Source organism: Phocaeicola intestinalis (assembly GCF_014837065.1).
GTDB classification, from domain to species: domain Bacteria; phylum Bacteroidota; class Bacteroidia; order Bacteroidales; family Bacteroidaceae; genus Phocaeicola; species Phocaeicola intestinalis.
Genome location: NZ_JACSPP010000032.1, coordinates 1 through 40660 on the forward strand (window position 1 = coordinate 1; position 40660 = coordinate 40660).

Annotated in this window: 37 protein-coding genes; 14 read left to right on the top strand and 23 right to left on the bottom strand. The window is 42.5% G+C overall.

Annotated features, from left to right (window positions below):
- Positions 1–17 precede the first annotated feature (17 nt).
- Both H9625_RS10520 and H9625_RS10525 read left to right on the top strand, forming a co-directional pair.
- Positions 18–380, top strand: a complete 363-nt coding sequence (locus H9625_RS10520; protein ID WP_191764282.1) for a hypothetical protein — start codon at positions 18–20, stop codon at positions 378–380.
- On the top strand, positions 374–520 hold the full coding sequence (locus H9625_RS10525) for a transposase (protein ID WP_140400238.1): 147 nt from the start codon (positions 374–376) through the stop codon (positions 518–520). Before H9625_RS10520 ends, H9625_RS10525 begins: the two co-directional genes overlap by 7 nt.
- A gap of 416 nt (positions 521–936) precedes the next feature.
- Here H9625_RS10525 and H9625_RS10530 read toward each other — a convergent pair whose 3' ends face one another.
- Positions 937–1434 (bottom strand): thioredoxin family protein, encoded by a 498-nt coding sequence (locus H9625_RS10530; protein WP_022040027.1) that lies wholly within the window; start codon positions 1432–1434, stop codon positions 937–939.
- 288 nt (positions 1435–1722) lie between these two features.
- Here H9625_RS10530 and H9625_RS10535 point away from each other — a divergent pair, with 288 nt between their 5' ends.
- From H9625_RS10535 to H9625_RS10590, 12 genes are all read left to right on the top strand, one after another.
- Positions 1723–2853: an energy transducer TonB gene (locus tag H9625_RS10535; RefSeq protein WP_191764284.1), complete on the top strand. Its 1131-nt coding sequence runs from the start codon at positions 1723–1725 to the stop codon at positions 2851–2853.
- A gap of 274 nt (positions 2854–3127) precedes the next feature.
- Positions 3128–5989 (top strand): SNF2-related protein, encoded by a 2862-nt coding sequence (locus H9625_RS10540; protein WP_191764287.1) that lies wholly within the window; start codon positions 3128–3130, stop codon positions 5987–5989.
- Between the two features lie 6 nt (positions 5990–5995).
- Positions 5996–7090, top strand: a complete 1095-nt coding sequence (locus H9625_RS10545) for an AAA family ATPase (RefSeq protein ID WP_191764289.1) — start codon at positions 5996–5998, stop codon at positions 7088–7090.
- On the top strand, positions 7087–7764 hold the full coding sequence (locus H9625_RS10550; protein WP_191764291.1) for a DUF4276 family protein: 678 nt from the start codon (positions 7087–7089) through the stop codon (positions 7762–7764). Before H9625_RS10545 ends, H9625_RS10550 begins: the two co-directional genes overlap by 4 nt.
- 13 nt (positions 7765–7777) lie before the next feature.
- On the top strand, positions 7778–8569 hold the full coding sequence (locus H9625_RS10555; protein WP_191764293.1) for a hypothetical protein: 792 nt from the start codon (positions 7778–7780) through the stop codon (positions 8567–8569).
- Positions 8550–10286 (top strand): site-specific DNA-methyltransferase, encoded by a 1737-nt coding sequence (locus H9625_RS10560; protein ID WP_225226405.1) that lies wholly within the window; start codon positions 8550–8552, stop codon positions 10284–10286. Before H9625_RS10555 ends, H9625_RS10560 begins: the two co-directional genes overlap by 20 nt.
- Before the next feature lie 20 nt (positions 10287–10306).
- Positions 10307–11422 (top strand): AAA family ATPase, encoded by a 1116-nt coding sequence (locus H9625_RS10565; RefSeq protein WP_191764295.1) that lies wholly within the window; start codon positions 10307–10309, stop codon positions 11420–11422.
- A complete protein-coding gene (locus H9625_RS10570; RefSeq protein WP_191764297.1) occupies positions 11419–12060 on the top strand; it encodes an HNH endonuclease in 642 nt (213 codons plus the stop codon). Before H9625_RS10565 ends, H9625_RS10570 begins: the two co-directional genes overlap by 4 nt.
- Complete coding sequence (locus H9625_RS10575) at positions 12057–14771, top strand: DEAD/DEAH box helicase family protein (RefSeq protein WP_191764299.1); 2715 nt, start codon at positions 12057–12059, stop codon at positions 14769–14771. Before H9625_RS10570 ends, H9625_RS10575 begins: the two co-directional genes overlap by 4 nt.
- 276 nt (positions 14772–15047) lie before the next feature.
- Entirely contained in the window at positions 15048–16283 is a 1236-nt protein-coding gene (serB, locus tag H9625_RS10580) for a phosphoserine phosphatase SerB (protein WP_022040024.1), read from the top strand.
- A 20-nt stretch (positions 16284–16303) separates the two neighbouring features.
- On the top strand, positions 16304–17557 hold the full coding sequence (locus tag H9625_RS10585) for a DEAD/DEAH box helicase (protein ID WP_087209984.1): 1254 nt from the start codon (positions 16304–16306) through the stop codon (positions 17555–17557).
- A gap of 184 nt (positions 17558–17741) precedes the next feature.
- Positions 17742–17966: a hypothetical protein gene (locus H9625_RS10590; protein ID WP_191764301.1), complete on the top strand. Its 225-nt coding sequence runs from the start codon at positions 17742–17744 to the stop codon at positions 17964–17966.
- A 141-nt stretch (positions 17967–18107) separates the two neighbouring features.
- On the opposite strand, the gene H9625_RS10595 is transcribed toward H9625_RS10590, so the two are convergent.
- From H9625_RS10595 to H9625_RS10700, 22 genes are all read right to left on the bottom strand, one after another.
- Positions 18108–18422: a YbjQ family protein gene (locus H9625_RS10595; protein ID WP_022040022.1), complete on the bottom strand. Its 315-nt coding sequence runs from the start codon at positions 18420–18422 to the stop codon at positions 18108–18110.
- Positions 18423–18434: 12 nt separating this feature from the next.
- Positions 18435–19562 (bottom strand): universal stress protein, encoded by a 1128-nt coding sequence (locus tag H9625_RS10600; protein ID WP_087209980.1) that lies wholly within the window; start codon positions 19560–19562, stop codon positions 18435–18437.
- A 90-nt stretch (positions 19563–19652) separates the two neighbouring features.
- Positions 19653–19910 carry a hypothetical protein gene (locus H9625_RS10605; protein WP_022040020.1) on the bottom strand — a complete coding sequence of 86 codons (258 nt, stop codon included), beginning with the start codon at positions 19908–19910 and terminating at the stop codon, positions 19653–19655.
- 506 nt (positions 19911–20416) lie between these two features.
- Entirely contained in the window at positions 20417–21124 is a 708-nt protein-coding gene (locus H9625_RS10610; RefSeq protein WP_022040018.1) for a phosphatase PAP2 family protein, read from the bottom strand.
- Positions 21125–21240: 116 nt separating this feature from the next.
- Positions 21241–21990: a tetratricopeptide repeat protein gene (locus H9625_RS10615; RefSeq protein WP_191764303.1), complete on the bottom strand. Its 750-nt coding sequence runs from the start codon at positions 21988–21990 to the stop codon at positions 21241–21243.
- A 22-nt stretch (positions 21991–22012) separates the two neighbouring features.
- The gene (locus H9625_RS10620; RefSeq protein WP_022040016.1) at positions 22013–23845 is read right to left on the bottom strand and encodes a BatD family protein; all 1833 of its coding nucleotides are present in this window, start codon (positions 23843–23845) and stop codon (positions 22013–22015) included.
- A 45-nt stretch (positions 23846–23890) separates the two neighbouring features.
- On the bottom strand, positions 23891–24595 hold the full coding sequence (locus H9625_RS10625; RefSeq protein WP_022040015.1) for a tetratricopeptide repeat protein: 705 nt from the start codon (positions 24593–24595) through the stop codon (positions 23891–23893).
- Positions 24596–24597: 2 nt separating this feature from the next.
- Complete coding sequence (locus H9625_RS10630) at positions 24598–25623, bottom strand: vWA domain-containing protein (RefSeq protein ID WP_022040014.1); 1026 nt, start codon at positions 25621–25623, stop codon at positions 24598–24600.
- A 12-nt stretch (positions 25624–25635) separates the two neighbouring features.
- The gene (locus H9625_RS10635) at positions 25636–26634 is read right to left on the bottom strand and encodes a vWA domain-containing protein (protein WP_022040013.1); all 999 of its coding nucleotides are present in this window, start codon (positions 26632–26634) and stop codon (positions 25636–25638) included.
- A 20-nt stretch (positions 26635–26654) separates the two neighbouring features.
- On the bottom strand, positions 26655–27764 hold the full coding sequence (locus tag H9625_RS10640) for a hypothetical protein (protein ID WP_394354935.1): 1110 nt from the start codon (positions 27762–27764) through the stop codon (positions 26655–26657).
- Positions 27765–27776: 12 nt separating this feature from the next.
- Positions 27777–28646 carry a DUF58 domain-containing protein gene (locus H9625_RS10645; protein ID WP_022040011.1) on the bottom strand — a complete coding sequence of 290 codons (870 nt, stop codon included), beginning with the start codon at positions 28644–28646 and terminating at the stop codon, positions 27777–27779.
- Positions 28647–28810: 164 nt separating this feature from the next.
- Positions 28811–29806 (bottom strand): AAA family ATPase, encoded by a 996-nt coding sequence (locus H9625_RS10650; protein WP_087398321.1) that lies wholly within the window; start codon positions 29804–29806, stop codon positions 28811–28813.
- A gap of 156 nt (positions 29807–29962) precedes the next feature.
- Complete coding sequence (locus H9625_RS10655) at positions 29963–30934, bottom strand: HU family DNA-binding protein (RefSeq protein WP_191764305.1); 972 nt, start codon at positions 30932–30934, stop codon at positions 29963–29965.
- Entirely contained in the window at positions 30927–31220 is a 294-nt protein-coding gene (locus tag H9625_RS10660; RefSeq protein ID WP_191764307.1) for an HU family DNA-binding protein, read from the bottom strand. Before H9625_RS10660 ends, H9625_RS10655 begins: the two co-directional genes overlap by 8 nt.
- A gap of 84 nt (positions 31221–31304) precedes the next feature.
- A complete protein-coding gene (gene rimO, locus H9625_RS10665) occupies positions 31305–32606 on the bottom strand; it encodes a 30S ribosomal protein S12 methylthiotransferase RimO (RefSeq protein WP_022040007.1) in 1302 nt (433 codons plus the stop codon).
- Between the two features lie 10 nt (positions 32607–32616).
- Positions 32617–33573: a signal recognition particle-docking protein FtsY gene (gene ftsY / locus H9625_RS10670; protein WP_022040006.1), complete on the bottom strand. Its 957-nt coding sequence runs from the start codon at positions 33571–33573 to the stop codon at positions 32617–32619.
- Between the two features lie 292 nt (positions 33574–33865).
- On the bottom strand, positions 33866–35485 hold the full coding sequence (locus H9625_RS10675) for a RagB/SusD family nutrient uptake outer membrane protein (RefSeq protein ID WP_087209959.1): 1620 nt from the start codon (positions 35483–35485) through the stop codon (positions 33866–33868).
- A gap of 20 nt (positions 35486–35505) precedes the next feature.
- Positions 35506–38496 (bottom strand): SusC/RagA family TonB-linked outer membrane protein, encoded by a 2991-nt coding sequence (locus tag H9625_RS10680; protein ID WP_087209956.1) that lies wholly within the window; start codon positions 38494–38496, stop codon positions 35506–35508.
- A 341-nt stretch (positions 38497–38837) separates the two neighbouring features.
- Positions 38838–38993 carry a DUF4295 domain-containing protein gene (locus H9625_RS10685; RefSeq protein WP_007558249.1) on the bottom strand — a complete coding sequence of 52 codons (156 nt, stop codon included), beginning with the start codon at positions 38991–38993 and terminating at the stop codon, positions 38838–38840.
- 9 nt (positions 38994–39002) lie between these two features.
- Positions 39003–39191 carry a 50S ribosomal protein L33 gene (gene rpmG / locus H9625_RS10690; protein WP_013616632.1) on the bottom strand — a complete coding sequence of 63 codons (189 nt, stop codon included), beginning with the start codon at positions 39189–39191 and terminating at the stop codon, positions 39003–39005.
- Between the two features lie 19 nt (positions 39192–39210).
- Entirely contained in the window at positions 39211–39471 is a 261-nt protein-coding gene (gene rpmB, locus H9625_RS10695) for a 50S ribosomal protein L28 (protein WP_022040002.1), read from the bottom strand.
- Positions 39472–39574: 103 nt separating this feature from the next.
- Complete coding sequence (locus tag H9625_RS10700) at positions 39575–40075, bottom strand: CinA family protein (RefSeq protein WP_022040001.1); 501 nt, start codon at positions 40073–40075, stop codon at positions 39575–39577.
- Between the last annotated feature and the right edge of the window lie 585 nt (positions 40076–40660).

The window sequence follows — 40660 nt, forward strand, 5'->3', positions numbered from 1 at the left end:
ACCAAATTTATAGAATTATGTATAGCAGTGAAGATCTTGAAAGGTTTTACTTTCAGTACCAGACCGAGGCATTGCCTCATGGGGAATCTCTCCAATCGTTTTGTGCCAAGAACAAAGTCCCTTATAACATTTTCCAGAAATGGTTTAAGGATACCCGCAAAAAAGTAGTTGAAGTTCAGGTTGACGGTGCTCCTGAGATTGCCCATGAGGAAAAGACTAAGACCGGTGAGCAGCCTAAACCTGTATCAAGAAGCAGTGATGAGAATCCCGTCCGCATATGGATTGACATCCGTATCAGTAATGGATTGCACTTGTCCCAAAAGAATTTAAGCTATCAGGATTTAGTCCGGATGATAGAGAAGCTGGAGGGTCTATGCTGAGTGTTACCGGTCTGAATCATTTTTATTATGTGCGTGACTTTACCGACATGCGTTGCAAGCACAGCCGTGTGTTGTCCATCATCCGTGAACGGCTTCACCGGGAACCCTGTGACGGGGATGTCTTTATTGTCATGTCATGAAATCGAAGAATAGTCCGTATGTTTTCATTTGCCAATCATTCATACAGCCTGTTCAAAAGTGCCCTTTCAAAGGGGAATGCCAAGAGTGTGGCAGAGTGGATAAAGTCCACATTCTTTTGGATCTGCTTCCACACAAATGGAAGTTGAAACATCCGGAAAGTATATTGACAAAACAACATGGGGTATCTGACAACTAATGCCATATGCAACATATAGGTTCAACAAAATAATAGCGACTGAAACTATTAGGTTCATAGTGACAGTCGCTATTGTTGTATATAAAGGTTTAAAACTTGTAGTTTATCGAATGCTTACACTAAATGCGGATATTCATTAAAAAAAGTCATCTCAAAAAGACTTTGAGATGACTTTTTACTGTTTGCTTTTTGTTGTATTCAAGTCAAAAAGAATCTTCTTTACTTTTTCAGGTAAGAAGCCAATTCGGCGGGAGTCACGTTTTTCGCCACAATCACTCCTTTGCTGTCCACCAGATAATTGGTGAAACCCTGCTTGAGGTCAAATGCGCGAAATGCCTCCGAATCGGAACCGTTCGTTTCCACAAAGCAGCGGACATCCTCTAGTCCATCCTGCTCTACCGTTGCATGGAATACCGATGCATAGCGGTCGAAGGAAACAGAGAGCATTTCCACTTGGCCCGTCTCGCCGGCCAAATGCGCCAATGCGGCATTGTTTTGCCTGGACACCGCATCGTAACTTGCCCAGAAGCTCAACAACGTATACCCTTCACGGGCGGAGTGCAGGTCGAGCGGCTGCACGGTGTCGCAAAGAACCAACGCAGGAATCTTGTCACCTTCCTGCAACTTCTCTGCATGAACATTCTCATTGCTGAACGCAAGAGAAATCAAAGAACTGAATACTAATACAACAAAAAACCATTTTACATTTTTAGTCATGTAATTTGATTTTAGTTAATACTATCCGGGACTGTCGTTCTACAGTGATTTCTTCCCGGAACATCGTTGGATAGAAAGCGTAACATTTGTGCCACTACTTCCCATTTTCGTTTTGAAATCGCTGCAAAGATAGGCATTTTAGGCTTTCATTGTATCTAAAAATAAGAAAAATTATGTTTTTCAGCATAAAATCCATCTCTCTTATGCTTGGTATTATCGTTTCTTTTTCGCATATTTAGGGCATCCAATCGGGTTTTACAATCATTCATAAAAATAAGGATACGGATTATGAAACGTTTTCTTTTCCTATTAGGCTTACTCTTGAATGCCGTGTGGCTGCCGGCACAAGACACTTACCGTTATTTGGAACTGGTAAACGATACGGCCAAGAGACAAGAGATAAGACAATTTCTTACACGTACGCTTTCACCCCATACACAGGTTTGCTACCTGCATTATGCTGCATGGGGAGATTATTTCCGGATGTGGGGATTGCAGGAAAATGGGCATCGGAAGCAAGCCACACTTTATGCGATAAAGGGAAATGGCTTTTCTGCTCCCGATTCCACCTTTCGTAAGCACAAGGTTACGGTCTCCCTCTCTGTATGCCAAGCCGTGCAACGTCTTTTCAAGAAGGCTATCCGGCTGGCGGAAGATACAGATTTCAACACAATGGGACTGGATGGCTACACATGTTATTTTGCGATACCCGATTCTGCGGATGCGTTTCATCTGACACAAATATGGGCACCTTTAACAGACAGTTCCTTTTGCCGGAAGCTGGTCGATTGGAGTGATTCTGTATTCCAACGTATCATGCATCACGAAACAGACTGGGAACAGACAGAGCATACAGCCAACCGGTTATGGGAAGAAATACAGGATGACCCGCTCCCCGAAGACCGTTTTCCTGCCTGGCACGGTATCTGGGCAAGAGGCTTGCTGACTCCCCGCGAAACGTTGGGCGATACGGCTCGTTTTGCCGGATATCCCACGATAGAAGCCTATTGTTACGATAACATGATTTATCCGGAAGAAATGCTGAAGCAAGGCAAGGGAGGCTATGCATTCTGCCAGCTTGACTTGGACACCTTGGGAATTGCCACAAACATCCTGACGATACAAAGCAGCCATGAGTCTTTTGCGGAGGAGGTGACACGTCTGCTCAGGCAAATGCCGCATGCTCTTCCGGCACTTGACAAACAAGGAAAGCCTGTCTCCTGCACATATGGCATTTATGTGCAGTTCCGCCCTTATCGTTACCAGCGCCGTCTGAAAGAAAAACAGGAATGGAAAGCCCGTGCCGACTCGATGTTTGTCGATTATGATTCGTCTGCCAGTTCTCCAGAAGGTACGTTCAGAATGATGCAATCTTTCGAGCAGAATCTAATTAAGACTTATGAGCAAGGTAACAGATAAGGTGCTTTCGGCTGATAAAATACTTCGTAATTTACTAGTGGTCGTTGTCGCGCGTAACGTAGCAAGGGTGCAACAAATAGAATTCCTTTGGTCTAAAGAGAATTTCAATAAGAAGACGTTTATAATTTTGCTGAACGAATTAGTCTGCAAGAATGAACTAATTCATTACTTTTATAGCAAATAGATTAGATATAGCACATCTATTCTCATCTTGTTTTTGTACCTTTGCATTCAATTGATATTGAATTTTAAAAGATTTGTAGAACAATAATAAATGACGGATTACGATATTACAGATTATCAAGCAAAGTATATCGCCCATTTCCTGACAAGGAGGTTGCCGGCTAATGACCTGAATAAGTTGACGGCTTCTTTGCAGGATGCGCAGGTCGATTTGACCCCTCATCAGGTGGAGGCAGCTTTGTTTGCGTTCAAATCTCCGCTATCGAAAGGAGCGATATTGGCAGACGAGGTCGGCTTGGGAAAGACAATTGAAGCAGGCATTATCCTTTCGCAAAATTGGTCGGAGCATAAACGGAGGTTACTGGTCATTTGTCCTGCCAACCTGCGCAAGCAATGGTCGGGAGAATTGCTTGAGAAGTTTTATCTACCGTCTGTCATTATGGAGACAAAGTCTTTCAACGAAGCTGTCGAGAAAGGTAACTTGAATCCGTTTGATACGGAAAACATCGTTATCTGTTCTTATCAATTTGCGAAGGCCAAGGCTCCATATCTTAAGCGCACAGATTGGAATCTGGTTATTATAGATGAAGCCCACCGGTTGCGGAATGTCTATAAACCGCAAAACATAATAGCCAATGTCATCAAGTCAGCCATCGAATCGCGAAAGAAGATATTGATGACAGCCACTCCTTTGCAGAATTCCATATTGGAATTGTATGGGCTGGTATCAATTATTGACGGCTATGTATTCGGCGACTTGAAAAGCTTTAAAAGCCAGTTCGGGCACAATCTTTCTCAGCAGGAATATGATGAATTAAAGAAAAGGTTGCAGCCCGTATGCAAGCGCACTTTGCGTCGTCAGGTGTTGGAATATATTAAGTACACCAAGCGTATAGCCATTGTGGAAGAGTTTTATCCCACAAAAGACGAACAACAATTGTATGATTGGGTGACAACATATCTTGGCAAACCGAAACTATATGCCCTGCCGAACAGTCAACGCCAACTGATGACCCTGATTTTGCGGAAATTGTTGGCTTCTTCCACTTATGCTATCTATGGAACATTCTGCTCATTAGTAAACAGATTACAGGCAGTCTTGGCGCAAAATATAGACATAACTTCTGCCAATGAAGTCATAGATGACTATAAAGCCGACAATGATGAATGGGCGGACGAGAGCGAGATAGAAAATGTTGAAAAAGAAGAATTACACCCGGCAGACATTGAAGGAATAAGGAATGAAATCAAGGAGTTGGAGCAGTTCCGTGACCTTGCTGCCAAGATAAAGAAAAACAGCAAGGCAGAACACTTGTTTGTGGCATTGGAAAAAGGCTTTGAACAACTGACGAAGTTGGGTGCCCCACAGAAAGCCCTTATCTTCACCGAATCCAAGCGTACCCAAGAATTTCTTTATGAATTGCTTGAAAAGCGGGGTTATAAGGGAAAGATCGTACGCTTCAACGGAACGAACACGGATGGGGAATCCACTGCCATTTATAAAAGCTGGTTAGCCCAGCATAAAGGTTCGTCTAAAGTGACGGGGTCGCCCACGGCAGACAAACGTGCCGCCATCGTGGATTATTTTCGGAATGAAGCCACTATCATGATTGCTACGGAGGCTGCCGCCGAAGGCATTAACCTGCAATTCTGTTCGCTGATAGTAAACTATGATATGCCATGGAATCCGCAACGGATAGAGCAACGGATTGGGCGTTGCCACCGTTACGGCCAGAAGTTTGATGTGGTGGTTATCAATTTTCTCAATAAGAACAATGCTGCCGACATTCGTGTGTACCAACTGTTAGATGAGAAGTTCCAGTTGTTCAGCGGTGTGTTTGGTGCAAGCGATGAAGTACTCGGAAGCATTGGTAACGGTGTGGACTTTGAGAAACGAATTTCGCAAATTTATAATGAGTGCCGTACAACGGCAGAAATAGAAGCCGCCTTCGATGCTTTGCAAGCGGAACTGCAAGACCGGATTTCAGAGAAGATGTTGAAGGCCCGCTCTGCCTTATTGGAGAACTTCGATGAATCCGTAAAAGAAAAACTACGAGACAATCTTGCGCAAAGCCAAAAGAATTTAGACCAGTTTGAAAAGCGGTTGTGGCTGTTAGCTATCCATGCACTTAAAGGGAAAGCCGATTTCTATCCGGATAATTACATGTTTAAGATAACATCCGGTGAATATGCCGGAGGTATTTACTATCTTAGCAAACAGAAAGATAACCCAGAGAACGAAACGCCTTTCCGGATAGGATTGCCCTTAGTGCAGCAAATGATTACACGATACAAAGACTGTGAGTTGCCAATTCGTAAAGTGGAGTTCTATTATGCCAAGACGGAAGGCAGGACGGCTTTGCTGGAAGAATTGATTGGCAAGGAAGGAACTCTGCAGGTAGAGAAGCTGTCTATTGATTCTTTTGAACAGGAAGACCACTTGCTTATTGCTTGCCGATGTGAAACGGGAGAATGGGTTTATCCGGAAATAGCGGAAAGAATGTTGATGCTTCCAGCAAAAGAAGTCGGCGCAGCCTTAATAGACGGTTCTGTGGTTCAGATGCTCCAAGACAAAATGGAGGAAATGCAAAACGGGATTGTGACGGAATCGGCGGAACGTAATAATACATTCTTTGATGAAGAAATGGAAAAGTTGGACAACTGGGCAGACGATATGAAGTTGGGGCTGGAGAAAGAAATATCCGACTTGGACAATGAAATTCGTCTGCGAAAATCAGAAGCCAAGAAATTGTCCCGTTTGGAGGAGAAGGTTGCTGCACAACGTGCCATCAAAGACCTTGAAAAGAGACGTACAGAGAAAAGGCAAAACTTCTATGAGGCACAGGACGAAATTGACAAACGTAAGGATGCCTTGCTGACCAAGATTGAAAAGATGTTGGCACAAAAGGTGGAGCGAACAAAGTTGTTTACTATTAAATGGAAATTAAAATAAAGCAATATGATAGAGCAGGTTATCATCAAAAACTACAAGTCAATAAGGAACTTGATGTTGCCTTTAAACAAGTTGAATGTCTTGATCGGTTCAAATGGGGCAGGTAAAAGCAATTTCATCTCCTTCTTTGAATTGACAAAAGCCATATATGAACAACGGTTTGGCAGTTATACCTTGGCTAAGGGTGGAATAGACAATTTGTTGTATAGAGGGAGAAAGGTTTCTCCTTCCATGCAGGGATTGCTTGACTTTGACAATACAAATGCATTTTTCTATGAGATTAAATTTGCACAATCTAATAAAGGTTACATAGAAAAGACAGGAGACTATTTTAACAATCAGCATCATCGTGAGAAAGATTATTCTACATGGAATAAAACGTTGTGGGACAATGCTGTAGAAGAATCCTCCTTGATTCAGAATTCCAAATGGCGGGCGGGATACTTGAAAAAATATTTAAGCAGTTTTACGGTATATCATTTTCACGATACAAGCGCCAATTCTCCCATGCGCGGAGATTGTAATATAAATGATAATGCATATTTGCGTGATAATGGTTCCAACTTGGCAGCCTATCTTTATGCATTGATGCAAAATGATGAAAAGACTTTCCGTTTGATTGAGGGCGTCATCAGTTCCGTAGCTCCTTATTTCAAAGGCTTCAAATTACGCCCGGATGTGAATAATAAAGAAAACATCCGACTGGAATGGGAAGAAAAAGATACAGACATGTATCTCAACGGATATAGTTTCTCAGATGGTACACTACGCTTTATTGCACTGGCTACACTGCTTTTGCAATCCAATCCACCGGAAATAATCATTATTGATGAACCGGAATTGGGACTGCATCCGGCAGCCATCAATAAATTGGCGGAACTTGCCAAAAGAGCTTCACATAAAAGCCAGATTATCCTGTCCACTCAATCCACCAACTTGCTGAACTGTTTTGATGTGGAAGATATTATCGTGGTAGACAGGGCGGACAATCAATCTGTCTTCCGACATTTATCCGGTGAAGAGCTGGAGAAATGGATGGATGATTATAATATGTCCATCAGTGATTTGTGGGAGAAAAATATGATTGGAGGGCAGTTATGAAACGGATATATATAGTGGTGGAAGGACAGACGGAACAAGAGTTTGTCAACAGTATGATGGCTCCTTATCTTCGTAACTTTGCGATATATAGCGTAACACCTGTATTGATTCGGACCAGCAGGAGCGGACGCGGTGGAATGATTAATTACCAGCATTTGCATAATACGGTAAGAATGCTGTTGCAATCTTCTCAAAGTGATTTTATTGTAACGACTTTCATTGATTTCTTCAGAATACCCGATACGATGCCTAAATATCATGAATGCATGAAAAAGCCTGATGATATGCAGCGCATTGAAGCATTGGAGAAAGCTATGGATGAGAATATATCAGACAACCGATTCTTTTCTTATATCCAATTACATGAATTTGAAGCTCTTTTATTTTCGGATAATAAGGGATTTGAATCTTATTTCTCCAGGAATGAAGCTAGACAAACATCTGCCATCATTACGGCATACGAGAATCCGGAAGACATAAACTCTTCTCCCGAAGGTGCTCCCTCCAAACGCCTTTTGAGCATAAAGCCCGACTATAATAAGGTATTGGAAGGCAATTTAATTGCTTTGGAGATAGGTATACATGTGATTTTGGAAAAATGTCCTCGGTTTGCGGAATGGATGAATGAAATTGTGAAGTTATGTACTGATCAAGATGTTACGGTCCATGATTAAGTAGAAAATAAAAATGAGAAAATTATTGAAAGAATATTGGTGGGTTTTATTGGTACTGGTGTTTCTACCGACACTACTTAATTTGTGCTATTTTATCCCTGCCTTGAATGAAATCCTTGAAGAGCCTAAAAAATGGACGACTTTTTGGGGAACGTATCTTAGTGCTATCGCTTCTTTTGCGGTGGTTCTCATTACGTGGCTAACTTTAAAGCAAATGGAAAAACAATGGGAGGATGAACATCGTCCATTGCTGGAATTTTATTTTATCAAAGGAACATTGCCCATGGATAAAGACAAATATCCTGTAGAAGGTCATAAAATCGGAGTTCTGAATATAGGGAAAAGTCCTGCAACAGAATTGAACTTTAGTATTAGCCAAGAGATTATAAATTGCGCAAAAGATAGTGCAGCAAAAGAAGCATTGAGCAAGATAGGTAGCGATATTCAGTTGTCATTATTACCTAATGAGGCACGCCGTTTCACAATATGCGAGAAGACTATTAATAGAGTAAAACAAACACAATCAATGTATTCTTATTATATCGCTGATGTAGAAGTCAATGAAATTGCATATGAAGATTTTGCTAAGCAAATAGAAGGACTTAAAGCTATGCACATAAAAGGAACTTACAGTCAAGGTCGTTATAAGATAGATATCAAAATTCCGATTACTGGCATAAGGAATAGCCATGTTAGCATTACCGAGGCTATAATGAACATAAAAAGTAGTTTTGACAATTATATGTTGTCAATAGAAAACAATGGTTTTAATGTAAACATAAAGAATGATGGCACAAAACAATAAAAACAAGCTGGAATTGACATGGATTGGCAAGTATGACGAACATCAATCCTTGGAACCGCGCATCTTGATTGAAAACAAAGAATATTCCTACGGCAAGCCAGAAACAAGTACGCTGCCAAATGGTAAACCGTGGAATGGGAATATGCTGATTCATGGTGATAACCTGCTTGCACTGAAAGCATTAGAACAAGACCTTTCAGGGCAGGTGAAGTGTATCTATATTGACCCTCCATTTAATACAGGAAGTCGAATAGATGCGGACGGGAAAGAGATTGGCTATGATGATGGAATAGAACATTCAACATGGCTTAGTATGATGTACGCACGATTTAATGTATTGTATAATTTACTTCGTGAAGATGGTGCTATTTTTGTTCACTTAGATGACAATGAGGCTGATTACTGCAAAATTATTTTAGATGAGATTTTTGGAAGAAGTAATTTTATGAATCGTATTACCGTAGATGCCCGCTCTCCGTCTGCTTTCAGTACGGTTAACCCTGGAATGTTTGTTTCATCGGAATATATCCTATTCTATGCTAAAGACAGAAGCAATCTAATAGAAAATCGAATACGTGTTCCCCGTACTCCAGATTATGCATATAATAAATTCATTTTGAATTATGATTTACCATATTCAGAATGGGAATTTATTTCAGTTTCAGAAGCCTTTTCTAAATATGGGAAAGTAAAATCCTCGAATCCTGAAACTATATTGAAAGCATATAATAAATTTATAATAGAAAATGCTGAAAGAATTTGCCGTTATACAGCTATTAGCGATAGTGGAGCTGGGCAAAAAGTTATTGAATTGAAAAAGAAATCTTTAGTCAACCCCAATGATATATTTATGCTCGAACGCAATGGACTTGATAATATATATATTATAAATGGACAACAACTGGCTTTCTACTCAAAGAATATACAAGAAATTGATGGAAAATGTCAGCCATCAAAATTGCTCACTGACATATGGACTGATATAGCATGGGAAGGCATTGCTAAAGAGGGAGGAGTTACATTTAAAAGAGGGAAAAAGCCAGAAAAACTTATTAAACGTTGTCTTGAAATAGCAACTTCTAATCCAGAAGATATTGTCCTTGACAGCTTCCTCGGCTCAGGCACTACCGCAGCTGTAGCCCAGAAGATGGACAGACGTTATATCGGCATCGAATTAGGTAATCATGCCTATACCCATTGTGTACCTCGCTTGAAAATGGTGACGGACGGCACAGATCAAGGTGGCATCAGCAAGACACAGAATTGGCATGGTGGCAGTGGCTTTAAATTCTATGAGCTTGCACCAAGCCTGCTGAAAGAAGACAAGTACGGCAATCTTGTGATTAATAAAGAATACAATGCCGATATGCTTGCCGCTGCTATGGCAAAGCAAGAAGGTTATACCTACCACCCCGACCAAGAAGTATACTGGAAACAAGGCTTCGGTTCGGAAACAGATTTCATTTATACCACCACACAGTTTATGACGGTAGAAGCACTGTCTGCCATTCACGACACGATGGCGGAAGAAGAAACTTTGCTGATATGTTGCACCGCCTTTCAGAAAGAATGCAAACAGGCTTTCGGCAACATCACCATTAAGAAGATTCCGCAGATGCTGCTTGGTCGGTGTGAGTTCGATAAAGATGACTATTCTTTGAATATCATTGATATGCCAGAAATGATGGAGAGTGAGGAAGAAGAAACGGAAGAATAATAACTAAAAACGATTATACAATGAATTACTACATCAAAAACATACATATAAACAACTTGTATCATCTGCATGACTTTGACATTTCCATCGCAGACGAAAAAACACCGCATTTGATGTTGACAGGCAAGAACGGCAGCGGAAAGACGGTGTTGCTGAATGCCATTGCCACCTATTTGAACAGAAGAAAGGATGAGAAAAGTTATGTCCTTGATATAGACATTAACTTTGTGGATTTTGAAGTGTTGGTAAAAGATTACCAGAAAGGAGATTTTATCATCGCATTCTATCAGGCTGCCAGAAAGCCCCAAATGATTGAACCTAAGAATCCAACGAAACCACAATTTAAGGTTTATGGTGATGTTCGCACTACTGTTACCAATCAATTCTTGAACTTCCTTTCTGACCTAAAGATTCAGGAAGCATTGGCACGTAATGAACAACAATTTAATGATGCGGAGCAAATTGCTCAATGGTTTGCAAGTTTTGAGGATTTACTCCGCCAGATTTATCAGGACAATGAGTTGAAATTGAAATTCAATTATAAGGATTACAGTTTCAAAATCTGTACGGAAGGCAAGGAATTCAAGTTTACACAAACGTCCGATGGCTTCGCTGCCATATTGGATATTGTGGCAGACCTGATTCTGAAGATGCAGACTCCGGATAATCTGACACGAGCGTACCAGAAGAAAGGCATTGTTCTGATAGACGAAGTGGAAACGCACCTGCATCTTGAGCTGCAAAAAGTCATTATGCCCATCCTGACGAAAGTATTTCCTAACATTCAGTTCATCATCACAACTCATTCGCCATTTGTGTTGAACTCATTGGACAATGCAGTGGCTTTTGACTTGGAACATCGGGAAGTGATAGACGAACTGACACAGTATTCATACGAAGCCTTGGCGGAAGGATATTTTGGCGTTTCTTCCGAATCCGGCTATGCGGAGATGCAATTGGATACATTGAAAGACTTGTTGAGTAAAGAAGCATTAACGGATGCGGACAAAGCCATGATAAAGCATTTGCTGACTGACTTGGACAAAGTGTCTGAAGCGGTTTCTCCCAACATCGTAGGTGCATATATGGCTCTTAAAAACCAATATGCATCTGTCATTAAATCTGTTATGCCATGATTAGGGTGAGGAAAAGTACAAATGCACCGGCTTCTCTTTCGACGACCAAGCAATATAACGGAGAAGATGTGTATGCACAACTGATGGAAGACCAGCACGAGAAGTGTTATATCTGTGAACGAAAGCTTGTGACGGATTATGAAATAGAGCACTTCAAGAGTGAAAATAATTATCCGGAGTTAATGCAGGAATGGACAAACCTATTCTTGGCTTGCCGATATTGTAACGGGAAAAAGTCTGATTCGTTTGATGATAACATCTATCCGCTGACCGCAGATGTGGAGGAAGAAATATGTCAGCGGATTGATTTTGGAAAGAACAAGACAGTTTTCACAACCTCTGTTACAGACGTGCAACACGATAATACCGTCCGTATGCTCAACCTATTTTACAACGGGAAGGGAGGAAAGAAACTACGAAACCTGAAAGAAGAAAGGTTTTTCAACTATGCCAAACAGAAGGTGATAGGCTTCATGAAGATAGTTAATGACTACCTCGTGAATCCAACAGAAAACAACCGAAATGTCGTGACTGAAGAGTTGGGTATAGACAAAGAACTGTTGGGTTTCAAGTATTGGATTATCCGTGATTATAACTTGAATGAGATTTTTAAGGATCATATCATCTGGAACAAATGAATAATATAATTTGCCAAAACATAAAACAACGGCTTTCGTTACGCGAACCTTTGGTGGAAGCCTTAGATGTACTTTCCCGTTTGGTGGACAAACTAGCACTGGTCAAACCTGCCAAACAGGAAGATAAGGAAGTGGATGAAGTAACTTACAAACAATACCTGCAAGAGGAGTTACGAAAGGTACAGGAGATATGTCCGTCGTGTAAAGACTTTGAGCGGGATTTTCCCTCTTTTGCCTTTTCGATAGCCACAGGTATCGGAAAAACAAGGTTGATGGGAGCGTGCATTGCCTATCTTTATCTGAAGAAAGGCATCAAGCATTTCTTTATTCTTGCTCCTAATCTGACTTTGTATGAGAAACTTATGTGTGACTTTGGCGACCCTTCTTATGAGAAGTATGTGTTCAGAGGTATATCGGAGTTTGTGCATAACGAACCCTACGTGATTACCGGTGACAACTACAATTCTGCCCGTAGCTTGTTTTCTGACAATCAGATTCAGATAAACATCTTCAACATTTCCAAATTCAATACGGAAAGTAAGGAGGGAGGAAAAAAAGGTACGCCGAAGATGAGGCGGCTTTCCGAATATTTGGGGCAGTCTTATTTCGATTACTTGGCTTCGCTGGATGACTTGGTCATTCTGATGGACGAAGCGCACCGTTATCATGCAGATGCTTCCAAAAAAGCCATTAATGAATTACGTCCCATACTTGGACTGGAAATGACCGCTACGCCAACGGACGAAAAAGGCAAGTCATTCAAGAATATCATCTATGAATACAACCTTGCACAGGCGTTGGCGGACGGGAAGTATGTCAAGATACCGACCGTTGCCAAACGACGTAATTTCGTCCGTGGCAACATGACGGACGAGGAATTGGATATTCTTAAAATAGAGGATGCGGTAAGTGTGCATGAACATACCAAGTTGAGCCTTGAAATGTATGCCATGAACAATCATTTACCGTTGGTCAAACCTTTTATTCTCATCGTTTGTAAGAACATACAGCACGCCAAAGAAACTTACAACCGGATAGAAAATGATATGTTTGGTGGCAGGTATGCAGGCAAAGTACTTCAGATAGATAGTTCCACCAAGAAGGACGAAGAAGTGGACAGACTTTTTATCTCTTTGGAAAAGCCGGACAATCAAATCGAGATTGTCATTCACGTGAATATGTTGAAAGAAGGTTGGGACGTGACCAATCTTTATACGATTGTGCCTTTACGTGCAGCTGATGCACCTATACTCGTAGAGCAACAGATTGGGAGAGGTTTGCGCTTACCTTACGGAGGAAAACGTACAGGAGTGGCTGATGTAGATAAACTGACCGTTATTGCGCATGAGAATTTTGAAGCGGTGATTGCAAAAGCGAATGACCCGAATTCTGTATTGAGCAAAGTGACCTACGTGGAACTCGACAATGATGACCTTGCTTCGATACAAGGCAAAGTGGTTAAAGCCGCCACTCAAATGGATGCTGAAGAACAGAGAACTGTTCAGAAAGCCACGACAGAAACAGAGAAAAAGAACTCCCAAGCTATAATGGATGCCAAACGGGCTGTGTGGAAAGTGATTCCGTTGATGAATTCTTCGGTAAAGTCTGCCAAAGATCTTTCTAGTCCGGAAATAATATCCAGAATAAAATCATTGACCCGAGAAGAAATCATTAAGCATACCCAAGCTGTTAACCCTATTTTTGCAGATGAAGAAGCTAAGCCTCTTTTGGCAGAAGTGGACAATGTAGTGGAAATAGTTGTCAAATATTTCATTGACAATATCATAGAAATACCCCGCATGACCATCCAACAGGAAACATACCGGGCCGAGTTCAAGTGGTTTGACTTGGACGTAAGCTCCGGATTTGATTTGCCTGCCCTGAAAGAAGAAATCATCAGAGTCAGTTTGGGCGTAGGAGAAAAGTCAGTGGACATACTGCAAGTCGTTTCCGGGCGGAAATTCGATATGCCGGTCAACCAAATTGTGAATGTACTGATTGATCATGATGAAATTGATTATGACGAGAATGCTGAGTTGCTTTACCATCTGGCAGGACAAGCAATCGATGCCATAGCATCGCATTTAGAGCATAAAGAGGATTTGCCAAAGATTGTAAATCAGTTCAAGACAGTCATTGGTAATAATATTTATGCACAAATGCAACACCACTTCGTTATGACCCCTATTGGATATATGAAACCGAAGGTCTTGCCTTTTACAGGAATATCGGAGCAGCACATAACGGAGATAAACGGATTTGGCAGAATCGATTATCGAGATACTGTAAAACGTGGTGATGTACCCAAATATATTTTCACAGGTTTTCTGAAGTCATACTATACGGAATGCAAATTCGATAGTCAGACAGAATTGGATTTTGCAAATGTATTAGAGTCCGACAACAGCGTTCTGAAATGGCTTCGCCCGGCTCCTAATCAATTCAACATTTACTGGGCGAATGGATCGAAACGCTATGAGCCGGATTTTATAGTGGAAACAGCCGACTGTATCTATATGGTAGAGACAAAGGCAAAGAAAGACCTGACGACAGAAGAAGTGCAAGCAAAGAAAAAGGCAGCGGAAGAATACTGTAAGAATGCCTCAGAATATACGCAGACAAATGGAGGAAAACCCTGGAAATATCATTTGTTGCGGCATGACATGGTGGATAAATCAAAGAGCTTTGACTATCTGATGGCTATATCTTGATGTACAGCTTTTTATAATGCACTTTTTTAAATGGAGAATCCGCTGGTTTCTAAGGCAGTTACTTATTAAAGTGGAATTTTTTGTAAATCATTTGTATTTAATGAGTAAAAGTGAATGATATACTTCTTGGTGCACAATCCAATGGATCTATATGCGCCTCAAAAACAGCAAATGCCCACAAATTGATGCGCTTGCCTAGTTTTCCAATCCGAAATCCGGCTCCGTATCAAAATAATCATGTATATTTGCAAAGAATAACAGTTTGAATAAATAAGCATGGACAGTACGAACACAGAACTCATCTTAATACGCATCAGCGGACTGGACCGTCCGGGACTGACGGCTTCCATTACCGAAATACTTTCGCGTTACGAAGTGGATATCATGGATATCGGACAGGCAGATATCCATAGTACGCTATCGCTGGGCATTCTTTTCAAATGCCGCGAAACAGATTCGGGCAACGTGATGAAGGACTTGCTGTTCAAAGCCTCCGAACTGGGCATTAACATCCGTTTTTATCCCATTTCGACGGAGGAATACGAGGAATGGGTCAACATGCAAGGCAAGAACCGCTACATTCTGACTTTGTTGGGGCGTAAGCTGACCGCCCAGCAGATAGCTGGAGCCACGGAAATCCTTGCCGCACAGGGGTTGAACATCGATGCCATCCGACGGTTGACGGGCCGTATTCCCTTAGATGAGCAAAAAGCGCGGGTACGTGCCTGTATTGAGTTTTCCGTACGAGGGACTCCCCATGACACCGAAGAACTGCAAAGCCAACTGATGAAGCTGAGCAACCAGCTGGAGATGGACTTCTCCTTCCAAAAGGATACGATGTACCGCCGGATGCGCCGCCTGATATGCTTCGATATGGACTCTACACTCATCAAAACCGAAGTGATAGACGAACTGGCGGAACGTGCAGGCGTAGGCGAACAGGTACGCGCCATTACCGAACGGGCGATGCGTGGCGAAATTGATTTCCGCGAAAGCTTTACAGAACGCGTGGCACTTCTCAAGGGATTGGATGAAAGTGTAATGAGGGATATTGCCGAACACCTGCCCATCACCGAAGGGGTAGAACGGCTGATGTACGTATTGAAGAAATACGGTTATAAAATTGCGATTCTTTCCGGAGGGTTCACTTATTTCGGCAACTACCTGAAAGAGAAATTCGGCATCGACTACGTATATGCCAATAACCTGGAAATCGTAGACGGAAAACTGACCGGACGCTATGTAGGCGACATAGTAGACGGAAAGCGAAAAGCGGAGTTGTTGCAGCTGATAGCACAGGTAGAAAACGTCGACATCGCACAGACTATCGCCGTGGGTGACGGAGCCAACGACCTGCCGATGCTGTCGATAGCAGGTCTGGGTATTGCCTTCCACGCCAAACCCAAAGTAAAAGCGAATGCACGTCAGTCCATCAATACCATCGGTCTGGATGGTGTGCTGTATTTCCTAGGATTTAAAGACTCATACCTAGACGAACGTGCCAACAGTTGAATATAATAGAAACGATATATATGAAGTTTACTGAACTGAATTTGGAAGAGAGTGTCTTGGATGCACTCGATGCGATGAACTTTAAAGAATGTACTCCGGTGCAGGAACAGACCATCCCTGTCATTTTAGAAGGTAGAGACCTGATAGGCGTGGCGCAAACGGGTACAGGCAAAACCGCAGCTTATTTGTTGCCCGTCATCAACCAGCTGAGCAAGGGAGGATATCCTGCCGATGCCATCAATTGTGTGATTATGGCACCCACCCGTGAACTGGCACAGCAAATCGACCAGCAGATGGAAGGCTTTTCTTATTTTATGCCTGTCTCCAGTGTAGCCATTTATGGAGGTAATGATGGGGTACGGTTCGAACAGGAGAAGAAAGGATTGACACTGGGAGCCGATGTCGTAATTGCTACTCCGGGACGTCTCATCAGTCATTTGAGTCTGGGGTACGTCGATTTGTCGAAAGTCTCCTTTTTTATACTTGACGAAGCCGACCGGATGTTGGATATGGGTTTTTCGGATGACATTATGCAGATTGTGAAATACCTGCCCAAGGAAAGACAGACAATCATGTTCTCCGCCACAATGCCAGCCAAGATACAGCAACTGGCACAAAGCATCCTGCATGACCCTGCGGAAGTAAAACTTGCTGTATCAAAGCCTGCCGACAAAATCATTCAGGCGGCATACGTTTGCTACGAAGCGCAAAAGCTAGGCATCATCGAAAGCCTGTTCAAGCAACAGGAACCGGAACGAGTCATCATTTTCGCCTCTTCAAAACTGAAAGTGAAAGAGGTAGCCAAGGCATTGAAGCGACTCAAGTTGAATGTGGGCGAGATGCACTCCGACCTTGAACAAAGCCAACGCGACGAGATTATGCACGAGTTCCGCAACGGGCGCATCAATATGCTGGTAGCCACCGATATTGTGGCACGAGGCATTGACATCGATGATATCCGTTTGGTTATAAATTACGATGTGCCTCATGACAGCGAAGACTATGTGCACCGTATCGGACGTACGGCACGCGCCAACAATGACGGATGTGCCATTACGTTTGTCAGTGAAAATGAACAAACCCGCTTCAAACAGATAGAGGATTTCTTAGGGAAAGAGATTTATAAACTGCCTGTCCCAGCCGAATTGGGCGAAGCTCCCGTTTATGCCCCGCACACCAGCAGCCGGAACAAACCCGGAAACAAAAGAAAGGGAGGTTGGAAAAAACGCTCGTTCAACAACCGGCGACCGCAAAAGAAAGGCGGAGGGAAATAATCCCCTGACGCGCCTCCTTAGCTTTTTAATTTATAAGTACCTTTTTCAGATAAAGAACTTACAGTTTAGAGCCTGTTTAAATTTTGCTCAGGTTAATTTTGCGAATAAAATCGGGGAAACAAACCGGAAACAAACGCAAAAGAACCTGATAGAATATTAGAAGCTGTTTTGAATTTATCGTGCGATGATTTGGGATAAGTTTTTGAGGCATTTCCGCTTCTGTGATGAGGAAGATAGCGGGCTATCTGACGAAGAACAGGAGCGAGAAGGACCAAAAAATCGCCCAAAGCACACACGAAAACGGATACATCAAGCCAAGAAAAACTTTTTGGAGAAATTCAAAACAGCTTCTTACTTTATCGGAAAATTTAAACAGGCTCTTATTTTATCATTGGGATATGAGACATAAGATAGCATGTGTGAACGACGAAATAATAATTATTCCACATGCTATTTTCACATATTCTCTTCTGTAAACAAGAACAAGGAACTTGGTTGAAACAAGTGTTCTACCATGCCCCTTGTTTATCTTGCTACCCCAGGCAAGCAATTACTCAACAGTAACTGCCGTTCCGCTAGCCGTAACCATTAACATTGAACCATTCACAGTTTCATAATCCAAGTCAACTCCTATGACTGCATTCGCACCCATATTTTGAGCCTGTTCCTGCATTTCACGTAATGCAGTGTCTTTGGCCTCACGGAGCACCTTCTCATAAGAGCCGCTGCGTCCACCCACAATGTCACGAATACTGGCAAAAATGTCACGGAACACATTGGCACCAATAATGGTTTCGCCCGAGACAATTCCAAAATATCGGGTAACACGTTTACCCTCAACAATGTTTGTAGTTGTCAATAACATAAATTTCAAATTTTATTTGATAATCAGAAGTGGCGTGTTCGAATGGAATAGCATCTTGCGCGCTATGCTCGGATTGAACAGGCGGGCAAAGATGTTCCGCTTGTAATTGGACGTGCAAATAACATCAATCCGATTTTCCTGCACAAATCGGTCTAAATTATCCAGCAGATATTCTTCATCAACACTCAGATAGTTAAACTCAATGTCCGGATATTGTTTCTTGAAATATTCCTTAATTCCGGCAAGGGTAATTTCATTCCATTTCCGCTTCTCCTCGTGCGAATTAATGTGTATGAAAGTTACCTCAAACTGGTTATCCTTGAACGTTGTAATCAGCGAATCAAAAGCTATCAGGTCACGCTGGTCAAAACTCGTAAACAAAGCCACCTTGTGAATGTCTTCTATCGGTTTCGATGGAGCACGTTCTGGAATGGCATATACAAACGTCGGGCTGCGTTCAATAACTTCCGCCGTTACGCTACCTATCAATTCCAGGTCTTTCTGGTGCTCGCCCCGCGTTCCCATCACGATGATAAGCGGCCTTTCGTGACGCGCATAGCTTAATATCTCCTCCTCCGGGATTCCTTCACGCAAGATACAAGTATATTTCACCCTCGGGCAAGTACCCTCTTCCATCTTCTTGTCAATGTCCTGAGTCAGTTTATTAATTTTTTGGTGAACATCTTCCAGCATACTCTTTATCGAAGGAATGTTTTCGACAGCAGGCACATCGAAATGGTCAGTAGCATACTGTAAACTAGGCATATAAATAGGCGTAAAATGTACGTGAAGCAACACGACTTCCGCCTGCATCCGTTCAGCCAGATGGAAACCGAACTCACAGGCTTTCAACGAATAGTCTGAAAAGTCTACCGGAATCAGCACTTGCGGTGAACCTACAGGTTTAGGTGATTCCTCATGCAAGATTTCAGACGAAAGCCACGAAGAACTTTCAATGACCTTCAATGCCTTGGGCAAATCACTCTCTTTGATGCGTACCCTCACGCCGGCAGATATGACCGGCTGAATCAGATTGACATTGTGAATGTATGACTCTATGCCTTCGTTTTCCAATACGGACTGAAGGATTTGAGCTTTCGAGTACGTCAGAATAGCTAATGTAACAAGTTTATCTTCCATAACTCAAAATTTAATAGTTTATAAAAAACTCACCACAGATGCACTAAGAAATTCCGTTTCCATCCGTGCAATCTGTGGTGAACACTCTTTTCAGGCATCCTGTTGCTCTCTCAAAATAGCAAGAGCCTTGTCAAGTACAGTCGTGTCATCCAACATTACCAGCCCTCCATCCGGCCCCGGCTCCAAATGGATGCCCACGCTTTTACCGTCTTTAAAATTATGTCCTCCAAAGAAATTACGCACCGTTTCCACACTTAGGTTCAGCTCATCGGCTATACGGTGCATACTCCCGCTTGGCAGTGAATCCTTGATTTTACGAAGTTCATTAAAAGTTATCGTTCTGTTCATAGTAGTCAAAATTTTAAAGTTAGACAAATCATTTAGTTAATTCACGATATAAATGTAATAAAATTATATGAAACAGCAAATATTTTTCTCCATTTTTTCTCCCGGAAAGAAAATTTATACTTCCTGCAGCATTAATTTATGCATTTTTGTCGCTTGTCACATTTGTCAAGCCGGATTTGTGCCCGTACACTTTATATCCATCAGCTTTTTTTCCAAGCCAAACCAGAACATCAGTTTAGTCCGATAATCCAAGCCACATGGCTGCCTTGCTTGTAAGATTATTAATCTTCACGCCGAAAGATTATTAATCTTACAGCCTGAAGATTAATAATCTTACAAACGATGCAGCTATATTGCGGAGAAAACAAAGCTTGCTTGTCATGCCGGATGTGTAATCCGGCGTAATTGAAGAAGCGGATTTATAATCCAGCGTGACACTGGCAACAGGAGTGATACCGACAGTGTATATTTCATTAAAATGCATAATTCACACCGTTCAAAGTATATCAAAAATGGAGACCCTTAGACAGCACCATACCGCCCACTACGATGTACAGACAAGTAATAAGCAGTGCTGTATAGAACATACGGATATCATCCACTTCAAAACCGGTGGCTGTATATTGCCCCGAAATATACTTGGGACATTCGAAATACCTGCAAGCAACAAAACGATAAGCCGCATAAACAATGACGGCAATCACGCTTCCAGCCAAGGCACCGCACAGCACATCGCCCGGATAATGCACGCCCAGATAAATGCGTGAATAGGAAGGAACCGCAGCCCACAGAAACATCACACACGTAAGCCAACGATTGCGAATCAATAATGAAATGAACGTAGCGAAAGCAAATGTGTTGGCTGCATGGCTGGAAATAAAGCCGTATTGTCCTCCCCGATAACCATTCACCACATCCACCAAGTACATCAGATTGGGATCCTGAGCTGGACGGAAACGATGAAAATAAGGTTTGCACAGACCGGAAGCAAACTGGTCGGCACATGTAATAACCACAGCCACCATCACAACGATAAACAGAGCATGAAGCAACTTGGTGTTTTTAAAGATGATATAAATCAACACAATAGCTGCCAGCAGCCAGGTTTTCGTGTCGGATACCACCCACATCACCCCGTCCCAAAACAACGAACCGCTTCCGTTCAGTGCCAAAAGCAGCTGTTGGTCGACTTCAATAAGTTGCTGTATGTCCATAATCAATCACTTCATGCATAAATCACAGGGACACGCCTATGCCGTGCTCTCCATCAATGCTATCCCGCAAATCCGAAAAAGACAGTGTTCCCTGTGCCCGGTTTCAGATTCAATTTTCATATCACTTCGATAGAAGTTGTGGGAAGCCAGCCTTCCTTACCATCTTCCAGCCGGATTTCCTTCCACCCTTTCATCGAATTGTCTTCAATATATACTTTCGTACCTTCGTGCAGCACGAACAAATCGGTACCACTTTCGTTAGGCGTACTTTTTACGGTTATCGTTGGTTCCATCACAATGGCACTCTTGCGGTCTATTACCTTGTTTTTTTGCTCACCAGCAAAAATATTAGCGCACACACATACGACAAGGAACAGCACGGCAGCGATGAATCCTACTTTCTTCAATATCAAACGATTGCCAAAAATGTACAGTGCCAACCCAGCCAACAAAAGCAAGAAAGCAACAATACCTGTTGTACCCCATTCTTTTTCGCTCATCAAGTTGGTGATGTTTTTCATCCACGTCACGATGAACACTTCACTGGTAGGAGTTATCTGGTCAACAGTCTTACTACGCACCAAATCAAGATTGAAACGGATGTCGGCATCTCCTGGATTCAGCAACAATGCCCGTTCATAGTTCAGCACCGCTTTGGCTATGTTTTTCGTCTTGTAATAACTGTTGCCCAAGTTGTAATACAGAGCTGCCGACTCACCTTCATCAGCCAATACCGACTCGTATATCTTGATGGCATCTTCAAACTTGTTTTCCTGATAAGCCTTGTCGCCTTCCACTTTCGTGGCGGCAACAGCCAATTGCATTGCGCCTATCAAAAAAACGAACAATATAGACAGTTTTTTCATATCCGGTTTCTCCTTAATTAATTTAATGTTTGATACTGTTCTCCATCTTACCGATGGCATCCACCGAAGTGGCATACACTTTATCCATTGCCTCGTTCTCATCACCTGGTGCATAGCGGGCGAACTCGCATTCATTCAAGGCGTTGATGAATGTCTTTGTCACGTCTTCGGCAACTCCGTGCTTGGTCAGTTCTGCTTCAATGTTATCTTTTGAGAGTTGCGAGACCGGAATACTCAACTTATCGCTGATATATCCCCACAAAGCTTTCAACACTTCATCGTAAAACTCATTTTTCTTATTCTCTGCCAACAACTTTCCTGCCAACTTCATGCGCTTAGTGGCTACTTTGTTAGCTTTCTTGGTCTTCACCTTTGCTACATTGGCGTTCTCGGCCGCCTGCTTGCGGAAGAAAACGACCAGTGCTACAAACACAATAAACGGAATAAGATAACCCAGCCAATATCCCATAGTACCGAAAAAGACTTCGCCTTTCGGGGTAAGTGTCGTATCGCCCAGCTTGATGAAACGTACATCCTGTCCCAATACCTTTACGTTTTCCTTATTAGTAAAGTCAGCTATCACCTGGTCGGCATTACCTTTACCTTTTTCCACCTTCAAATCGTATGCCTCAGTTTTCAAGGTCTTATACGACTGACTCTTTAAGTCAAAATAAACAAATTCCACCGGAGGAATAGTAAAATTGCCGGCATGACGCGGAATAGCAAGATACTCAATAGTTTGCGTACCAGACAATCCTGCACGCGAGACATCGAAATTGTTGGTCACTTTCGGATCATATACTTCAAAATCTTCGGGGAATTTCACTTCCGGACTGGTGATAAGCTTCATATTGCCTGCTCCCTTGATGGTAAGCTTGATGGTCACAGCATCATTGGTCTTCACTTCTTTCGCGTTGATAGAAGATGTCATTGTAAACTCTCCTACTCCTCCTGAAAAGTTCGCTGGCTTAACAGGAAGAGGTTTAACGTTGATGACCACTTTCGGAGCCACAATTTTTTTCTTCACTTCAATATATCCTCCTCCATTGAAGAACGCATCAAAGGGATCATCCGAAATGGTCTGCTGAGCCACGACTCCATCAAAAGTGACAGCAGGAATCTCCAGTTTGCCTGTCTGTTGTGGGAATAAGACATATTGACGCCAAATGATTGTGTTGTAATTACGCCCATTATAGTGCTCCATCGAATATTGCTTCTGCTGGGGCAGTTGGATTTCCTGCATCTGGAAACCCTTCATATCCGGCATGTCCTCCATCAGCTGGCGCAAATTTACCGACGTATAGACTTTATAAGTCAACAAGATAGCTTCTTGCTCATAGACAGTAGTCTTTGATGCAGTAGCTGTAATGAACAAGTCTTTATCGGTGATTCTGCTTCCGGCTATCTGTCCGCGCGACGATGACGAACCGCCTCCTCCCTGATTAGCCTGCGAATTGCCAGCCGTCTGGTCGGGCGGGAGCACCTTGATGGTGAGCGCATTCGAAAACACTTTTTCCCCGTCCACCTCAATGCTGGCAGCCGGAATGGTATATGTACCTTCCTTGCCTGCCATCAAGATGTAAGTGTATGTGATGGAACTGCTCGAAGACACCTTTCCGTTAATGATTTGCGTACTGGACTGTTGCGAACGAGTAGGTCCCATCAACACATCAAATCCTTTGATGGATGGAGCCAGAAAATCTTTCACTTTTTGTGTATTTACTGTAAATGTCAGTCGGAACTGGTCGCCACTTACCACAACTTCTGGTGCGTCGGCAGTAAGCGTTGCTCCATTCTTTGCCTGCATCGGCAAAGCCGCAATGACTAACAGTAGTAAGAAGATAAGTTTTCTCATTGTGTATTATTGTTTTATTTACAGTTGGCTAAATTTTCCGGTTTCTTACCAGTCTTTTTCCAGCTTTCGCCCTTCCACGCGGACACCTTTTTTCACTTTGTCCTGCACGTTCTTTTCATCCTGCATTGCAGCTCTCAGCAACTGTTCGGCATTTTCCTTCGACATTTGGTTCTGCTGCTGTTGCTGCTGTTGCTGATTCTGCTGTTGCTGATCTTTCTTTTGTTGGTCTTGCTGGTCTTTATTCTGTTGTTTTTCGTCTTGCTTCTGGTCTTGCTTCTGTTGCTGTTGTTGATCCTGTTGCTGATTTTGCTGCTGGTCTTTCAATTGTTTTTGTGCCAAAGCAAGGTTGTAACGCGTTTCATTGTCTTTCGGATTGTTTCGCAAGGCTTCCTTATAAGCTTCAATGCACTGTGGCAACTGTTTCGATGATTGCAGAATGACACCCATATTATGGTAAATCTGTGCCAGCTTCATTTTATCTTTCTCCACATGCCGTGCAGCCTCGTATTGCTCCATTGCCTCCTTGGCCTTTTGTTGCATCAGCAACGAATTTGCCAGATTATACATTGCATCGGTCGACTTTGGCTCCAGTTCCAAAGCCTTACGGTAATCCACTTCTGCCTTCACATAAGTGCTATCTTTGTAAAGCTTGTTGCCACTCCGCAAATAATCGCGTTCGCTTTTCTGACAATAAGCAGCGACCGATACGAGCATGAATCCAAGCAGTAAAATATATCCTTTTCGTCCCATAATCAATCCTGTTTAAATAGTTTCACGTTCTTGAAGAGCGGATTTCTCCGTTCCAGTATCATCAAGTCGACAGCTAGCAAAAGCAAAGCCATCCATGCCAAGACCTGGAATTGTTCGTCAAACTCGGTAAATACTTGTGTCTCCACATCTGCCTTTGCCAATTTGTTGATTTCGGCATTCAAAGCACGTTCGGCATTATTAGTATTATCCACACGTACATACATCCCGTTTCCCGCTTTAGCAATCTCCTGACACATCTGCTCATTTAAACGAGTGATAATGACATTGCCATCTTTATCACGACGATATTCATTATTGCTGCCTGCCGGAATAGGAGCACCATCGGGTGACCCCACTCCCAATACAAACACCCGTACTCCTTGCTTGGCTGCCTGTTGTGCTGCTTCCACCGCTCCTCCTTCGTGGTTTTCACCATCAGTAATAAGCACGATGGCACGTCCCACACCCGTATTTGGTGTAAAACTCTTCATTGCCAAGTCAATAGCACCACGGATATCAGTTCCTTGAGTAGAAATGAGCGACGGACTGATGGTTTCCAAAAACATCTTGGCCGATATATAATCACTGGTAATAGGCAACTGGGTAAAGGCTTCACCGGCAAAGACAATCATAGCCACTTTGTCATTGTTGAATGTCTCGACTAAACGTGAAATAAGTTTTTTTGATTTTTCCAGCCTACTGGGTGTCACATCTTCTGCCAGCATTGAATTCGAAATGTCCAGTGCCACGACAGTTTCCACTCCCTGCCGTTTCACAGTTTCCATTTTAGATCCGAATTGCGGACGTGCCAGCATGAATATGACCATTGCCAATGCTGCGAACACCAGCCAAAACTTAACATCGGGACGATACTTCGATACGTCAGGCATCAGATGCGCCAATAATTCCGGATCACCGTACTGACGGATTTTCTTACGCCTGCGCCAGTTGGAATACAAGTACAGTCCAATCAGTACCGGCAATACAAATAGCAAATATAAATATATGGGTTCTCCAAATCGAAACATAGCTTTTCTTTTTTAAGGTATTTTCTTTAATACAGTATTACGCAAGACAAGCTCAAGCAAAATGCACAAGAATGCCACCAAGGCAAAAGGCAGATAAGCCTCCTCACGCTTGCTGAATTCTTTCACGTTCAGTTTGGTCTTTTCCAACTTGTCAATCTCGCGGTAGACTTCTTCCAACTTAGAGTTGCTTGTGGCACGGAAGTAGTTTCCGTTCGTAGTACCAGCTATCTGGATCAGAGTCTGCTCATCTATTTCCACGGGCACGTTCACATATTGGATACCCGCATAAGTAGGCATCGGATAAGGTGCCGTTCCATTTGTTCCCACCCCGATGGTGTACACCCGAATACCAAACTGCTTGGCTATTTCGGCCGCCGTCAGTGGTGAAATATCTCCTCGGTTATTGCTGCCATCAGTCAACAGAATAATCACTTTCGACTTTGCCTTACTGTCCTTCAGGCGACTGATAGAATTCGCAAGCCCCATACCGATAGCTGTTCCGTCCTCAATCAACCCACGTTGTGCAATGTCACCCTTAATGCTGTTGAAAAGATTCAGCAACACAGCATGGTCGATGGTAAGCGGACATTGCGTAAATGCTTCTCCGGCAAAAATAGTCAGCCCAATATTATCGTTGGGACGCCCGTTGATAAATTCGGCAGCTACTTTCTTTGCTGCTTCCAGACGATTGGGTTTCAGGTCTTCGGCAAGCATACTGGTTGAAACGTCAACCGACAGCATGATGTCTATACCTTCTATCTCCGTGTTTTGCCAGTTGTCGGTAGTTTGCGGACGCGCCAGCACCAGCACAATCATCACAAAAGCCGCAATGCGCAACAAGAAAGGCGCATGAAGCAAATACAATTTCCAGCTTCGTGGTGCATTCATGTACATGCGGGTCGTGGAGACCTGCATAGTAGGCTCTGTTTTTTTTCTTCGCATAAAATACCACACAATGTAAGGTATCAGCAGGAGCAACAAAAACAGGTATTCAATATTTGCAAAAATCATAGTCTCTACAGTTTAATTAATTAGAAGAACAAATCGATGATATGCCGGACCACCAAGTATATACATACCACAGCACCGATACTTACAACGGCAATGCTACATATCAAGGCGATACGTCCTCGTTTCGAACGTTTTTCTTCTACACGGATTTCGGTCGGTTCTTTCTTTGCATTCGGATCTTCTTCCACCTTGGTCTGGTTTATGAAATCGATGGCATTCACCAAATTCATATCGTTTTCATTCATCAGCGGCGCATGTTTGGCAAACTTCACCAAATCGGCCGTTTCGAATAAGAGTTTCAGGTCGTCAATGGAACGTTGATCTTTTTCTTCCAACAACCGGTCAATAATTTCAGTCGAAGTCATTTCCATCGCATTAAATCCGAAACGCTCCTTGATATATGTACGGATGGCCTCGGTCAACTCCGTATAATACAGCTTCGGGTCATCGCGTTGCACTTGCTTGTCCGCCTTTATCTCTTCTATCTTTTTCATTGCTACCTGATGAGGAGGCAATTTAGGCTCTATCTTGATAATCTTGATAATCGGCTTGTTGTCACGATAGCGTATGACGAGAAATACAGCCAAAGCACCCAATATCAGCATCAGGATACCCGAATAGACCAATGGAGCTACATCGTCCCATGTGATGGGTACTTCACGAATAGCTTTCGGACCGAAGAACTGGTCAGGATGTAACGTGTCTACCGGAATGGAATACACTTTCAATGCCAAAGCTTTCGAAAAATAAGGTGTGCCGTTCACCTTCACTTCGAAGGGAGGTAAATAATACAATGCCGAATCAAACGAAGTAACCGTATATTCCTGCGAAATCAGCCATCGTTTGTTTTCATTCAGCAATTGAGTGTCTGGTTTGGCTACATCCAACACTTCCACACCTCTTACCAACGTATCACGCAGCAAGGGAAGCTGCAACTTCTGATTGGCATCCATACTGACCTGAAGTTTGATTTTCGCCTGCTCACCGATAAGCAGCTGCAACGAGTCGATGGTAGCATCCACCGTCACTTGTGCCTTTACTTCCGGAAAAGCAAAAAACAACAACGCCAGCACGCATCCCAACATTTTCAGCAGCTTCTTGCTACATATATATAATAATGTGTGTTTCATAATCTGTCACTCTCAATTTCGTTTCGCAAATAAAGTAAGCAACGCCTTTACATAATCTTGGTCGGTTCGCACCGAAACCGAATCCACATTACTGTGTGTAAAAATACCGGACAGCTTCTGCTGACGCTCCAACCACCAGGCATGATGAGCATTACGCAAAGCCTTGGACGAAGTGTCTATCCATTGTTCATGACCCGTCTCGGCATCATGTACTTTCATCAATCCCACATTGGGCAATTCTTCCATACGACGGTCATACACTTGCACAGCCACAACATCGTGCTTGCGATTAGCTATGGTCAGCGCATTCTGGTAATCGTGCTCATCAATGAAATCGCTCAACATAAAAGCTGTACACCGTTTTTTCAACACGTTAGTCAAGTATTCTATCACACACTGAATATTGGTACGCGTGCTGGTAGGCTGAAAATCCAATAATTCGCGAATGATGTACAAAATGTGCTTACGTCCCTTTTTGGGTGGAATAAACTTTTCGATACGGTCAGAAAAAAAGATAACACCGATTTTATCATTGTTCTGGATGGCAGAGAAAGCCAATGTGGCAGCTATCTCGGTCACCATATCTTTTTTCAACTGATGCACCGTACCAAAATCCAAGCTGTTCGACACATCGACCAACAGCATTACAGTCAGTTCCCGCTCTTCCTCAAACACCTTGACAAAAGGTTTGTCGAAACGAGCAGTCACATTCCAGTCTATGTCGCGCACATCATCTCCGTATTGGTACTCGCGAACTTCAGAAAAAGCCATTCCCCTCCCCTTAAAGGCCGAGTGATATTGTCCTGCAAAGATATTGCTAGACAATCCGCGGGTTTTAATTTCAATCTGACGTACCCGTTTTAACAACTCACTTGTTTCCATCTGTTTCATTTACAATTAACAACCTACAATTTACAATGAACAACTTACCTAATGGAGAAATTACATCCGCTCATTTGTTAATTGCTCCTTGTTAAACCGGTAAAAGACACGTATGCTTGCACCTGTTTGCGTGTAAGCATACGTCAATTTATAGTGCATAGCAATCAGGGTACTTCTACCTTATTCAGGATCTTGCTGACTATTTCATCCGAAGTGACATTTGTCGCTTCCGCCTCATAAGTCAACCCGATACGGTGCCGCAACACATCGTGTGCAATGGCACGTACATCTTCGGGGATAACGTATCCACGACGCTTGATGAAAGCATAGCTACGTGCAGCCAATGCCAAATTGATGGAGGCACGTGGCGAACCACCAAAACCAATCAGATTTTTCAAGTCTTTCAAATCGTATTTTTCAGGATAACGGGTAGCAAACACAATGTCGGCAATGTATTGCTCGATTTTCTCGTCAAGGTATACCTGACGCACTACCTTACGTGCCTCAATGATATCTTCAGCCTTCAGGATAGGACGCACCTGAATCTTTTCTCCGGAAATATTCTGACGAATGATTTTCTTTTCTTCTTCCAACTTCGGATAGTCAATAATCACCTTCAGCATGAAACGGTCCACTTGTGCTTCAGGCAACGGATAAGTACCCTCCTGTTCTATTGGATTTTGGGTAGCCATTACCAAAAATGGTGAAGGCAGGTCGAACGTCTCTTTGCCCAGTGTCACCTGGCGTTCCTGCATGGCTTCCAGTAAAGCACTCTGCACTTTTGCCGGTGCACGGTTGATTTCATCCGCCAAGATGAAATTGGCAAAAATAGGTCCCTTGTTAGTGACAAACCGTTCATCTTTCTGACTGTATATCATCGTACCAAGGATATCGGCAGGCAATAAGTCCGGAGTAAATTGGACACGGCTATATTTTGAATCTATTAATGAAGCAAGTGTTTTGATTGCCAAAGTCTTTGCCAATCCCGGAACACCTTCCAACAAGATGTGTCCATCCGACAACAAGCCAATCAGCAAGGATTCCACCAAATGTTTCTGTCCTACAATCACTTGGTCCATACCAGTCATCAGGTTAGTAACAAACGCACTTTCGCGTTCTATTCGTTCATTCAATGCACGAATATCAATAGCTTCAGCCATAGTTTTTCTTTATTTTTTATATGTTAAGTATTCTGTTTTTCTTATCGGCCTCAAAAGTACGGCATAATATTAACAGGAACAACTAATTTTTATTAAAAAAAGTAGCTGCCTTTCTGCATTTAAATCTTATTGGACTAAAGTTTTTTAAAATGGTCTTCATCGCTTCGGAACCAGCTTCGGAACACGTATGGAAGTACCTACAGGAATATCGTTGACATCTTTCAATATTTCCCGGTTGTAACGGGCAAGGTAAGTCCACAAATTCTTGTTACCATAATATCGCAAGGCAAGACGAGCCAAACTCTCTCCCCTGCGAAGTGTATGCGTGGCCAGTGTTCCTACAATATCATAGCGTACTGTATCCGACAAACAGAGCGGAGAAGATGGCAATCCGACCGTTTCACGATGTTTAGAAGCAGGCAAGCTGTCTACTGTCATAGCCTGTTCAGACACAACCGTACCCTTCAGTTCTTGTCGTGTTTCAGACAACACCTTTACTACTGAGTCAGGTATATATCGTCTGCCGGAAAACAAGACCCAACCCATAATACCGCCTATAATAACACCGATCAATAAAACGGAAGCAATAAAACACCAAGGCAAGCGCGGTTTCTGTTTTTGTTTTTCTACATCAAAGCGGTTTTCCGGAAACAAAGGTACAGGCTCATACTTCTCTTCTTCTGTTTCCGGCTTCATACCTTCTGTCTGTTGCAACGGTTCCGGATGTACTTCCGGTTCAAACGCAGCAGGTTCTCTTTCATCCGAAGCAGGAATTTCCATCTGTGCCTCTTCCGAGGCAATGGCTTTCTCTTCTTCCTCTATCATATCATCGAAATGAGCAGACTCATTCAGCAGAACGGTTTCAAAGTGACTGAACGGCTTGTTGACCAACTCACGCATAGATACATCCGGCATAAACGAAAGACACGATCTTCCAGCATTCCCGTCATCGGAATCTATCAGCTTGAAGGTTCCCAAACCTTTAATTTTCACATATTTGTCGGTTGCCAATGTTTCTTTTATCAAGGCGAAAAAAGCTTCGACAAACGCTTCTGCATCTGCCTCTTCCATCTGGTGGCGTTGCGCCAACAACATCACCAGTTCTTCTTTTGTGAATTTATCATCCATTAGCAAACGAACTGTTTTTATGTTTTTCTAACTCATAAGAAGCCGGTTCAAATATCAATACAAGTTTCGGAGGTACCAAAAAACGTTGCTTGGACGCCAGGTTATACACAATCCGTTCCAACTCTTTCTTTACACTGAATGTACCGAAACCGTCGAAATCCAGCCTTTTCCCTTCCTGTAACTGTTCGCCCATAATGTCTACCATCGAAGCAATTAACTGTGCTGCATCCTTATTGGTATATCCCAACCGGCGTGACAATTCTCCTGTCAACTCCTTGTTATTCATAGTCTTATTTTACGCTAGAATTTCCGATAACAGTTGACGAGCTGACAAAGTAGAAAACCTTGCCAACTCGTCAACCGTTAATTATCAACTAATTATTTCAGCATATAAATCAAAATCATCGGCATCATAAACTTTCACGCGGTGAAAAGAACCTATATGCAAGATTTTGCCTTCATCTTTCACCAATACTTCAGGATCTACCTCTGGCGAATCAAATTCGGTCCGGCCCACATAATATTCACCTTCTCTACGGTCGATAATAATCTGGAATTCTTTACCGATTTTGGCATGACACTGCTCGTTTGAAATTTCCTGCTGAATTGCCATCAGTTCGTCCAGACGGCGCTGCTTCACTTCTTCCGCAACATCGTCTTTATAGTGGCGTGCCGAATACGTACCCTCTTCTTCCGAATAGGCAAATGCCCCCATACGTTCGAACCGGGCATGACGCACAAACTCTTTCAACTCCTCGAAATCTTGCTCAGTCTCACCTGGAAATCCTACCATCAACGTGGTACGCAAATGAATACCCGGCACTTCATGGCGGAACTGCTCAATCAAAGCATAGGTTTCTTCTTTCGTAACATGACGGCGCATCCGTTGTAACATATTATCACTGATGTGTTGCAAGGCAATATCCATGTACTTGCACACATTACTGTGCTCACGCATCACACGAAACAAATCTTGCGGGAAATGTGCCGGATAAGCATAATGCAGGCGAATCCATTTCACACCCGGAATTTCAGCCATCTGTTCAATCAATTGCGGAAGCATTTGCTTCTTATAAAGGTCAATACCGTAATAAGTCAGCTCTTGCGCTATCACCTGAAACTCTTTCACTCCTTGTGCAACAAGCAGGCGCACTTCATCCAGAATTTCCTCCATCGGGCGCGAGACATGCTTGCCTGTAATGATAGGTATGGCACAATAGGCACATTTCCGGTCACACCCTTCCGAAATCTTCAGGTATGCATAATGCTTGGGAGTTGTCAAGTGACGTTCGATGGCACATTCAGAATGGTAAGTCTTACCCAAGTCGGCAAGCAACTCGTTCCAGTTAAACTTTCCATAAAACTTATCCACCTGAGGAATTTCCACTTGCAAATCTTTCAAGTAACGCTCTGACAAACACCCCATAACGTAGAGTTTCTTCAACCGCCCTTCTTCTTTAGCTTGGCAAAATTCTAAAATCATGTTGACAGACTCTTCCTTGGCATCGCCGATAAACCCACAAGTGTTGATGACCGCAATTTCTCCTTGTGGATTTTCACTGTCATGTGTCACCCTATAACCGTTCAATTCAAGCTGCTTCATCAGTTTTTCCGAATCAACCAGGTTCTTCGAACAGCCCAAAGTGATGATATCAATCGTATTTTTTCTCATTCAACTTTACTTATTTGTTTCCAAACAGTGAATCCACAAATTCGCGGCGGCGGAATATCTGCAAATCTTCCATGCCTTCGCCCAGCCCGATGTATTTCACTGGAATCTTAAACTGGTCAGAAATACCGATTACGACACCTCCTTTAGCAGTCCCGTCCAGTTTGGTAATAGCCATTGCATTGACTTCTGTTGCCAATGTAAACTGTTTAGCCTGCTCGAAAGCATTCTGTCCCGTAGAACCATCAAGCACCAGCAACACTTCATGAGGAGCATCAGGCACCACCTTTTTCATCACATTCTTGATTTTGGTCAATTCGTTCATCAAGCCGATTTTATTGTGCAGACGTCCAGCCGTATCAATGATGACCACGTCGGCATGATTTGCCACCGCCGAACTTAATGTGTCAAATGCCACCGAAGCAGGATCGGAACCCATCTTCTGCTTTATAACAGGCACCCCTACCCGTTCGCCCCATATCACGAGTTGTTCTACAGCAGCTGCACGGAAAGTATCGGCAGCTCCCAAATAGACCGACTTGCCGGCTTTCTTAAACTGATAGGCAAGCTTGCCGATAGTGGTGGTCTTTCCTACTCCGTTTACGCCCACTACCATGATGACGTATGGCGTCTTTCCTGCGGGAATATCAAAATCATCTGCATCTACCGTATTGTTTTCAGTCAGCAGGGCTGCTATTTCCTCACGCAAGATGTTGTTCAGTTCTTCGGTATTGATGTATTTGTCTTGTGCCACACGCTTCTCGATGCGCTTGATGATTTTCAGCGTGGTTTCCACACCTACGTCCGAAGTAATCAGCACTTCTTCCAGATTGTCCAGCACTTCGTCATCTACCTTGGATTTGCCTGCCACAGCCCGGGCTATCTTGCTAAACACGCTCTGCTTGGTTTTCGACAATCCTTTGTCCAACGTTTCCTTCTTTTCCTTCGAGAAAAAACTAAATATTCCCATACGATATGTCTTTATGTTATCTGCTATGTTTGTGCAAATATACGGATTTTTCTCTAAAACAAACGAATGAGTTTATTAGTTTGTCAAGGCAAACACATCTAAATTATACAGATTATCCGATTCCGGAAAAAAGATTATCCCATTTTGGAAAGAGGATTATTTGCTCCAGTACCAAAATCTGCCCTTAAAAATCGTACCGTACATGAATGAAACAAAAAAGCCTTGCGGCTTCCGGCGTTTATTACAACGGCAGATAGCTGCAAGGCTTCATTGAAAATCTATATCAAATAAATCAATATCCCGGGTTTTGAGTCCAATGCGGATAGGTATTCAGCACATCTCTGTGCAAGGGGAATATACGACAAGTCTTTTCGAAACGTGCTGTCGGGAAATCTTTCTTATGAAAACCATATTCGTTTTCAAACGTTCCGAAACGAATCATATCATTTCTACGCCAGTTTTCATCAAAAAATTCCCTTCCACGTTCGTCCAACAAATCTTGCAAAGAAGGAGTTGTAGCCAGAAGTGGAGCCTGGGCATATTCCCGGATTTGATTGAACAGACTCATCGCTGTCTCACCATTAGTAGCCGTACCACCTCGAACAATGGCTTCCGCCTTTGTCAGCAAGATATCTGCATAACGGAATATCGGCAAGTCATTCGACTGGTTTCTTCCATTCTTGTAATCGTCATCAATCACAAAAAACTTCACCGAACGGTAGCCTTGGCTATATCCTTTCGTGTTATCACCTACTCCCAATTGCACATCGTCAGGGATTTCAAGCGAAACGGTTTGAGTCAGCACAATAGGTTTGCCGTTTTCATCCAAAGCTATTTCCGAAGTCGGCTGGTAAGTATTCGGGTCATAAACATGTACAGTATCGCCAATTACGCTGTTATTACGTATGTCTCCTTCCAAACAGAAAAGACGTGAGAATTCAGGATTCATCGTAATATACCCGCCTGCAGAATTGCTTAACTTCATACCATAATAACTTTTTTCAACATCTCCTGCATTCTTCCAGGTACGTGCCCGCCCGTATTGCATACCTGTAGCAGTATATGTATCATACGGCATGGCATAGATAAAATCTTCTACTTGCGAACCATTATCGGGGCCAAACTTTTCAGCGTAAGGCATTGAACCTAAATTGAATTTGCCGGATGCGATAATATCATCACAGATTCTGATACAATCATTCAGTTTTTCATTCTCAGCTGTAGCAGCTTCATATTGCTCAACCGAAGAAGCTGTATACACAGCCCAGTTGATATACAACTTTGCCAACAAAGCTTCTGCCATCCATTTAGTCGGCTTACCATAGGTATTGTCACTGACTTCATCGGTGAGTTGAGGAATGATTTCCAATAATTCGCTTTCAATCCAACGGGCGACTTCTGCACGTGGAGCACGTACTACTTCATCATTCGTTACAGGCAGGTAATCCAAAATAGGCACATCTCCCCAGCAGTCCATAATAATGAAAGTGAAAAAAGCACGCATTGCCCGCGCAGGAGCGATATCGGCAGGGGCTGCTTCTTCGCCTCCCAAATCACGGATTACCGTATTGGCTTTGGTAATGCCGCTGATAACCGTAGGCATCCAGTCAATCGATGCGTCTTCTGTTCTAAAATCGTGAAGGCTCGGATGGGAATAACAACCACTGTCGTACCAGCCTCCTCCGTATGAAACAGCTGTATATTCATCGCTCGACAAAGACATCGCTTCCATATAACGACGTCCGAATACATCACGCAAATGGAAATAAACATCCGCGTTCTTCGCCTCTACTGCAATATCATTTATTGGATATTGAGTATATTGAGACTCTATATTTACATCTAAGTCTGTACATCCAGCAAGTAAAGCGGCAGTACAAATAGCATATAATGATTTTATATTCATTTTCATAATTGTAAGTCTGTTGATAATTAGAAATTAACTTTTAAACCAATCATAGTGGTACGGGTATGCGGATAAGCGCTCCAACGGTAATCAACACCAGGAGCTAAGCCACCCATGTTTACTTCAGGATCAAGCCCCTTATAACTAGTGATAGTGAATACATTGTTGCAAGTAATGTATAATTGTGCATTCTTCAACCAATTGTCAAAGTTTTTGAACGTATACCCCAACGTCAGAGTGGACAGACGAAGGTATGAACCGTTTTCAATGAAACGGTCAGAAGGACGATTATTAGATGTATCTGTAGCCGGACGTTCGTAAAGGAATTCTCTCAGCACATTCTTACCGTTCGAAAAGTTTTCCGGACTGGTATAGTTAGCACGTGAACCATTGTAGATATCATTGCCGAATACACCGGTAAAGAATACCGTTGCATACCAATTCTTCCAAGAGAAAGTGTTATTCCATCCAAAGTTCAGCTTGGGTTGTGCGCAACCGGTAATGGTACGGTCCTTATCGCTAGGGTCAGTGGTCGTTTCTCCCGTACGTTCTCCTGTTTCTTCATCTCTTACATAATAAGTAGCGATTCCGTTTTCATTATATCCGGCAAATTCAAAGGTATAGAATGTTCCGAGAGGTTCACCTTCCAAGATACGTTGGGTATAACCATTGGCAGAAACACCGGCTACCATCGGGTCACCCTGTGTAAATAAAGATACTTCGAATTGATCGTTTGACAATCTGTCTACAGTATTTTTATTGTGAGACAAGGTAACCGTCGTACTCCATTCGAAATCCCGAGTACGTACAGGAACAGCATTAATAGAAAATTCGATACCTTGATTGGTTATTTCACCTACATTGGCCTGGATATCGCCGAATGGATAAAGACTGGTAGAAACCGGATAATTCCAAATCAAGTCCTTGGTCTTTTTGTTATACCATTCGATGGTACCATTCAAACGGCCGTTGAAGAAAGCATAATCGATACCGATGTTAAACATTCCGGTAGATTCCCATTTCAAGTCAGGATTGGCGTTCTTGGTAGCCGCCAGCGTACGCCAACTCTTGCCGTTGTAAGTAAAGAAGCCCGATGCACCGTAGGTTTCATACGGGGTATAAGCTCCGAAGCCCAAAGCATTACCGCTGACACCATATCCCAAACGAAGTTTCAGGTTACTAATCACATCTTGGTGCTTCATGAAATCTTCTTCCGTAATGTTCCAGGCAACACTGACTGATGGGAATGTACCCCAACGGTTATTTTTGCCAAACACAGAAGAACCATCACGACGGATAGTAGCCTGAATCATATACTTGCTGTTGTATGAATAACCCACACGACCATAGAATGAGATATTGCGGACTGTTTCTTTGGTTCCACTTTCTATAGCAGGAATGCCGTCAATAGTACTTGCATAAGTCAACTGATTCCATTTCAACACATCATCATAAAAATCGTGCACAGTCAGCCCAAAGCCATCATTTGACATCCTTTCTTCCCATGAATAACCTGCCATGATAGACAATTTATGTGCATCATTGATAGTTGTATCATAATTTCCGTAAGTTTCGAAAATGTGTTCATGCCCGAAGTAAGTATTACGCTTCGCCTGGCCGTTCTGCGCGTTGATACCCGGCTGCTGTGTGTTGTGGGTATGATATTCGCTGTAAGTGCGCTGGTTGTTGGTGAATGAGTAGTTGGCACTCCATTTCAAACCTTTGACAATTTCCAAAGTGGCCTTACTGATGAGTTGTGTGTTTTTATAGATTGTTTCAGAAGTATCTTCATAAATCAGCGACAATGGATTTATGTTCTGGCTGCCCGAAGCCTGTGTCCAGTTCCCATCATCGCGAACCGGAAGCATCGGAGAAAAATAATTCATGGCATCCAATACAGACACACCTTCATCATCCATGGGTACACCTACGCCTTTCCCGTAACGAGAATTAACGCCCACCGACAGTTCCAAGCGGTCTTTAAGCACCCTAGTGGTAAGCAAAGAACGTATATTCAAGCGATCCATATCTGTACCTAAAATGACACCTTGACGATTTTGGTAATTGATACTTGCCATATAAGTTGTCTTTTCTGAACCACCATTGATAGAAACATTGTGATTATGGCTGACTGCTGTACGAAGCACTTCATCTTGCCAATCAGTATTGGCACCCATATCATTAGATAATGTCAGACCGTTTTTTTCGGCATATGCCCGAAGTTCATCGGCCGTAGCCATATCCATTTTTTTTAAAATCTTGTCAAAAGCTACATAACCGCTATAAGTGACATTGGTACGTCCTTTTTTCCCCTTCTTGGTATTGATGATAATAACACCATTGGCAGCCTTTGAGCCATAAATAGCTGTTGCTGTTGCATCACGAAGCACATCAATACTTTCAATATCATCTGGAGCAACCATGGAAATATCAACGCCCGGAATACCGTCGATTACATAATACGGCTGCATGGCAGCACCTTCACGCAAAGAAGAAGCACCACGCAAGGTTATACTCGGACTTCCGTTCGGGTCGCCGCTAGTAGTAATGGCTAAACCCGGAACTTTACCTTGTAATAACTGGGCGGGATCTGAGTAAACACCCACATTCAAATCTTCAGCTTTGATGGTGGTAATCGAACTGGTTACATCTTTACGCTGCATAGAACCATAGCCGATAACTACGACTTCTTCCAGCATCTGGTCATCTTCCTGCATGGTTACATTAATGGTATTGGAGCGTACTTTAATTTCTTGGGAAAGATAACCAATGTAAGAAAACACCAAAGTCTTGCCTTGAAGTACATTGATGGAAAACTTTCCGTCCATATCGGTAATACTACCATTTGTGGTTCCTTTTTCCACTACACTCACGCCTATCAGCGGTTCGCCAGTCTTATCCTTTACAATACCTGTCACCGCATTTTGGGCAAATGCATACATACTCACTAAAAGAAAAACCGCGAGAGAAAACAGGTTTCTCCGCGTCTGCCTGTTTGTTACTAGTTTGCTTTGCATAAATTTGTATAGATTTAATTAATTAACTATTCAATGGCAAAATTAAACATATTCTGTAACACTTATTACATTGATGGCATAATTTTTTCTAACCGAAGTTATTTTTAATAAAATTTACGTCACTAAAAACACTGTAAGCATGCATCGGATTCTTTTTGGTTAACATTCTTTTAATATTACAGATTCACATGGAGAAAGCAATACAAGTTTTTTTAGAAACTGTCTTGAATTTATCGCGTGCAGATTTGGGATGAGTTTTTAAGGCTGCGTATAGATACTAAAAAAAACTCCTTTCGAAATCGAAAGGAGTTTTAATGATATAATTAACTCTAATTAAAGCCTTATTTCTTAAAAAAGTCCTGAACTTTTTCATTAGGTACCATCTGTTCGTCAAAAACATAAGCACCAGTCTTCGGCGACTTAACCATTTTGATAACCTTTGTATAAGAACGGCCTTCTTTTCCTGTCTGAAGGGTTGCGACTGTTTTCTTTGCCATGGTGTCTTATTATTTAATTTCTTTGTGAACTGTTACTCTTTTCAAAATAGGATTGTATTTCTTCAATTCCAATCTCTCGGGTGTATTCTTTCTATTCTTCGTAGTGATGTAACGAGAAGTACCCGGCATACCACTATCTTTCATTTCAGTGCATTCCAAGATTACTTGCACTCTGTTGCCTTTAGCTTTCTTAGCCATACTTTTACTCTCCTTTTAATTAACCAACGATTTTGATAGTTTTCCAATCACAGTAACCTTTCGCAACAGCTTCATTCAGTGCTGCATCCAGCCCTTTCTTATTAATAATTCTCAAGCCGTTAGCACTAATCTTCAGGCTAATCCAGCAATCTTGTTCTACATAGTAGAATTTTTTTGTAAACAAGTTCACATCGAACGTTCTTTTCGTTCTTCTTTTTGAGTGTGAAACGTTGTTGCCAATCATGGCTTTCTTTCCGGTAATTTGACAAATTTTCGACATTTCTATCTAGTTTTTATAGTTTTATTTCTATGCTCCTTAAAACGGAGTGCAAAGTAAGCGGTTTTATTTTACATATGCAAGTTTTTCTTCAATAAATTGCCTTTTATTGCTCATTTTCTTTGTTTTGGCAAATAGAGAGCAACAGTTGAAGCACATTTTTAGTAGCAAACTGGATATTTTTGTCGCGTCCCTCGTCTTCTGTCAGCTTGAGTGTCATAATTTTGTCTTTACTCCCGGCTGCCAGCCAAATGGTACCGACAGGCTTCTCAGGAGTACCTCCACCCGGTCCGGCAATGCCCGATGTAGCCATGGCATAATCAGTCCCAAAAGTATCAATAGCTCCCTTCACCATTTCGATTACGGTTTCTTCACTCACCGCTCCGCATGCCTGAAGGGTTTCCGCTTTTACATGCAACAAGTTTTCCTTCACTTCATCGGCATATGCTACCACTCCACCTTTATAAAAACGTGAGCTACCGGGTACTGCCGTAATAATGGCTGCTACATTTCCGGCCGTACAACTTTCTGCAGTTGCCAATGTATAACCTTCTCTCCAAAAGATTTCGCTGATTTCCTTGCTCAGCTTTTTAGTTTCTACTGACATGTCCTTTATCTGTTTTTTAGTTAATAACTTCGTCCAGGAGTCAAAAGCCAATAGCCAGACTTTCGAAAACCGGCATAAAAAGGATTGCTTCTGATTTCCTTCAACTCCTTATTATTATTATATTAATAATATCTGCAAACAGCCAATATATACCCCCTAAAAAAGAACATATACTGCATCGGCAGTTGAATATATACTGCATCTGCGATTGAATATATACTGCATCGGCAGTTGAATATATCTTCATCGGCGAACGCAGTACTACTGCGTTTTTAACCCGAACAAACTGGCTATGCAGACATTCATCAGAAACTGTTTAAAATTTCCAATAAAGCAATATTATATCAGGTCCTTTTGAGCTTGCTACCGGTCTGTTTTCCCGGTTTTATCCGGAAAGTAACTACCTCATCCCTGTATAAATCAGAAAAGCAGCCCCGATTATGTCCAGAAACTGTTTTGAATTTCTACAGAAAGTCTCTCAAAACAAACCTGAGCAAATTTCAAACAGGTTCTAAGAAGCTGTTTTGAATTTCTCCAAAAAGTTTTTCTTGGCTTGATGTATCCGTTTTCGTGTGTGCTTTGGGC

What these genes read in the sequence shown, in the direction of transcription:
- H9625_RS10520 (WP_191764282.1), top strand. Translation starts at nt 18, where the DNA reads ATGTATAGCAGTGAAGATCTTGAAAGGTTTTACTTTCAGTACCAGACC.
- H9625_RS10525 (WP_140400238.1), top strand. Translation starts at nt 374, where the DNA reads ATGCTGAGTGTTACCGGTCTGAATCATTTTTATTATGTGCGTGACTTT.
- H9625_RS10530 (WP_022040027.1), bottom strand. Translation starts at nt 1,434, where the DNA reads ATGACTAAAAATGTAAAATGGTTTTTTGTTGTATTAGTATTCAGTTCT.
- H9625_RS10535 (WP_191764284.1), top strand. Translation starts at nt 1,723, where the DNA reads ATGAAACGTTTTCTTTTCCTATTAGGCTTACTCTTGAATGCCGTGTGG.
- H9625_RS10540 (WP_191764287.1), top strand. Translation starts at nt 3,128, where the DNA reads ATGACGGATTACGATATTACAGATTATCAAGCAAAGTATATCGCCCAT.
- H9625_RS10545 (WP_191764289.1), top strand. Translation starts at nt 5,996, where the DNA reads ATGATAGAGCAGGTTATCATCAAAAACTACAAGTCAATAAGGAACTTG.
- H9625_RS10550 (WP_191764291.1), top strand. Translation starts at nt 7,087, where the DNA reads ATGAAACGGATATATATAGTGGTGGAAGGACAGACGGAACAAGAGTTT.
- H9625_RS10555 (WP_191764293.1), top strand. Translation starts at nt 7,778, where the DNA reads ATGAGAAAATTATTGAAAGAATATTGGTGGGTTTTATTGGTACTGGTG.
- H9625_RS10560 (WP_225226405.1), top strand. Translation starts at nt 8,550, where the DNA reads ATGATGGCACAAAACAATAAAAACAAGCTGGAATTGACATGGATTGGC.
- H9625_RS10565 (WP_191764295.1), top strand. Translation starts at nt 10,307, where the DNA reads ATGAATTACTACATCAAAAACATACATATAAACAACTTGTATCATCTG.
- H9625_RS10570 (WP_191764297.1), top strand. Translation starts at nt 11,419, where the DNA reads ATGATTAGGGTGAGGAAAAGTACAAATGCACCGGCTTCTCTTTCGACG.
- H9625_RS10575 (WP_191764299.1), top strand. Translation starts at nt 12,057, where the DNA reads ATGAATAATATAATTTGCCAAAACATAAAACAACGGCTTTCGTTACGC.
- serB (WP_022040024.1), top strand. Translation starts at nt 15,048, where the DNA reads ATGGACAGTACGAACACAGAACTCATCTTAATACGCATCAGCGGACTG.
- H9625_RS10585 (WP_087209984.1), top strand. Translation starts at nt 16,304, where the DNA reads ATGAAGTTTACTGAACTGAATTTGGAAGAGAGTGTCTTGGATGCACTC.
- H9625_RS10590 (WP_191764301.1), top strand. Translation starts at nt 17,742, where the DNA reads ATGATTTGGGATAAGTTTTTGAGGCATTTCCGCTTCTGTGATGAGGAA.
- H9625_RS10595 (WP_022040022.1), bottom strand. Translation starts at nt 18,422, where the DNA reads ATGTTATTGACAACTACAAACATTGTTGAGGGTAAACGTGTTACCCGA.
- H9625_RS10600 (WP_087209980.1), bottom strand. Translation starts at nt 19,562, where the DNA reads ATGGAAGATAAACTTGTTACATTAGCTATTCTGACGTACTCGAAAGCT.
- H9625_RS10605 (WP_022040020.1), bottom strand. Translation starts at nt 19,910, where the DNA reads ATGAACAGAACGATAACTTTTAATGAACTTCGTAAAATCAAGGATTCA.
- H9625_RS10610 (WP_022040018.1), bottom strand. Translation starts at nt 21,124, where the DNA reads ATGGACATACAGCAACTTATTGAAGTCGACCAACAGCTGCTTTTGGCA.
- H9625_RS10615 (WP_191764303.1), bottom strand. Translation starts at nt 21,990, where the DNA reads ATGAAAAAACTGTCTATATTGTTCGTTTTTTTGATAGGCGCAATGCAA.
- H9625_RS10620 (WP_022040016.1), bottom strand. Translation starts at nt 23,845, where the DNA reads ATGAGAAAACTTATCTTCTTACTACTGTTAGTCATTGCGGCTTTGCCG.
- H9625_RS10625 (WP_022040015.1), bottom strand. Translation starts at nt 24,595, where the DNA reads ATGGGACGAAAAGGATATATTTTACTGCTTGGATTCATGCTCGTATCG.
- H9625_RS10630 (WP_022040014.1), bottom strand. Translation starts at nt 25,623, where the DNA reads ATGTTTCGATTTGGAGAACCCATATATTTATATTTGCTATTTGTATTG.
- H9625_RS10635 (WP_022040013.1), bottom strand. Translation starts at nt 26,634, where the DNA reads ATGATTTTTGCAAATATTGAATACCTGTTTTTGTTGCTCCTGCTGATA.
- H9625_RS10640 (WP_394354935.1), bottom strand. Translation starts at nt 27,764, where the DNA reads ATGAAACACACATTATTATATATATGTAGCAAGAAGCTGCTGAAAATG.
- H9625_RS10645 (WP_022040011.1), bottom strand. Translation starts at nt 28,646, where the DNA reads ATGGAAACAAGTGAGTTGTTAAAACGGGTACGTCAGATTGAAATTAAA.
- H9625_RS10650 (WP_087398321.1), bottom strand. Translation starts at nt 29,806, where the DNA reads ATGGCTGAAGCTATTGATATTCGTGCATTGAATGAACGAATAGAACGC.
- H9625_RS10655 (WP_191764305.1), bottom strand. Translation starts at nt 30,934, where the DNA reads ATGGATGATAAATTCACAAAAGAAGAACTGGTGATGTTGTTGGCGCAA.
- H9625_RS10660 (WP_191764307.1), bottom strand. Translation starts at nt 31,220, where the DNA reads ATGAATAACAAGGAGTTGACAGGAGAATTGTCACGCCGGTTGGGATAT.
- rimO (WP_022040007.1), bottom strand. Translation starts at nt 32,606, where the DNA reads ATGAGAAAAAATACGATTGATATCATCACTTTGGGCTGTTCGAAGAAC.
- ftsY (WP_022040006.1), bottom strand. Translation starts at nt 33,573, where the DNA reads ATGGGAATATTTAGTTTTTTCTCGAAGGAAAAGAAGGAAACGTTGGAC.
- H9625_RS10675 (WP_087209959.1), bottom strand. Translation starts at nt 35,485, where the DNA reads ATGAAAATGAATATAAAATCATTATATGCTATTTGTACTGCCGCTTTA.
- H9625_RS10680 (WP_087209956.1), bottom strand. Translation starts at nt 38,496, where the DNA reads ATGCAAAGCAAACTAGTAACAAACAGGCAGACGCGGAGAAACCTGTTT.
- H9625_RS10685 (WP_007558249.1), bottom strand. Translation starts at nt 38,993, where the DNA reads ATGGCAAAGAAAACAGTCGCAACCCTTCAGACAGGAAAAGAAGGCCGT.
- rpmG (WP_013616632.1), bottom strand. Translation starts at nt 39,191, where the DNA reads ATGGCTAAGAAAGCTAAAGGCAACAGAGTGCAAGTAATCTTGGAATGC.
- rpmB (WP_022040002.1), bottom strand. Translation starts at nt 39,471, where the DNA reads ATGTCGAAAATTTGTCAAATTACCGGAAAGAAAGCCATGATTGGCAAC.
- H9625_RS10700 (WP_022040001.1), bottom strand. Translation starts at nt 40,075, where the DNA reads ATGTCAGTAGAAACTAAAAAGCTGAGCAAGGAAATCAGCGAAATCTTT.